General features: G+C 68.6%; 59 protein-coding genes and 1 tRNA gene (2 of these 60 only partly in view). 22 read left to right on the top strand and 38 right to left on the bottom strand.

Annotated elements, in window-relative coordinates:
* The 5 genes in view from JI739_RS16180 to JI739_RS16165 are tightly spaced (at most 47 nt apart) and all read left to right on the top strand, a layout consistent with a single transcriptional unit that may run on beyond the window.
* Positions 1-704: the end of a DUF4331 domain-containing protein gene (locus JI739_RS16180; protein WP_201684969.1), read on the top strand. The gene continues 811 nt to the left of window position 1, outside the view; the window shows 704 of its 1,515 coding nt (coding positions 812-1,515); its start codon lies beyond the left edge, outside the window; the stop codon is at positions 702-704.
* Between the two features lie 15 nt (positions 705-719).
* Positions 720-983 carry a hypothetical protein gene (locus tag JI739_RS24530; protein WP_236589779.1) on the top strand — a complete coding sequence of 88 codons (264 nt, stop codon included), beginning with the start codon at positions 720-722 and terminating at the stop codon, positions 981-983.
* Positions 984-1,030: 47 nt separating this feature from the next.
* Positions 1,031-1,597 carry a HupE/UreJ family protein gene (locus JI739_RS16175; RefSeq protein ID WP_236589777.1) on the top strand — a complete coding sequence of 189 codons (567 nt, stop codon included), beginning with the start codon at positions 1,031-1,033 and terminating at the stop codon, positions 1,595-1,597.
* 5 nt (positions 1,598-1,602) lie between these two features.
* Positions 1,603-2,397 carry a DUF4198 domain-containing protein gene (locus JI739_RS16170; RefSeq protein ID WP_201684967.1) on the top strand — a complete coding sequence of 265 codons (795 nt, stop codon included), beginning with the start codon at positions 1,603-1,605 and terminating at the stop codon, positions 2,395-2,397.
* On the top strand, positions 2,387-2,902 hold the full coding sequence (locus JI739_RS16165) for a hypothetical protein (RefSeq protein ID WP_201684966.1): 516 nt from the start codon (positions 2,387-2,389) through the stop codon (positions 2,900-2,902). The genes JI739_RS16170 and JI739_RS16165 overlap by 11 nt, the downstream gene beginning before the upstream one ends.
* Positions 2,903-2,940: 38 nt before the next feature.
* Here JI739_RS16165 and dbpA read toward each other — a convergent pair whose 3' ends face one another.
* Positions 2,941-4,320 (bottom strand): ATP-dependent RNA helicase DbpA, encoded by a 1,380-nt coding sequence (gene dbpA / locus JI739_RS16160; RefSeq protein ID WP_201684965.1) that lies wholly within the window; start codon positions 4,318-4,320, stop codon positions 2,941-2,943.
* A 175-nt stretch (positions 4,321-4,495) separates the two neighbouring features.
* Here dbpA and JI739_RS16155 point away from each other — a divergent pair, with 175 nt between their 5' ends.
* Together JI739_RS16155 and JI739_RS16150 are read left to right on the top strand one after the other, a co-directional pair.
* Entirely contained in the window at positions 4,496-5,752 is a 1,257-nt protein-coding gene (locus JI739_RS16155; protein WP_201684964.1) for a DEAD/DEAH box helicase, read from the top strand.
* 67 nt (positions 5,753-5,819) lie between these two features.
* A complete protein-coding gene (locus tag JI739_RS16150; protein WP_201684963.1) occupies positions 5,820-6,779 on the top strand; it encodes an alpha/beta fold hydrolase in 960 nt (319 codons plus the stop codon).
* Positions 6,780-6,816: 37 nt separating this feature from the next.
* Here JI739_RS16150 and queC read toward each other — a convergent pair whose 3' ends face one another.
* Positions 6,817-7,527 carry a 7-cyano-7-deazaguanine synthase QueC gene (queC, locus tag JI739_RS16145; RefSeq protein WP_201684962.1) on the bottom strand — a complete coding sequence of 237 codons (711 nt, stop codon included), beginning with the start codon at positions 7,525-7,527 and terminating at the stop codon, positions 6,817-6,819.
* A 79-nt stretch (positions 7,528-7,606) separates the two neighbouring features.
* On the bottom strand, positions 7,607-8,572 hold the full coding sequence (locus JI739_RS16140) for a helix-turn-helix transcriptional regulator (protein ID WP_201684961.1): 966 nt from the start codon (positions 8,570-8,572) through the stop codon (positions 7,607-7,609).
* Positions 8,573-8,783: 211 nt separating this feature from the next.
* Here JI739_RS16140 and JI739_RS16135 point away from each other — a divergent pair, with 211 nt between their 5' ends.
* Entirely contained in the window at positions 8,784-9,635 is an 852-nt protein-coding gene (locus JI739_RS16135) for a DUF1206 domain-containing protein (protein ID WP_201684960.1), read from the top strand.
* A gap of 99 nt (positions 9,636-9,734) precedes the next feature.
* Positions 9,735-10,214 carry a hypothetical protein gene (locus JI739_RS16130; protein ID WP_201684959.1) on the top strand — a complete coding sequence of 160 codons (480 nt, stop codon included), beginning with the start codon at positions 9,735-9,737 and terminating at the stop codon, positions 10,212-10,214.
* A 16-nt stretch (positions 10,215-10,230) separates the two neighbouring features.
* On the opposite strand, the gene JI739_RS16125 is transcribed toward JI739_RS16130, so the two are convergent.
* The 4 genes from JI739_RS16125 to JI739_RS16110 are packed head-to-tail and all read right to left on the bottom strand — an operon-like array spanning position 10,231 to position 13,607.
* Complete coding sequence (locus tag JI739_RS16125; RefSeq protein WP_201684958.1) at positions 10,231-11,202, bottom strand: Bug family tripartite tricarboxylate transporter substrate binding protein; 972 nt, start codon at positions 11,200-11,202, stop codon at positions 10,231-10,233.
* Positions 11,203-11,255: 53 nt separating this feature from the next.
* Complete coding sequence (locus tag JI739_RS16120; protein WP_201684957.1) at positions 11,256-12,131, bottom strand: fumarylacetoacetate hydrolase family protein; 876 nt, start codon at positions 12,129-12,131, stop codon at positions 11,256-11,258.
* On the bottom strand, positions 12,121-12,609 hold the full coding sequence (locus JI739_RS16115) for a VOC family protein (protein WP_201684956.1): 489 nt from the start codon (positions 12,607-12,609) through the stop codon (positions 12,121-12,123). The genes JI739_RS16120 and JI739_RS16115 overlap by 11 nt, the downstream gene beginning before the upstream one ends.
* On the bottom strand, positions 12,606-13,607 hold the full coding sequence (locus tag JI739_RS16110) for a CDP-6-deoxy-delta-3,4-glucoseen reductase (RefSeq protein WP_201684955.1): 1,002 nt from the start codon (positions 13,605-13,607) through the stop codon (positions 12,606-12,608). Before JI739_RS16110 ends, JI739_RS16115 begins: the two co-directional genes overlap by 4 nt.
* A gap of 83 nt (positions 13,608-13,690) precedes the next feature.
* Here JI739_RS16110 and JI739_RS16105 point away from each other — a divergent pair, with 83 nt between their 5' ends.
* The gene (locus JI739_RS16105; protein WP_201684954.1) at positions 13,691-14,593 is read left to right on the top strand and encodes a LysR family transcriptional regulator; all 903 of its coding nucleotides are present in this window, start codon (positions 13,691-13,693) and stop codon (positions 14,591-14,593) included.
* A gap of 70 nt (positions 14,594-14,663) precedes the next feature.
* Here JI739_RS16105 and JI739_RS16100 read toward each other — a convergent pair whose 3' ends face one another.
* Positions 14,664-15,863 carry a helix-turn-helix transcriptional regulator gene (locus JI739_RS16100; protein WP_201684953.1) on the bottom strand — a complete coding sequence of 400 codons (1,200 nt, stop codon included), beginning with the start codon at positions 15,861-15,863 and terminating at the stop codon, positions 14,664-14,666.
* Between the two features lie 111 nt (positions 15,864-15,974).
* On the opposite strand from JI739_RS16100, the gene JI739_RS16095 reads away from it, so the two are divergent.
* Positions 15,975-16,919 (top strand): GNAT family N-acetyltransferase, encoded by a 945-nt coding sequence (locus tag JI739_RS16095; protein WP_201684952.1) that lies wholly within the window; start codon positions 15,975-15,977, stop codon positions 16,917-16,919.
* Positions 16,920-17,174: 255 nt separating this feature from the next.
* Here the strand turns inward: JI739_RS16095 and JI739_RS16090 are convergent, their stop codons facing one another.
* Positions 17,175-18,392 carry a CaiB/BaiF CoA transferase family protein gene (locus JI739_RS16090; RefSeq protein ID WP_201684951.1) on the bottom strand — a complete coding sequence of 406 codons (1,218 nt, stop codon included), beginning with the start codon at positions 18,390-18,392 and terminating at the stop codon, positions 17,175-17,177.
* A 5-nt stretch (positions 18,393-18,397) separates the two neighbouring features.
* Between JI739_RS16090 and JI739_RS16085 the strand changes: the two genes are divergently transcribed.
* On the top strand, positions 18,398-19,165 hold the full coding sequence (locus JI739_RS16085) for a TetR/AcrR family transcriptional regulator (RefSeq protein ID WP_201684950.1): 768 nt from the start codon (positions 18,398-18,400) through the stop codon (positions 19,163-19,165).
* Here the strand turns inward: JI739_RS16085 and JI739_RS16080 are convergent.
* Positions 19,153-20,052: an NAD(P)H-dependent flavin oxidoreductase gene (locus JI739_RS16080; protein ID WP_236589804.1), complete on the bottom strand. Its 900-nt coding sequence runs from the start codon at positions 20,050-20,052 to the stop codon at positions 19,153-19,155. The genes JI739_RS16085 and JI739_RS16080 overlap by 13 nt on opposite strands.
* Before the next feature lie 142 nt (positions 20,053-20,194).
* Here JI739_RS16080 and JI739_RS16075 point away from each other — a divergent pair, with 142 nt between their 5' ends.
* From JI739_RS16075 to JI739_RS16040, 8 genes are read left to right on the top strand one after another with little or no spacing between them, the layout of a single operon-like run.
* The gene (locus JI739_RS16075) at positions 20,195-21,763 is read left to right on the top strand and encodes an AMP-binding protein (protein WP_236589775.1); all 1,569 of its coding nucleotides are present in this window, start codon (positions 20,195-20,197) and stop codon (positions 21,761-21,763) included.
* Between the two features lie 27 nt (positions 21,764-21,790).
* Complete coding sequence (locus tag JI739_RS16070) at positions 21,791-22,756, top strand: Bug family tripartite tricarboxylate transporter substrate binding protein (protein WP_201684948.1); 966 nt, start codon at positions 21,791-21,793, stop codon at positions 22,754-22,756.
* 9 nt (positions 22,757-22,765) lie between these two features.
* Positions 22,766-23,035 carry a hypothetical protein gene (locus tag JI739_RS16065; RefSeq protein WP_201684947.1) on the top strand — a complete coding sequence of 90 codons (270 nt, stop codon included), beginning with the start codon at positions 22,766-22,768 and terminating at the stop codon, positions 23,033-23,035.
* A 12-nt stretch (positions 23,036-23,047) separates the two neighbouring features.
* Entirely contained in the window at positions 23,048-23,881 is an 834-nt protein-coding gene (locus JI739_RS16060; protein ID WP_201684946.1) for a DODA-type extradiol aromatic ring-opening family dioxygenase, read from the top strand.
* A complete protein-coding gene (locus JI739_RS16055; RefSeq protein ID WP_201684945.1) occupies positions 23,878-25,212 on the top strand; it encodes an aromatic ring-hydroxylating oxygenase subunit alpha in 1,335 nt (444 codons plus the stop codon). The genes JI739_RS16060 and JI739_RS16055 overlap by 4 nt, the downstream gene beginning before the upstream one ends.
* A 2-nt stretch (positions 25,213-25,214) precedes the next feature.
* On the top strand, positions 25,215-25,790 hold the full coding sequence (locus JI739_RS16050) for a 3-phenylpropionate/cinnamic acid dioxygenase subunit beta (RefSeq protein ID WP_201684944.1): 576 nt from the start codon (positions 25,215-25,217) through the stop codon (positions 25,788-25,790).
* A 10-nt stretch (positions 25,791-25,800) separates the two neighbouring features.
* Positions 25,801-26,598, top strand: coding sequence for an SDR family NAD(P)-dependent oxidoreductase (locus JI739_RS16045; protein WP_201684943.1), 798 nt, complete (start codon positions 25,801-25,803; stop codon positions 26,596-26,598).
* Between the two features lie 22 nt (positions 26,599-26,620).
* A complete protein-coding gene (locus JI739_RS16040; RefSeq protein ID WP_201684942.1) occupies positions 26,621-27,472 on the top strand; it encodes an alpha/beta fold hydrolase in 852 nt (283 codons plus the stop codon).
* A 24-nt stretch (positions 27,473-27,496) separates the two neighbouring features.
* Here JI739_RS16040 and JI739_RS16035 read toward each other — a convergent pair whose 3' ends face one another.
* Genes JI739_RS16035 through JI739_RS16015 form a run of 5 tightly spaced genes read right to left on the bottom strand, consistent with a single transcriptional unit; the run spans position 27,497 to position 33,624 of the window.
* Positions 27,497-28,468 (bottom strand): Bug family tripartite tricarboxylate transporter substrate binding protein, encoded by a 972-nt coding sequence (locus tag JI739_RS16035; RefSeq protein WP_201684941.1) that lies wholly within the window; start codon positions 28,466-28,468, stop codon positions 27,497-27,499.
* A gap of 31 nt (positions 28,469-28,499) precedes the next feature.
* Positions 28,500-28,907 carry a hypothetical protein gene (locus JI739_RS16030; RefSeq protein WP_201684940.1) on the bottom strand — a complete coding sequence of 136 codons (408 nt, stop codon included), beginning with the start codon at positions 28,905-28,907 and terminating at the stop codon, positions 28,500-28,502.
* Positions 28,908-28,914: 7 nt separating this feature from the next.
* The gene (locus JI739_RS16025) at positions 28,915-30,669 is read right to left on the bottom strand and encodes a hydantoinase B/oxoprolinase family protein (RefSeq protein WP_201684939.1); all 1,755 of its coding nucleotides are present in this window, start codon (positions 30,667-30,669) and stop codon (positions 28,915-28,917) included.
* On the bottom strand, positions 30,666-32,750 hold the full coding sequence (locus JI739_RS16020; RefSeq protein WP_201684938.1) for a hydantoinase/oxoprolinase family protein: 2,085 nt from the start codon (positions 32,748-32,750) through the stop codon (positions 30,666-30,668). Before JI739_RS16020 ends, JI739_RS16025 begins: the two co-directional genes overlap by 4 nt.
* Before the next feature lie 19 nt (positions 32,751-32,769).
* Positions 32,770-33,624: a fumarylacetoacetate hydrolase family protein gene (locus JI739_RS16015; protein WP_201684937.1), complete on the bottom strand. Its 855-nt coding sequence runs from the start codon at positions 33,622-33,624 to the stop codon at positions 32,770-32,772.
* A gap of 94 nt (positions 33,625-33,718) precedes the next feature.
* Between JI739_RS16015 and JI739_RS16010 the strand changes: the two genes are divergently transcribed.
* Positions 33,719-34,666: a LysR family transcriptional regulator gene (locus JI739_RS16010; protein WP_236589773.1), complete on the top strand. Its 948-nt coding sequence runs from the start codon at positions 33,719-33,721 to the stop codon at positions 34,664-34,666.
* Between the two features lie 76 nt (positions 34,667-34,742).
* Here the strand turns inward: JI739_RS16010 and JI739_RS16005 are convergent, their stop codons facing one another.
* Complete coding sequence (locus JI739_RS16005; protein WP_201684936.1) at positions 34,743-35,348, bottom strand: DUF1326 domain-containing protein; 606 nt, start codon at positions 35,346-35,348, stop codon at positions 34,743-34,745.
* A gap of 101 nt (positions 35,349-35,449) precedes the next feature.
* On the opposite strand from JI739_RS16005, the gene JI739_RS16000 reads away from it, so the two are divergent.
* Positions 35,450-36,226 carry a DUF2182 domain-containing protein gene (locus tag JI739_RS16000; protein WP_201684935.1) on the top strand — a complete coding sequence of 259 codons (777 nt, stop codon included), beginning with the start codon at positions 35,450-35,452 and terminating at the stop codon, positions 36,224-36,226.
* Between the two features lie 63 nt (positions 36,227-36,289).
* Here the strand turns inward: JI739_RS16000 and JI739_RS15995 are convergent, their stop codons facing one another.
* The 22 genes from JI739_RS15995 to JI739_RS15890 all read right to left on the bottom strand — a co-directional run.
* Positions 36,290-37,126 (bottom strand): alpha/beta fold hydrolase, encoded by an 837-nt coding sequence (locus JI739_RS15995; protein ID WP_236589771.1) that lies wholly within the window; start codon positions 37,124-37,126, stop codon positions 36,290-36,292.
* 2 nt (positions 37,127-37,128) lie between these two features.
* Positions 37,129-37,893: a glutathione S-transferase family protein gene (locus JI739_RS15990; RefSeq protein WP_201684933.1), complete on the bottom strand. Its 765-nt coding sequence runs from the start codon at positions 37,891-37,893 to the stop codon at positions 37,129-37,131.
* Positions 37,890-38,813, bottom strand: a complete 924-nt coding sequence (locus tag JI739_RS15985) for a substrate-binding domain-containing protein (RefSeq protein WP_201684932.1) — start codon at positions 38,811-38,813, stop codon at positions 37,890-37,892. The genes JI739_RS15990 and JI739_RS15985 overlap by 4 nt, the downstream gene beginning before the upstream one ends.
* Before the next feature lie 43 nt (positions 38,814-38,856).
* Positions 38,857-39,867 (bottom strand): ABC transporter permease, encoded by a 1,011-nt coding sequence (locus tag JI739_RS15980; RefSeq protein ID WP_201684931.1) that lies wholly within the window; start codon positions 39,865-39,867, stop codon positions 38,857-38,859.
* Positions 39,864-41,327, bottom strand: a complete 1,464-nt coding sequence (locus tag JI739_RS15975; RefSeq protein ID WP_201684930.1) for a sugar ABC transporter ATP-binding protein — start codon at positions 41,325-41,327, stop codon at positions 39,864-39,866. Before JI739_RS15975 ends, JI739_RS15980 begins: the two co-directional genes overlap by 4 nt.
* Positions 41,324-42,169 carry an alpha/beta hydrolase gene (locus tag JI739_RS15970; protein ID WP_201684929.1) on the bottom strand — a complete coding sequence of 282 codons (846 nt, stop codon included), beginning with the start codon at positions 42,167-42,169 and terminating at the stop codon, positions 41,324-41,326. The genes JI739_RS15975 and JI739_RS15970 overlap by 4 nt, the downstream gene beginning before the upstream one ends.
* A gap of 17 nt (positions 42,170-42,186) precedes the next feature.
* Positions 42,187-43,266, bottom strand: coding sequence for a 2,5-dihydroxypyridine 5,6-dioxygenase NicX family protein (locus JI739_RS15965; RefSeq protein ID WP_201684928.1), 1,080 nt, complete (start codon positions 43,264-43,266; stop codon positions 42,187-42,189).
* Positions 43,267-43,390: 124 nt separating this feature from the next.
* Positions 43,391-44,041, bottom strand: coding sequence for a TetR/AcrR family transcriptional regulator (locus JI739_RS24720; protein ID WP_201684927.1), 651 nt, complete (start codon positions 44,039-44,041; stop codon positions 43,391-43,393).
* A 186-nt stretch (positions 44,042-44,227) separates the two neighbouring features.
* Positions 44,228-44,800, bottom strand: a complete 573-nt coding sequence (locus tag JI739_RS15955) for a histidine phosphatase family protein (protein ID WP_201684926.1) — start codon at positions 44,798-44,800, stop codon at positions 44,228-44,230.
* Between the two features lie 43 nt (positions 44,801-44,843).
* Complete coding sequence (locus JI739_RS15950) at positions 44,844-46,151, bottom strand: PQQ-dependent sugar dehydrogenase (RefSeq protein WP_201684925.1); 1,308 nt, start codon at positions 46,149-46,151, stop codon at positions 44,844-44,846.
* Between the two features lie 473 nt (positions 46,152-46,624).
* Positions 46,625-47,983: an NAD(P)H-dependent oxidoreductase gene (locus tag JI739_RS15945; RefSeq protein WP_201684924.1), complete on the bottom strand. Its 1,359-nt coding sequence runs from the start codon at positions 47,981-47,983 to the stop codon at positions 46,625-46,627.
* A gap of 16 nt (positions 47,984-47,999) precedes the next feature.
* Positions 48,000-48,629, bottom strand: a complete 630-nt coding sequence (locus JI739_RS15940; protein WP_201684923.1) for a hypothetical protein — start codon at positions 48,627-48,629, stop codon at positions 48,000-48,002.
* On the bottom strand, positions 48,596-48,877 hold the full coding sequence (locus JI739_RS15935) for a hypothetical protein (protein ID WP_201684922.1): 282 nt from the start codon (positions 48,875-48,877) through the stop codon (positions 48,596-48,598). Before JI739_RS15935 ends, JI739_RS15940 begins: the two co-directional genes overlap by 34 nt.
* Positions 48,852-49,265 (bottom strand): vWA domain-containing protein, encoded by a 414-nt coding sequence (locus JI739_RS15930; RefSeq protein WP_354003743.1) that lies wholly within the window; start codon positions 49,263-49,265, stop codon positions 48,852-48,854. Before JI739_RS15930 ends, JI739_RS15935 begins: the two co-directional genes overlap by 26 nt.
* Positions 49,266-49,626: 361 nt before the next feature.
* A tRNA-Val gene (locus JI739_RS15925) sits at positions 49,627-49,701 on the bottom strand.
* 27 nt (positions 49,702-49,728) lie between these two features.
* Positions 49,729-50,454 carry a DNA polymerase III subunit epsilon gene (gene dnaQ / locus JI739_RS15920; RefSeq protein WP_201684920.1) on the bottom strand — a complete coding sequence of 242 codons (726 nt, stop codon included), beginning with the start codon at positions 50,452-50,454 and terminating at the stop codon, positions 49,729-49,731.
* 57 nt (positions 50,455-50,511) lie between these two features.
* On the bottom strand, positions 50,512-50,850 hold the full coding sequence (gene fdx / locus JI739_RS15915; protein ID WP_201684919.1) for an ISC system 2Fe-2S type ferredoxin: 339 nt from the start codon (positions 50,848-50,850) through the stop codon (positions 50,512-50,514).
* On the bottom strand, positions 50,850-52,709 hold the full coding sequence (gene hscA, locus JI739_RS15910; protein WP_201684918.1) for a Fe-S protein assembly chaperone HscA: 1,860 nt from the start codon (positions 52,707-52,709) through the stop codon (positions 50,850-50,852). Before hscA ends, fdx begins: the two co-directional genes overlap by 1 nt.
* A 4-nt stretch (positions 52,710-52,713) precedes the next feature.
* A complete protein-coding gene (hscB, locus tag JI739_RS15905; protein ID WP_201684917.1) occupies positions 52,714-53,232 on the bottom strand; it encodes a Fe-S protein assembly co-chaperone HscB in 519 nt (172 codons plus the stop codon).
* Positions 53,229-53,552, bottom strand: a complete 324-nt coding sequence (gene iscA, locus JI739_RS15900; protein ID WP_201684916.1) for an iron-sulfur cluster assembly protein IscA — start codon at positions 53,550-53,552, stop codon at positions 53,229-53,231. Before iscA ends, hscB begins: the two co-directional genes overlap by 4 nt.
* Before the next feature lie 8 nt (positions 53,553-53,560).
* Positions 53,561-53,947 (bottom strand): Fe-S cluster assembly scaffold IscU, encoded by a 387-nt coding sequence (iscU, locus tag JI739_RS15895; RefSeq protein ID WP_201684915.1) that lies wholly within the window; start codon positions 53,945-53,947, stop codon positions 53,561-53,563.
* Positions 53,948-53,969: 22 nt separating this feature from the next.
* Positions 53,970-54,704, bottom strand: the 3' portion of a protein-coding gene (locus JI739_RS15890) for an IscS subfamily cysteine desulfurase (RefSeq protein WP_201684914.1). The gene runs 486 nt beyond the window's last position; 735 of the gene's 1,221 nt are visible here — the last part of the coding sequence; its start codon lies beyond the right edge, outside the window — the gene reads right to left on this strand; it ends in the stop codon at positions 53,970-53,972.

Below are 54,704 nucleotides of genomic sequence, written 5' to 3'. Positions count from 1 at the left end.
TCGGCGCCTTCACCACCGCCAGCGTGCGCCAGGCTCGTCTGGTGGATGGCGATCCGCCCAGCGGCATCGGCCGGGCCAGCAAAGCCGGCGGTGCGTGGACACAGGTCTCGCGCCTGGGCATGCCGCTGGTCAATGAACTGGTGATCGGGCTGGACGACAAGGACCGCTTCAATGCGTCCAAGCCCAGGGACGACGCGAAGTTCATCGACTACGTGACCAACCCCACCCTGCCGGCGCTGATCCAGACGCTGTTCCCGAGCGCGGTCGCGCCGACCAAGTTTCCGCGCACCGACCTGGTGGCGGCCTTCCTCACCGGCATCGCCGGCTTGAACAAGCCCCTGAACGTGACGCCCAGCGAGATGCTGCGCCTGAACACCAGCATTGCGCCGACGCCTCTTGGCTCGCAGAACCCGCTGGGCGTGGCGGGCGGTGACAACGCGGGCTTCCCCAATGGGCGGCGCCCGGCCGACGATACGGTGGACCTGTCCTTGCGCGTGGCCATGGGCGCCCTGTGCGTGCTGACTGGCAACAGCGATGCCTTGCAGGTCGGCTGTGCACCATCGGACGCGCCGGCCGGCGGCCTGGCCTTGACCGACGGCGTGCGCAAGACCGCCGCCAACTACGGCGCGGCCTTCCCGTACCTCACGACGCCGCTTCCCGGCAACTTCAACCCGGCCCCGGCGGCAGGCACCACCTACCCCTGAAGCGGAGACCTCACGATGAACATCAAGAACGCATGGACCCTGGCCGCGGCGTGCACGCTGTTGGTCGCCTGCGGCGGCGGTGGCGGTGGCGGCGACGGCATCGATACCGGTGCCGGCGGCACGACCCAAACCGTGCCGCAGTCCGCCCTGGGGAGTGTGGGCGCCCTGGTGACCTACCTGAAGGAGCTGATCGGCACGGCCAGCGACACGGTCGAGCCGCTGTCGCTGGGCAACATCACCTTGCCGGTGGCCGACACGGCCGAACCCACCGCCCTGTGACGCAGGTGGCCAACCCCTCGGGCGTTGCGGGCAGCAGGAGGGCCGGCTTGTCGGCGGCCCTCCTGCTGTTCTGCGACGCGGCTTTCGCGCACGTGGCGCAAGCCGGCGAGCGCGGCTTGGTCTCGGGCCTGCTCCATCCGGTGCAGGGCCTGGACCACCTGCTGGCCATGGTGGCGGTCGGCATCTGGGGCGCCTTTCTGGGCGCTCCACTCATTTGGGCGCTGCCCGTCGTCTTTCCCCTGCTGATGGTGGTGGGCGCCTTGCTGGGCATGGCCGGTGTGCCGCTGCCCTCGGTCGAGGCGGGCATCGCCCTTTCCGTGGCGCTGCTCGGGCTGGCCATCGTGGCCGCCTGGCGCGCGCCCACGGCCGCGGCGCTTGCGCTGGTGGCCGCATTCGGCGTGCTGCACGGTCACGCGCACGGCACCGAATTGCCCGAGGCCGCGTCGCCGGCTGCTTACGCCGCAGGATTCGTGATCGCGACCGGCCTCTTGCACCTGCTGGGCATCGCCCTGGGGCAGATCGAGCGCCTACCGCGTGGCAGAGCCGTGTTGCGCGGCGCCGGTGCGACCATGGCGCTCGCCGGCGTGCTGATGTGGGTGGGGCTGCTGGCATGACCACCATGGGCCGCGTCCCCGCGGGCCTTTGCGCGTTGACGCTGTCGTGGACGGCATATGCCCACGACAGCTGGCTGAGCCGCCCCCCGGGCGATGCCGACGCGAGGCTGCTGCAGCTGGAGCTGGCCACCGGGCCGCGCTTTCCGCTGCGTGACTCACGCCCGGGCGCGGCCAGCCTCGCGCAGGCCGCGTGCCGTGGCCCAGGCGGCGCTGCGGCCCTCTTGACGCCGCGCCAGGAACACCCAGACAAGCTCGAGCTGCGGGCGCGCCTGGATGCATCGGGCGGCGCCGCATGCTGGGTCGAGCTCAAGCCGCACCAGGCGGAGATGACACCCGAACTGGTCGATACCTACTTCAGGGAAATCCGGCCCGCGCCGGAGATCCAGGCGCGATGGGCGCAGCAGCGCGCAAAGTCCATTGCCTGGCGCGAGACCTATCGCAAGTTCATCAGGATCGAGCTGCCGGCTGCAGACGGCGCGCCAGTTGCCGCAGCCCTTCGCCAAGCGCAGGGGCTGGCCCTGGAGATCGTTCCCATGGGAAGCGATGCGATCCGCGTCGGCCAGCCCACCACCTACCAGGTCTTTCGCGATGGCGCGCCGCTGGCAGGCCAGTGGCTGGAGTTCGTGAACGACCGCCACGCACTGGGCGTCTGGCGGCAAAGTGATGCCCAGGGCCAGGTCCGGCTGGCCCTGCCCTTTGCCGGCCGCTGGCTGCTTCGGGCCACCCAACTGGAGATGCCGGAGCAGGACACGCAGCCGTGGCGCAGCCGGTTCGCCACGCTTCTCGTGCATGCCCGCTGAGGGCACTGGCAGCGTGGCCGAAGGCGCCCTCTTTTTCCTGCAGCAGCCGATGGCGGTCGCGCTGCTCGTTGCCGCGGCACTGCTGGCGCGGGTGATCCGGCCCGCAGCCGCGTGGGCGGCGGTGGCCGTCTTGCTGGCTGGCGCCGTCGGCTCCGTCGTGTTCCCCCCGGCCCGTTGGCACAACGCCGCCGTGGCGGTAGCTCTCGCCATCCTCGGTGCGTGGGCGATGGCCGGCCTGCGTCCGCGCGCGCGTGCGCTGCTGCCGGCCATGGCGCCGGTGGGCCTGGCGGTCGGCATGAGCGGCGGCATTCCGGCCGCCACCTGGACGGAGATCGCCGGCACGCTCGTGGCCGCAGGCCTGCTGTTCGGGGTGCTGTACGTCGTTTTTCAATACGCGGATCAGCGGCTGGCACCTGCCCTGCGGCAAGTCGCACCACGCGTGTTGGGCGCCTGGTTGGCGGCGATGGGCTTGCTGATGGCGGCGCTGTATGTGCTGGCCAGGTGAGCCGACGCCACCGCCTCCAAGACACTCGCGCAAGCCGCTCAGTCACCCAGCAGCCGCGCCTTGAAACTGCGCCCCTTGATGCGGCCACCGTTCAGGCGCGACGCCGCTTCGGCAGCCAGGTCGCGACGAATGGCGACATAGGTGGCGAACTCGTTGATGTCGATCTTGCCCACCTGTTCGCGCGTGTAGCCCAGGTCGGACGTGAGCGCACCCAGCACGTCACCGGGCCGGATCTTCTCCTTGCGTCCGGCCTGGATATGGATGGTCGCCATGGTGGGCAGCAGGCGCGGCGCGTCGGAACCCGTGAGTTCGGACAAGGGCCGCCACGCGGAAGGCCGCCCCGACAACTCGTCGATGCGCCCCACCGCGCCCATCTCGTCCATGCTGGCCAGGCTCAAGGCCAGGCCCTTCTCGCCAGCGCGGCCGGTGCGGCCGATCCGGTGCACATGCACCTCGGGGTCGGGGGTGACCTCCACGTTGATGACGACGTCCAGCCCGGCCACATCCAGGCCCCGGGCCGCGACATCGGTGGCCACCAGCACCGAGGTACTGCCGTTGGCGAACTGCACCAGCACCTGGTCGCGTTCACGCTGCTCGAGATCGCCGTGCAGCGCCAGCGCGCTGTAGCCCTGGGCCTGCAGCAAGTTGGCGAGTTCGCGGCAGCGGGCCCGGGTGTTGCAGAACGCCAGCGTGCGCTCGGGCCGGAAGTGATCCAGCAGCCGCGCCACGGCCCGCAGCCGCTCGGATTCGCCCACCTCGTACCAGCGCTGCTCGATCTGCTCGCCACCGTGCTGCGCGTCCACCTTGACCGTGACGGGTTCGCGCAGGAAGCGCGCCGCCAACTGGGCGATCCCCTCGGGGTATGTGGCCGAAAACAGCAGCGTCTGCCGGCTGGAGGGGCACTGCCGCGCCACCTTCTCGATGTCGGCCGAAAAGCCCATGTCCAGCATGCGGTCGGCCTCGTCCAGCACCAGCGTGTTGAGCGCCTCCAGGGACAGGTTGCCGCGGTCCAGGTGGTCCATCACCCGCCCGGGCGTGCCGACCACCACGTGCGCGCCGTGCCCCAGGCTTGCCGTCTGGCCGCGCAGCGGCACGCCGCCCGACAGCGTGACCACCTTGACGTTGTCTTCGGAGCGCGCGAGCCGGCGGATTTCGCTCGTGACCTGGTCGGCGAGTTCACGCGTGGGGCACAACACCAGCGACTGCACCGCGAAGCGGCGCGCATTGAGGTTGGCCAGCAAAGCCAGCGCGAACGCGGCGGTCTTGCCGCTGCCGGTTTTCGCCTGCGCGATCAGGTCCTTGCCGAGCAGGGCCGCGGGCAGGCTGGCGGCCTGGATGGGTGTCATCTCCAGATAGCCGAGCTGGCGCAGGTTTTCCAGCGTGGCAGGCGACAGGGGGAGCGAATCGAAACGGGACAAATCAGCCTCAGCTTTCCAGGTTCTCGGGGAACGCCGGCTTCAAGGGGAACAAGTGCGGGCGTGCGTCGCCGCGGCCTGCGATTCTATTGGCGCAGTGGCTCCTGCCCGCCAGGTCCACGACCAGTTGGAAGGAGTGGCGCCCCGGTGGCCCCGACCCGCAGCGGACAATGAGTCCATGACCGCTCCCACCTTCGCATCGGCCGGCTTGTCCGAACCGCTGCAGCGCGCGTGCGCCGCTGCAGGTTATGCGCATCCCACCGCCATTCAGATCCAGGCCATTCCGATCGTCTTGCAGGGCCGCGACCTGCTTGCGCTGGCACCGACCGGATCGGGAAAGACGGCGGCGTACGCGCTACCGCTGGTCGAGCGCCTGCTCGGCGCGCCGCCCCGCGGCTGGCGGCGCGTGCGCGTGCTCGTGCTGGTTCCCACCCGCGAATTGGCGGCGCAGGTCGGCGACGTGTTCCGGCGACTCGGCGCGTCGGCCTCGCTGGCCCTCAAGGTGGCCGTGGTCTATGGCGGTGGTTCGGTCAACCCGCAGATGCTGCTGCTGCGCGGCGGTGCCGACGTGCTGGTGGCCACGCCGGGGCGGCTGCTGGACTTGCTGGCGCGCAACGCGGTGCGGCTGGATGCGCTGGAGACGCTGGTGCTGGATGAAGCGGACCGGATGCTCGATCTCGGCTTCGCCGCCGAACGCGAACGGGTGCTGGCGGCCCTGCCCGCGCGGCGGCAGAACCTGCTGTTCTCCGCGACCTTTCCCCCGCAGGTGAAGGAACTGGCCGACGGCATCCTGCGCGAGCCGGTTCGCCTGGAAGCCGCACCGCAGCCGCTCGACCTGCCGGCCATCGCCCAGCGGGCCATCGCGGTCGACGCGCCACGCCGCACCGAACTGCTGCGCCACCTGCTGCAAAAAGAGGATTGGCGCAGCGCGCTGGTGTTCGTGGCCACGCGCTACGCCGCCGAGCACGTCGCGCGCAAGCTCGCCCTGCGCGGGGTCCGCGCCGTGCCCTTGCATGGCGAGATGAGCCAGGGCCAGCGCACCGAGATGCTCGCCGGGTTCAAGGAGCGGCGGTGGAACGTGCTGGTGGCGACCGACCTCGCCGCGCGCGGGATCGACATTCCGGCCCTGGACGTGGTGATCAACTACGACCTCCCGCGTTCGGCCTCCGACTACGTTCACCGCATCGGCCGCACCGGCCGTGCCGGCGCCAGCGGCGTCGCCGTGAGCCTGGTCAGCGCCGCCACCGAAGCACACCTGCGCCTGATCGAAAAACGCAGCCAGGTCCCGATGCCGCGTGAGCAGGTTGCCGGCTTCGAACCGACGGAAGCCGCGCCGCCCCGGGAGCGCGGCGCTGGCGGCATCAAGGGGAAGCGGGCCAGCAAGAAAGACAAGCTGCGGGCTGCGGCGAATGCGCTGGGCCTCGCCCAGCCCTAGCGACGCAGAGCTTGGCCACTGCGCCAACCTGTTGGCCCACGGCTCACCAGGCTCAGCGACGGAATCCATGAAGCGAGGCATCACGACCTTCCTGCTCGCCGTGCTGGTGGGTACGGGCGCCGTCGTTGGCGCCGCTTTCATCCGCGACATGCGTGAGGCGGAGCGTCGCATCGCGGGACGCAGCCACGCGGTCGCTACTTCGTCTGGCCGGCTCGAATACGCCGTGGCAGGCCAGGGGCCGGTCCTGTTGATGATCCACGGCACCGGCGGTGGCTTCGACCAGGGGCTGACGTTCACAGAGGCGTTCATTCGGCAAGGTCACCGCGTCATTGCGCCATCGCGGTTCGGCTACCTTCGAAGCGATTTTCCGGACGACCCATCGTCCGAGCGACAGGCTGACGCGTTCGCCGAACTGCTGGACCGGCTGGGAATCGATCAGGTTCCCGTGGCGGGCGGTTCCGCCGGCGCGCTATCGGCCATGCAATTTGCCCTGCGCCACCCGCAGCGTTGCTCGGCGCTGATCCTGGTCGTGCCGGCGGCGAACATCCGCGGCGCCGATCCGGTGGAGATGAGCCCGCTTCAGGAATTCGTCGTGCGCCGCATCGCCGCTTCCGACCTGCTGTTCTGGCTGGGACTGAAGACACGGCGCGACGAGATGATCCGAACGCTGCTGGCAACAGATCCATCGCTCGTGCAAACCGCACCTCTCGAGGAGCAGCAGCGAGTCGATCGCATCCTGCGGGACATCCTGCCCGTTTCGATGCGCACCCGCGGCATGCTCAACGACGCGAAGCTGGCGGGCCATCCCGCACGCGTCGACCTGGCGCGGATCGCCGTGCCGACCCTGGTGATCTCAGTGGAAGATGACCGCTTCGGCACCGCGTCGACCGCGCGGGACATCGCAGCGGCCGTGCCAGGCGCACGGCTTGTCATCTACCCGTCCGGGGGTCATGTCTGGGTGGGCCGCGATGCGGACCTCTGGTCCGAGGTGGCGCGCTTCGTGAAGGAGACGGCGCCTGCGAGATGAGCGTTGCGAACCTCAGCAGCTTCGTCGAATCAACCGGTCACCGTGGGTCCGCTGGCCGCTTGGCATAGGCCGCGAACCCTAGGCGACGCAGTTCGCACGCAGGGCACTCGCCGCAGCCATAGCCCCAAGCATGAAGGCGGCTGCGGTCACCCAGATAGCAGGTGTGCGTTTGTTCGACGATCAGGTCGACCAGCGCCTTCCCTCCGAGCTGCTCCGCCAGCCGCCAGGTCGCGGCCTTGTCGAGCCACATGAGGGGCGTCTCGAGCACCATGCGCGCATCCAGGCCCAGGCCCAGGGTGACCTGCAGGGACTTGAGCGTGTCGTCACGGCAATCCGGATAGCCGGAATAGTCGGTCTCGCACATGCCGCCCACCAGCACCGAGAGGCCCCGGCGATAGGCCAGCGCGGCCGCGAAGGTGAAAAACAGCAGGTTGCGCCCGGGAACGAAGGTGTTGGGCAATCCGCTCTTCTCGAACTCGATGGCCTTGGCCTGCGTGAGCGCCGTGTCGCTGATCTGGCCGAGCAGGGTCATGTCCAGCAGGTGGTCGTCCCCGAGCTTGTCGCTCCACGCGGGATAGCGCTGGCGCAGGGACTGAAGGAAGCTCGTGCGGCAGGCCAGTTCGACCGCATGGCGCTGGCCGTAGTCGAAGCCGATGGTTTCGACGTGCCCGAAGCGGTCGAGGGCCCACGCGAGGCAGGTGGCGGAGTCCTGGCCGCCGGAGAAGAGGACGAGGGCGGAAGTGTGCATAGGGGCGTTTGTAGCGGCTTGGTCACTGCGGTTCATCAAGAGGCGCGGGCCGCGTGGCTCCAAGCGCAACCGAAGGCGTTCACACGTACCGCCCCGCCGCCTCCACCAACGCCTGCCGCACCTTCACCCTCAACCCCTGCGGCTCCACCACCTCCACGTCGTCCCCGAAGCGCAGGATATCCCCCAGGATCTCCCGGTCGTCCGCATACGGCACCTCCAGCACATAGCTGCCATCGGCCTCGTCCCACGCCTGCTGATTCGGGTGCCATTGTTCCCGCCGCACCCAGCGCGCCCGCTCGGGCGTGAACCGCAATCGCGCCACGGCAGTCGCCGCGCCGCCGAAGATGCCGTACCCGCCGCCCAGGTGTTCGTCCAGGCGGCCGGGCTCGATCTCCAGGGCGCCCTCCTCCATCACGTCCACCTGGGTGAGCGCATCCACCGAGAAACTGCGCAGCCCTTCGCGCAGGTGGCACCAGGCATCGACGTACCAGTTGTCCCGGTAATGGACCAGCCGCTGCGGCGAGATGACGCGATCCAGGGTTTCACCGGTTTGCCGGTTGAAGTGCCGCACCCGCAGGCGCTTGCGGCCCAGGGTGCCGGCGGCGACGCTTTCGAAGTGGGCGGGATGCAGTTGCCGCTTGCCGGCATGCACCAGCCGGATGCGGCGGGCGACGTCGCCGGCGGTGAGGCCGTGACGGGACATCAGGTCGGACAAACGCTCCTGCAGCGGCCTGAGCTTGGGGCCGAGGATGCCGGGTTCGAGCTGGGCCAGGAGCTGCTGGATGGTGACCAGGGCCAGGATCTCCTGGGGGCTGAACCACAGGCCGGGCAGTTCGCTGCTGTCGGCGTGCGCAATGTCCATGACGTACCCGCCGCGCTCCTTGTCGAAGCGGATCGGCATCTTGAGCTGGTCGCGCAGCTTGGCGATGTCGCGCTTGAAGGTGGCGCGCGAGATCTCCAGCGCCGACTGCAATTCGCCCGCCGGAACCGCCCGGCGGCCACCCAGGAGTTCCTTGTACCTGTACAGGCGCACAAGCTCGCTCAATTCCCACCTCCCCTGCTCTGCTGCCGGAAGCGGATTGTCACCCCGCCGCACAGGTGGTCTCGGCGGGATGGCTGCGCCTGGCTTCCTACGGCATCCGTCAAGGTGCGCCGACGCGCGCGGGACGCCCGCCTCCGGACAGTCGTGCTATCAGGCCCTTCACGGCGTCGCCCATCGGCCGACGCGGCGGCTGATCCACCCACGGAGCACGACCATGGCGACCCTTTCAGCAGACGACGTCCAGACCTCGGCCAAGCGCGCCGTGCGTGAAGCCGCGCCCTGGATCCAGCGCTTGGCCCGCATGGGATTCGCGGCCAAGGGCGTGGTGTACCTGATCATCGGCAGCCTCGCGCTGGAGGCGGCGCTGGGTCGGGGCGGGGAGACGACCGATTCCCAAGGCGCGCTGCAGGCCGTGCTCCAGCAACCGTTCGGGCGGGTGCTGCTCGGCATCGTTGCCGTGGGCCTGGTGGGCTACGCGATCTGGCGGTTCGTGCAAGCCGGGCTCGATCCCGAGGGCATCGGGTCGGACGGCAAGGGGATGGTGACCCGCGCGGCCTACGCCATCAGCGGCGTCCTCCATGCGGCGCTGGCGCTGCAAGCCACCCGGCTGGCCCTGGGCCTGGGCGCCGGAGGCGGCGGCGACTCCGGGCCGCAGGATTGGACGGCGATGGCGATGGCGCAGCCCATGGGGCGCTGGATCATCGCGGGGGTGGGGTTGGCGATCGTGGCCTTCGGAGTGGCCCAGCTCGTCCGGGCTTACCGCACCGACCTGCCTGGAAGGCTCGACCTCGGTCGGCTCAGCCCCACGGCTCGGGTCTGGGTCGTCCGTTTCGGGCGGATCGGGATGGCCGCGCGCGGCATCGTGTTCGGCGTGATCGGGGGCTTCCTGGTCCGGGCGGCGCTGACCTACGACCCTGGCAAGGCCCGAGGCTTGGGTGGCGCCCTGGACAGCCTGCACGAGCAGGCTTATGGCGTCTGGCTGCTGGGGCTGGTCGCCGCGGGATTGATCGGGTACGGGTTGTTCCAGTTGGTCCACGCGCGGTATGGCCTGATCAAGGCCAGCTGACCCGGCGGCGCGTCCGGCGAGCGGGCCTTCGGTTGGCGGGCTCACGCCATGAGCCCTGTGGCGGATGGAATAGGTCATGTCGCACCAACCACCCGAGACATGACCGCACAAATCACCGAAAGACTTGTGTACAAGGGGCAGGACCTGCCCCTGTGCACCGAGCCCCTGGAGTGCTACTTCTCAGCGGGCCGCGCGCGCCCCTGCTTCGAGTCCGACTGCACGGCGCTGTGGCGCGGCTATGTGGGACGCTGGGAGATCGCCGGGGACCGGCTGTATCTCACCGCACTACAAGGGCTGCTGGAAGACGGCTCGCTGGCTTCGCTGGGCGTGCTGTTCCCGCATTCACATGGGCGCGTGTTCGCCGAGTGGTACTCGGGCACGCTGCGGGTGCCGATGGGGCGGCAGATCGAATACGTGCACATGGGGTACGCGAGCCGATATGAAAAGGATCTGTTCCTGAAGATCGATCAGGGCGTGCTGAAGTCGAAGTGGATGCAGCGCAACGTGCCGGCTCCGGCCGGCACGTTCGGGCGTGACGCCACGGCAGCGCAAGGCGCCTGCGCGGGCTTCCATCGATGAGCGTGCGGTCCCAGGCTTATTCGGCGCGTATGCCCACGCGCTTGATCAGCGCCGCGTTCGCGGCCAGCTCGCGCCTGAAGGTCGCGGCCAGGTCGGTTTCGCCGGCGGCCGGGTCCACGCCCATCGCCGCCAACCGCTCACGCACGGTGGCATCGGCGCTGGCGCGGCCGATCTCCGCCGCCAGGCGCTGCACCAACTCGGGCGGCGTGTCACGCCGGGCCAGCAACCCGACCCAGGACTGCACGTCCACGCCGGCCGGGCCACCCGACTCCCGCACGGTGGGCACCTCGGGGTCGGACGCGACGCGGCGCTCGGTCGCCGCGGCGAGCAGGCGCAGGCGGCCTGCCCGCGCCATGGGGGCGGCCGAACCCTTGGTGAGCAGCAGGAAGTCGACTTCGCCGGTCACGACCGATGCGATGAGCGGCCCCGAGTCCTTGAATTGCACGGCCATCATGTCGGTCCCGCTCAGGTGCGCGAGCGCGGCGCATCCCAGGTGCGGCGGGCTGCCGACGTACGGACTGGCGTAGCTGATGCGCCCCGGCGACTTGGCGGCGGCGGCGACCAGCTGCCCCACGTTCTGGTAGGGGCTGTTCGCGCCCACGTAGAGGAAGAACGGTGCGCGGTAGATGAGCGACACGGGCACGAAGTCGCGCTCGGGGTCGTACGGCAGCTTGGACATCAGGGCCGGGTTGATGGTGAAGTGCGCGTTCGACGCCAGCAGCAGCGTGTGGCCATCGGCCGGTGCGCCCATGACGGCGCCCGTTGCCAGGAATCCGTTGGCACCGGGCCGGGGCTCGATCACCACCGGTTGCGACCATGACCGGCTCATGCGCTCGGCGACCAGCCGGGTGGCTGCATCCGGCGACAGCCCCGCGGGGAAGGCCGAGACGATGCGGACCTGCCGCTCCGGAAAGCCTGCGCCCTGCGCCCTGACCCAGGACATCGCCGGCAGGGCCGCACCCGCGAGCATCAGGGTGCGCCGACTCATGCCAAGGGCCCGGCGCCGGTGGGATGCATTCGTCCGTTCGCTTGGGTCTGCTGTCATCGTGTGACTCCATGTTGGAACTCGCCGACTTTCTCCACCCACAGCCGGACCCGTTCGCCGGGTTGCAGGAACCGCCGCCACGGCATGCCGACGCCGGCCGGCGTGCCGGTCAGCACCAGGTCACCGGGATGGAGCGTCACGCGGGACGAGAGCATCTCGATCTGCTCGGCCACGCTGAACACCATCTGGCTGGTGTGCGAGTCCTGCATCAGCTCGTCGCCGACCCACAGCCGGATGCCCAGCGCCTGCGGATCGCCCACCTCCTCGGCGGACACGATCCAGGGGCCCAGCGGGCAGGCCCCGTCGAAGCATTTGTGGCTGAGCCAGTCGTAGTGGAAGGGACTCCCCACCGGATTGCCTTGGCGGCGCGACGCGTCGCGCGCGGACAGGTCGTTGGCGATGGTGTAGCCGGCCACGTGGTCGAGGGCCTCGGCCGCCGTCACGTCGCGGGCCGTGCGGCCGATCACCGCGACGAGTTCCACCTCCCAGTCGACCGACTGGCTCCAGGCCGGCAGCTTCACGACGTCGTCAGGCCCCACGATCGCGCTGCGCCCGCTCTTGACGAAGTGCCAGGGCTTCTCGCCCAGCTCCTTCATCGATTGCATATCACCCAGGTTCTGCGCCCGCGCCATCTCCTGAAGATGGTCGACGTAGTTGGCCCCGGCGCAGTACACCTGTCCCGGCGTCGCGATGGGCGCGGCCAGACGGGACGCATCGACCGGCCTGCCGGGCCTGAGAACGTCCCAGAGGTCCAGTGCCTGGACGATGTCGGATAGGCCGGTCTCGTCCTCCAGGTCGAACAACGCGCCGTCCAGCATGTAGCCGGCGCGCGGGCCGACGGGCGTGTGGTAGCGAAGCAGCTTAGGTGCCATGGAGATCCGAGCCGCTGAAGCGGTCGCCGAAGTCGAACATGTCGTCGTGCTGGGTGCCGTCGTAGTACTGCACCTCCCACCAGTTGTGGTCCAGGTCCTCCAGGTAGAACGAGTACACGCCGTGTTGCGTGGTCAGCTCGCCGATGGTGCGGATGCCGTAGCGGTGCCTGAGCTCGTGGGCCGCGCGCCAGACTTCGTCGACCCGCTCGGCGCTGTCCACGTCCAGGCCCCAGTGGTTGTCCACGCTGGCCGGCCGCAGCAGCTCGCCCACCTCGAGGCAGACGACATGGAAGCGCATGCCGCAGCGCACAGCCATCGACGAGCGGCCATGGCGCACGCATTCGAGCCCGAGGAACTCCTCGTAGAAGCGGCGCGTGGCCGCCAGCTCGTAGCTGGGCACGGTGCCGTGCGACAGGTATTCGGGCCGCACCACCGAGCGCGAGTTGTCGTGCGGGGCCAGGGCTTGCGTGATTCTCATGGGAGGTCGGCCTGGGTCAGGAAGGCATCGGCGAAGAACTGCTGCTCGGGCAGGCCGCAGCGTCCGATGAAGTCGCGCCGCGCGGCCTCGACCATGGCGGGGGCGCCGCAGGCATAGACGTCGTGCCCCGACAAGTCGGGCAGGTCCTGCATGACGGCCGCGTGGACGAAACCGGTCCGCCCGGGCCCCTCCTGCTCCGACAGGACCGGCACGAAGGGCACGCCGGGCGGCGCGGGCAGGTACAGGTCGGCCTCGCGCCGACCGCCCCAGTACAGCCGCATCGACCGGTTCGATGCCCGCAGCGCGGCGTCGCCGATCATCGAAAGGATCGGTGCAATGCCGGTGCCGCTCGCCAGGAAGACGATGGGCCGATCGCTGTCCTCGCGCAGGTGGAAGCTGCCGAGCGGCCCGCGCAAGCGCAGCAGCTCGCCTTCGCGCAGGCTGCCGAACACGCGGTCGGTGAAGAGCCCGCCCGGCACATGGCGCACGTGGATCTCGAGATCGATCACGCCCTGCGCCTTCGGGACCGTCGCCATCGAGTAGCTGCGGGTTCGGCCGTCGGCCAGCAGCACGTCGACGAACTGGCCGGCCGCGAACCGGAAGTTCTCGTTCATGGGCAGGCGCAGGTCCAGGGCCGCCACGTCGGGCGCCAGCCGGCGGATGCGACGCACGCGGCAAGGCATCTCGCGCGGCTGGATCCGCTCCAGGGTGAGCTCATCGACCAGCAGCTCCAGGTCGCTCAGCGGCCGGGCCTGGCACAACAGGGCGTAGCCTTTGTCTCGCTGCTCCGGGGTGAGGTAGTTCAGGGGCGTGGCGGCGTGGTCCACGCGGCCGCTGACCACACGGGCACGGCAGCTGCGGCAATGGCCGGTGCGGCAGCTGTAGGGCAGGCTGAAGCCCGCATCCAGCCCCGCCTGCAGGACCGAGCGGGACTCGGCCGCCTGGAAGCGGTGGCCGCTCGGGCGAAGCTGCACGTGGAAGCCGGGCGGGGTCGACATCGGGTCGGATTCTGGGGAGTTTCCCAACTGGCGCACAGGTCGCTTTTTGGGAGAATCCGTTCCCTTCCTGGAACAAGACCCCGGTGAAACCCGATACGCTCCGCTCGCTTTCCGTGTTCGTCGAGGTGGCGAAGCTGCGCAGCTTCACCCGGGCCGGCCTTGTGCTCGGTTGCCCCAAGTCCACCGTCTCCCGCCGGGTGGCGGCCCTGGAGCAGGAGCTGGGCCTGAAGCTCCTCAAGAGAAGCACGCAGCGAGTCGAGCTGACCGAGGAAGGCCAGCTCTACTTCGAACGCTGCAAGCGGCTGCTGCAGGACGTGGAACTGGCCCATGAAGACCTGGGCCGCTCACGGCTGCAGGCGCGGGGGCTGTTGCGGGTCGTGGCCACGGCCGATTTCGGGTTGCGGCTGGTCGCCCGCCTGCCGCAGTTGCGCCAGGCGCACCCGGCCCTGCGGATCGAATTCGACTTCACCTCCAGGCGGGTCGACCCGCAGAACGAGAGCTGCGACGTCGCGATCTACATCGGCGAGCCGGTCGACTCGGGCGCCACGACACGGCGCCTGGGCTCGGTGTTCAAGCGCCTGTACGCATCGCCCGACTATCTGGCGGCGCGCGGCACGCCGACCGTCCCGGATCAACTGACGGCGCACGAGTGCATCCGCGAGGCGCGCTTCGACGGCAAGGGCATCGAGACGCTCTGGACGCTGCGCCGCCAGGACGAGCAGCGCGGCGTGCCGGTGACCGGCGCGCTGTCGATGAACAGCATCGGGATGATCCGCCGCCTGGCCGTGCAGGCCCTGGGCATCGCCGCCCTCCCCCCGGGCCTGTGCCGCGAGGAGGTGTCCAGCGGCCAGCTGGTGCCGGTGTTGCCCGAATGGGCCACCCCGTCCATCCCCATCCACGCGCTCACCGCCGGCCGGGTGCTGCCGGCACGGACGATGGTGTTCCTGGACTTCGTGCGGCGGCAGCTGGTGGACCTGGAAGGGTAGCTGGGCGGCGGCCTTGCAACAGCAAGCGCACTCGTCCTGATTGCTTTTTCGGTCTCCTGAGAGACTGCGTTCACCGATCGACAAACCATCCGGCTCCGGCAAGGCGGATTCCCCGCGTGATGCGCGGGTCGTAGTGGTCGGAGAAGATCAGAGCCGCAAGCTCGGTCCGGCTGGTGACGCCCACCTTTTCGAAGACCAGCCGCAGGTGATCCGACACGGTGTAGGGGGAAAGCCCGAGCGCGGCTGCGATTTCCTTGGTGGCCATTCCCCGCAACACGCAGCCCGTGACCTGCTGTTCGCGATCGGTGAGGCCATAGGCGCAAACCATGAGCGGCGCGAGCTCCGCGGCGCAGGCCGGTTCGACAATCACGCAGGTTTGGCCGCCATCGCGCAGGGCGGCGGTGGATGGCGCCGTCCGTGATTTCCGTTCTGCGCGCTCTTGCGGGCCGTCCTGACCTGGGGGAGTCAACCGCTGGCCGTGCAGCACGAGCCAACGGCCGGACCGGGTGGGAACGCGACAGCTGGCGATGAGGTGGTTATCCGTGCACGCGCCGGCGGCGATGGCGCGCGCCTGGCTCGCAACCGCAAACAGCACATGAGGCAAAGAACCCGGCGCCCCAGGCACCACATCCACCACGTCCACCACATCGCCCAACCACCGTTGCGCGGCGAAGGTGATCGAGGCCACGCCACCGTCGTCATCGAGCACCACGACGCCCGGCCCGTCGGGGCCGACCTCCACCGCTGTCGCGGTGGCAATGAGCGCCGTGCGGAAGCCTTCGGCCAGAGGGCCGGCCAGACTGGCGACGAAGGCGACCTCGACGGGATCGAATGCAGGCCACTGGGCGCTGCGGTACAGGCGCGCGCATCCCCAGAAGTCCGCGCCCGCCACGAATGCCGCCGTCAACTCGTCCGCAATATGCATGGGCTCAAGGACTTCGCGGTAGCGGCGGCTACGGCCTGGCATGCCGCCCGTCACCTCGCGCAGCCCAGCCACGGTAATGCGCGCGCGCGCAAGATCGGCGTAATGGTTCAGGTCTTGCGAGCCGTATTCGAGAATCGGCAGAAGCGGATTGCTGGGGGCCGAGTCGCCCATCACGCTCGTCAGCAGCGAGGTCGCTGGATCCACGTTGTGCCAGCAGGCGCGATCGAATGGAATCACTGTGCGCAGCAGGCGCTCGGCCTTGGCCACCAGCGCGCGGGAGTCCAGCCCTGACTGGCAGAGGGCTTTGATCTCGCGCCGGACCCGCCGTGCCCGTTCGACGTCCATGAGGAGGCATGGTACCCCCGCGTCGCGCGGGTGGCGACCCCCCAAAAGCTTGGGATTCCTGCGGGAGCACGCCGCGCCTAGAGTGTCACGGGCCACCACAGGAGGTTCTCCATGGACATGAAGGCAAGACCCCGGCTTACCGTGCGTCAACTGCGCGAGAACGAGCTGACTGCAGCGGACCGCATCCTTCGCGGAGCGTTCGACAGGTTTACCGGCATCACGAACCTGTTCGCCGACAAGGACTACCTGCGAACTCGATGGCGCGCGGCGCCGGATCGGGCGATTGCCGCGGAGGCGAATGGCCGGTTGGCCGGCTCCAACATCATCACGCTGTGGGGCAGCCTCGGCTTTTTCGGTCCGCTGTCGGTGGACACCGCGCTCTGGGACCAGGGTATAGCGAAGGGCTTGATGGAAACGACGATCGATGTATTAACGGCTGCGCGCGTGCGGCATGCAGCGCTTTTCACGTTTGCGCACAGCCCCAGGCATCAGGGCCTGTACCAGCGGTTCGGATTCTGGCCGCGCTACCTGACGCCCATTCTCCAGCGGCCGGTATCGTTATCCGCGAACTTGTCCGGACTGTCGCGTTTCAGCCAGCTCGAAGAACGCGAGCGCCTGGCGGCGCTGCAGGAGTGCCGCCAGATCACCGATGCGCTGTACGAAGGGCTCGACGTCACGAGCGAGATCAAAGCGGTTCTGGAGCAGAACCTGGGAGATACGGTCCTGCTGCAAGGGCAACGGCTGGACGGCTTTGCCGTGTGTCACGCAGGACCCGGCACCGAAGCCGGCTCCGGCCTGTGCTACGTGAAGTTCGGCGCCCTGCGACCCGATCTGGACGAAAAGCATTTCGATCGGCTGATCGACGCCTGTGATGCGCTGGCTGCGAGCCTTGGCGCCACCCAGCTGGAACTAGGCGTGAACATGGCATGCCATGAGGCCTATCGCCGACTGTGCGAGCGAGGCTTTCGCGCAGGCCTGATCGGCGTCGCGATGGACCGGCCGAACGAGCCGGCCTACAACCGAGCCGGCGTATTCGCGTTGAGTGATTGGCGATAAGAGCGGCGCGACGTCCAACGCGGTTCCGGGGCACCCTTCGCACCGTGGGCGCACGAGTTTCCTTGAGCGATGGATGCACGGTCAAAGGCCGCTGCCGCCGCCGCCGAGTCGACAGTGGTGCCGGCCGTTCGTCCGTGCGGGTTGACCCGCTCGCGGCCCTTGAGCCCCAGCGACTCCAGCACCCCGCGAATGAGCATGGTGATGGGCCCCCGGCCGGACCGGGCGCGATCGTCCGGAACTTCCGGCGGGTTCAATTCATCGGGGACTGCCTCGCCTGGCCGCAGACGCCGATTCGATCCGCTCGATCTCCTCTTCACCGTAGCCCAGTTCCGCGAGTACCTCCCGCGTGTGTTCGCCCGCCAGCGGCGCTCGACGCCGATAGCTCGCCGGGGTCTCGGAGAGCTCGACCAAGGGCGCCACCACCGGCACCGGCTGGGGCAGCGAGGGAAAGTCCATGGGCCGGAAGTGCCCCGCCGCCTGCATGTGCGGATGGCTCAAGGCCTCGCTCGGCGGGAGCACCTTGCACCCGGGAATGCCGTGGTCGGCGAGGGCCTTCAGAACTTCTTCGCAGGTCCTCGCCGCCGCCCATTGCGCCACCGCTTCGCAGATGCGCGGGGCCTGGCGGCCCCGATCGGCATCGCTGCGCAACCCGGCATCGGTGATCCACTCCGGCTGACCTACCAGCGCGGCCAGCCGATGGAACTGCGCATTGCCCAGCACCTGCACCAGCACGTGTCCATCGCGCGTGGCGAACAGGTCCGAAGGCGCCATCTGCTGGCCCCGGTTGCCGCTGGGCACCCGGTCGTGGCCGAGCGCCTGCGTCTCCATCAGGTTCGAGTTGAAGAAGGTCAGCGCTGTGCGCAGCAGCGAACCGCGCACGTGCTGGCCGCGACCGCTCTGGTCCCGTGCGCGCAGTGCGGCCAGGGTGCCGAAGGCGCAGCCCAGCGCGGTGCCGAAGTCGACATAGGTGGCCGCCCAGCGCACCGGCGCATCCGGCTGGCCCGACAACCACGCGGCCCCGGACATCGCCTGGCCGATGCCGTCGAATCCGGTGCGATCGGCCAGCGGGCCGGGCTCGCCGTAGGCACTGGCGGTGACCAGGATGACGCGCGGATACCGCGCGCTCAGGCTCTCGTAGTCGAGGCCCAGTCGAACCAGCTGCGCGGTGGGGAGATTGGCCACCACCACGTCGGCTCGCGCGATCAAGGCCTCGAGCACCTCGCGGCCTGCGGGGGAGCCCAGGTCGAGGCACACCGAGCGCTTGTTGCGGCCCAGCTGAAGGAAGCTGCCGCCTTCGCCGGAAGGGGCCACGGGCACCACCCAGCGGTCCTCGCCGCCGCCGGGGCGCTCGACCCGCACGACGTCGGCCCCGAGGTCCGAAAGCAGTGTTGCACAATACGGCCCGGCAATGAACCGCCCCAGGTCCACCACACGGATACCGCCCAGTACGGCCTGAGGGTCGCAGGCACTCATAGCAAATGAAGCGCAGCACGCACCAGCCGGACACCCGGTCGGCGGTCAAGCCCAGATCCACGGCCAAGGGCGCGAGTCCGGTCAGGGATCCCGCCCCGGCGAAGCCCCGCGACCCCGACAAGGTCCGAACCAGCGCCAAGGCACGCGCCAAATCCGGCGCGCAGGCCAGCGCTCCCGCGGCCGGCAAGCGCGCCGCGGCCAAGAAGGCGCCCAAGTCCGACCTCCAGCGGGTCGACTGGATCCGCGCCGGCATGCGCATCCTGGCGCGCTCCGGCGTCGACGCCGTGCTGATCCCGCCGCTGGCCAAGGCGCTGGGCGTGACCAAGGGCAGCTTCTACTGGCACTTCGCCTCGCGCGACGAGCTGCTGCTCGCGCTGATCGAGGAATGGAAGCAGCACGCCACGCGGCGCGTGATCGAGATCGTCGAGCACGCCGGCACGTCGCCGCAGGAAAAGATCCGGCTGATCGCGTTCATCGGCACGAACTCGCCCATCGACGAGTTCGGCGGGGCGATCGAACTGGCCGTGCGCAACTGGGCCCGCAGCAACCCGGAGGTGCGGCGCAAGGTGGCCGACGTCGACCGCGAGCGCGTGAGCTATCTCGCCACCCTCTATGCCACGGTCGGCTCGACGGTCGATCCCGAATTGCTGGCCTGCCTGCACTACAGCTTCTCCACCGGCCTGCGGCTGATCTTCGCGTACCCCGAGACGCAGAAGCTCGCGCTGCGGCAGGCCGCGCTGGACCAGCTTTTCCTGCCGCCTCATTGCCGCTGAGCCGCGGCGTATTCCGCGGCCATGCCGTCGATGATGCATGCCGCGGGCAGCACCGCCGAGATCGCGGCCACGCCCTGCCCGGCACTCCACACGTCGCGCCAGGCCTTGGCCTCGGTGCCGTCGCCGCGCTTGCCGAACGAGAACGAACTGCGCTCGCGCGGCTGCAGCGATTCGATCTCGATCCCCAGCGCCTCGAAGCTCGCGCGCAGGTAGTTGGCGGGCAGCCCGGTGACGGCGCTCGTGGTGACGATGTCCGCGGCGCGGGCTTCCACGATCATTTGCTGGTAGCGCGGGGCGGCCTGCGCCTCGGTTGACGCGATGAAGCGGGTGCCGACGTAGGCGAAGTCGCCGCCCATGGCCTGCACGGCCGCCACCTGCCGCCCGTGCGCGATGCAGCCGGACACCACCAGCAGGCCATCGAAGCAGCGCCGCACTTCATCGGTGAAGGCCAGGGGGTTGAGCGTGCCGGTGTGCCCGCCCGCACCCGCGCACACCAGGATCAGCCCGTCCACGCCGGCTTCGATGGCCTTCTGCGCGTGACGCACCGTGCTCACGTCGTGCAGCACCAGGCCACCATAGGCATGCACCCGCGCCACGACCTCGCCCGGCGGGTTGAGGCTGGTGATGACCAGCGGCACGCGGTGCCGGCAGACCACGTCCAGGTCACGCGCCAGGCGCGTGTTCGACGGGTGGACGATCAGGTTGACCGCGTAGGGCGCCGCCGGCCAGGCGGGCGAGCCGGCATTCCAGTCGGCGATCTGCGCCTCGATGTAGGTGATCCAGCCTTCCAGCTCTTCCTGCGGCCGCGCGTTCAACGCGGGGAACGAGCCGACGATGCCGGCGCGGCACTGCTCGGCCACCAGCTCGCGCGACGACACGATGAACATCGGCGCGCCGATCACCGGTATGCGCAGCGACCGGGCGAGCCACGACCCCGCTGGCAACAAGGACGGCTCGATCCCCGGTTGACGATCCGCCGGCCGCGCCGCTAAAGTACTTTCCATACCGGCCAGTATGGACGAAAAATAAATGGCAGACAAACCCGACTCCCAAACCCATCGCACCCCCAGCGGATATGCCTGCATGGGTGAGGTGCGGGTGGGACTGGATGTGTTGTGGGAGCGCGGTGCTCGGCTGGCCGGCGCCCTGCGCGAGCGGGGCGCGCAGGAGGATTGCGCGGTCGCCATCCTGATGCGCAACGACATCTGCTTCCTCGAAGCCATGATCGCGACCTCGCTGCTGGGCGCCTACCCGGTGCCGATCAACTGGCACCAGGCCGGCGACGAAGTGGGGTACATCCTGCGTGACTCCGCGGCGCGCATCCTGCTGGCCCATGCCGACCTGCATGCCAGGGTGCGCGGGGACATCCCTGCCGAGGTCGGCGTCATCGTGTCCCCCACGCCGGCGATGCTGGGCACCGCGTACGCCATCGATCCCGCGCTCTGCGTCCCGCTACCCGGCACCGACACCTTCGATGACGTGATCGCGGCCGCCGATCCGGTCCGCGACCGGTCACGGGTGGGCAGCCGCGGCAGCATCGTCTACACCAGCGGCACGACGGGCCGCCCCAAGGGCGTCCGGCGCTTCGCGCTGCCACCCGAGGAAGCGCGACGCTTCGGGCAGTTGTCGCAGCAGTGGTTCGACCTGCACCCCGGCATCCGCACCGTGATGGCCGGCCCGATGTACCACAGCGCGCCCAACACCTACACCCGCGCGGTGCTGGGCTCGGGCGGCAGCATCGCGCTCATGCCGCGCTTCGACGCCGAGCAACTGCTGGCCCTGATCGAGCGCGAGCGCATCTCGCACCTGCACCTGGTGCCCACGATGTTCGTGCGGCTGCTGCGGCTGCCCGAGGAAACCCGGCGGCGCTACGACCTGAGCTCGCTCGAGTTCGTGGTCCACGGCGCGGCGCCCTGCTCACGCGAGGTCAAGGAGGCCATGATCGCGTGGTGGGGCCCGGTGATCCACGAGTACTACGCCGCCACCGAAACCGGGATGGTCACGCGCTCCTCGTCCGAGGAATGGCTGGCGCGGCCCGGCACGTTGGGCAAGGCCTGGCCGGGGCGCTCGCTGCGCATCTATTCCGAAGAAGGGCGCCTGCTGCCGCCGGGCCAGGTCGGCGACATCTTCGTCGGGCTGCAGGGCGTGCCCGACTTCACCTACCAGAACGCCGAATCGCAGCGCGCGCAGATCGAGCGCGACGGGCTGGTGACCAACGGCGACATGGGCTACCTCGACGAGGAGGGTTATCTCTTCCTGGTGGACCGCCGCAAGGACCTGGTGATCTCCGGCGGCGTGAACATCTATCCGGCGGAAATCGAATCCGTGCTGATCGACCACCCCGGCGTCACCGACTGCGCGGTCATCGGCATCCCCGACGAGGAGTACGGCGAGAAGCTCCTCGCGTACGTCATTCCCGCAGCGCACGCGCAGCCGCAGGCGGCCGACTTGATGCAGTTCCTGCGCAGGCGGCTTGCCGGCTTCAAGGTTCCGCGCGAATTCATCTTCACATCGCACCTGCCGCGGGACGACTCCGGCAAGTTGATGAAGCGCAAGCTGCGCGAGCCGCACTGGGCCGGCCGCGCAAGCGCCATCTGACAACCCGCTTTTTCACCAGGAGACACCATGACCAAGGGCCTGTTTGCACGAATGATCCTGCTGGCGGCGCTGGCGCTCCCCGGCCTGAGCTGGGCAGCGTATCCCGAGCGGCCCATCCGCCTGGTGGTGCCCTTCCCGGCCGGAGGCACCACCGACGTCGTGGCGCGGCAGGTCGCGCGCAACATGTCGGCCACGCTGGGCCAGGAGATCATCGTGGACAACCGCGGCGGCGCCGCGACCATCATCGGGGTGGACACCGTGGCGAAGGCGGCGCCCGACGGCTACACCATCCTGCTGGCCACGGCCACCTCCTTCTCGGTCAACCCGCACACCTACAAGAACCTGCCCTATCGGCTCGACGAGTTCCTGCCCATCGGCTTCATCAGCGAGGCGCCGATCGTGCTGGTGGCGCCGCCCTCGCAGAAGGCCAAATCCCTGCCTGAACTGGTGCAGGCGCTGAAGGCCGCGGGCGTGGAGACACCCGTCGCGACCACCGGCAAGGGCGGCTTCTCCCACCTGACCGCCGCGATGTTCTTCAACGCGATCGATGCCAGGTTCCGCGATGTCCCCTACCGCGGCGAAGCGCCGGCCCTGCAGGACGTGTTGGCGGGGCAGGTGGGCCTGTACTTCGGCAGCATGCCGGGCACGCTTCCGCACGTCAGCGCCGGGCGGCTGCGCGGCTTCGCCGTGACGTCGGTCGAGCGTTCGCCCTCGGCCCCGGACATCCCCTCCTTCACCGAGCTGCGCATTCCCGAGGTCGTCGCCACCTCGTGGTTCGGCCTGGCGGCTCCCAAGGGAACGCCGGCCAACGTGATCGCCACGCTGGGCGCGGCCCTGACCAAGGCCGTGCAGGACCCGGACCTGCTGGCCCGCATGGCCAAGGACGGCGCGGTCACCCGCAGCATGAGCCCGGCCGAGTTCGCGGAGTACATCCGCACCGACAACGAGCGCTGGGGCCGCATCGTGCGCGCCGCCAACATCGAGCAGAACTGAGCCGGCCCCATGAGCACCGAGGCCCTGGAACTCGCGCTGTATGACCTGGGCGTTCGGCGCGACATGCGCACGGCATTCGCGCAGGATGCGCCGGCGCTGCTTGCCCGCTATGCCCTGGATGCGCACGAGGCGGCCCTGATCACCGGCTTCGACGTCGCCGGCCTGCAGAAAGCCGGTGTCAGCCCGCTGCTGACCTACGGCTTCTGGTTGATGAACGCGCCCGAACGCACGCGCGCCGCCTACCTCGCGCGGCTGCGGGCGGGCGCCGCCACATCCTGAGGACAACCACACATGGCACGCATCGCAGGCGGCTTCATCCTGCCCCACGAACCGGGCATCTTCCATGCACCCCCCGAGCGCTGGAGCGAGGGCCAGCGCCGCGTGCGCGCGGCCTACGAGCACATCGCCCGGCGCATCGGCGAGCTGCGGGCCACCACGGCCATCATCATCGGCGCCGACCACTACGTGCTGTTCGGCCCTGGTTGCCTGCCGGCCTATCTGATCGGCACGGGCGATATCAGCGGCCCCTATGAACGCTTTCCGGGGATCGACCAGGGCGCGATCCTTGACCACCGCGGGCTGGCGCGTCACATCGCGCAGCACGGGCGCGAGCATGGCTTCGACTGGGCGGTGGCCAAGAGCCTGCGGGTGGACCATTCGATCGGCGTTCCGGCGCGCCTTTGCGCGCTGCCCAATGCCTCGGTCACCGGCGTGGTGCCGGTGTACCTGGCCAGCGGGGTCGAGCCCCTGCTGCCCATGCGGCGCGCCCACGCGCTGGGCGGCGCGATCCGCGCGGCGGTCGAAGCCTGGCCTGGCGATGAGCGGGTCGTGGTGATCGGATCGGGCGGCATCAGCCACTGGGTCGGCCTGCCCGAGATGGGCCGCGTCAACGAGAAATTCGACCGCTTCGTGCTCGACTGCGTGGAGCGCGGTGACCCCGAGCCGATCATGAAACTGAGTGACGCCGAGGTGTTCGAGCAGGGCGGCAATGGCGCTTTCGAGATCCGCAACTTCCTTTGCATGATGGGCGCCCTGCCGGGCCGGCCGGGCGAGCTGATCGCGTACGAGAACGGTCCCGAGTGGGTGACGGGCCTGGGCTTCGCCGAAGTGCGGGAGGCGGCATGAACACGGCCGCATCGACCCAGGCCGCATCGCGCGAGGCGCGCTGGCCCGGCGCTCCCCGGCCCGATCCCGCCGCCCTGCGGCGCCTGGTCGACCTCGACAAGGGCCGCATCGATCGGCGCGTGTACTGGGACGAGACCATCTACCGCATGGAGCTCGAACGCATCTTCGCGCGCACCTGGCTCTTCGTTGCGCACGAAAGCCAGGTCGCGAAGCCCGACGACTTCCTCACCACCTACATGGGCGAGGACGGGGTCATCGTCGCGCGTGGCCAGGACGGACGCATCAGCGTCTTCCTCAACTCGTGCACCCATCGCGGAAACAAGATCAGCCTGGCCGAGGTCGGCAACCGGCGCCGCTTCACCTGCAACTACCACGGCTGGACCTTCGACACCCAAGGGGCGCTGGTCGGGCTGCCGCACGAGGACATCTACAAGGCCACCTGCCCCGACTTCGACAAGGCGGCACTGGGCATCCACCGCGCGCGGGTGGAGAGCTACAAGGGCCTGGTGTTCGCCACCTTCAACGACGAGGCGCCGGGCCTGGAGCAGTTCCTGGGCGACTACCGCTGGTACCTGGACGTGCTGCTGGACAACGACGAGGGTGGCACCGAGTTCCTGCCGGGCAACATCAAGTCGCGCATGCAGTGCAACTGGAAATTCCCCGCCGAGAACTTCGCGGGCGACTCCTACCATGCCGCCTGGACGCACAACTCCGGCGCCATGGCGATGCTGGGCACCGGGGTCGGCAAGTCCAACCAGGAGCGCAGCTACCAGGTCAACGTCAACGGCCACGGCTGGCAGTTCGGCCTGGACATGGTGGGCAACGCGATGGTGCTGGGCGAGCCGGAGATCGTGCAGTACCTGCGCGAACGCGAGGCCCGGGTGGCCGAGCGCCTGGGCAAGCTGCGCTCGCGCATGGTGGGCGCCATCAGCTCGGCCAACCTGTTCCCGCACACCTCGTTCCTGCCGGGGCAGAACACCTTCCGCACATGGCACCCCAAGGGGCCGTCGGCCATCGAATTGCACACCTGGGTCCTGGTGAACAAGTCGGCGCCGCAGTCGATCAAGGACAAGTACATGAAGGGTGTGATGCGAACCTTCTCGCCGTCCGGCACGCTGGAGATGGACGACGGCGACAACTGGGAGAACGCGACGCAGACCAACCAGGGAGTGGTCACGCGGGCGCAGAAGCTGCATTACGGGCTGGGCATGGACAGCGCCATCGCGCACGAGGAACTCAAGGGCGCGGTACACCTGCGCAAGTACAACGACACCAACCAGCGCGCCTTCTTCCGCAGGTGGCTGGACCTGATGTGCCAGGAGATCGATTGACCATGGCCACCCCCACACCCGCGGAACCGGCGGCACTGGCCCGGCCCAAGCCGCCCGTCGCCTCGCCAGGGGCGTCGATGGAACTCGTGTTCGAGGTGCAGCAGTTCCTCTACCGCGAGGCGCGGCTGCTGGACGAGGAGCGCTACGAGGAATGGCTCGGCCTGATGACCGAGGACATCCACTACTGGATGCCGGGCATCCAGGCGCGGCATCGGCGCGACCCGGCGCCGCGGCTGGATCCCCGGCGCATGGCCTTCTTCGACGACGACCTGCTCAACATGCGCCGGCGCGTCACGCGTTTCCTGACCCCCACGGCCTGGGCCGAGGACCCGCCCACCCGCGCCTGCCATGCCATCTCCAACGTCGAGGTCGAACCCGCCGGCGCGCCCAACGAGTTCATCGTGCATTCGACCTTCATCAACACGCGCGGGCGCGGCGAGGCGGAGGAATACATGCTGTCCGGCCGGCGCAAGGACCGGCTGCGCCGCGTGGAGGACGGCACGCTGCGACTGGCGGCACGCGAGATCGTCATCACGCAGACGGTCCTGCTCGCCAAGAACCTCAACGTGTTCCTGTGAAGGCGCGCACGTGACCGGCTGGCTGAAAGACCGCGTGGCCATCGTCACCGGGGCGGCCGACGGCATCGGCGCCGCCGTGGCGCGCCGCTACCTGGCCGAGGGCGCCGCCGGGGTGGTCGCGGTCGACCGCGATGCCGCCAGGCTGCAAGCCCTGCAGCGCAGCGATGCCGGGCGCCTGGTGGCGGTGGTCGGGGATGTGCGCGACCACGACACGCACGCACGCGCCACCGAGCAGGCCCTGGAGCGCTTCGGCCGCCTGGACGTGCTGGTGGCCAATGCCGGCGTGTTCGATTTCCGCAGGCCCCTGCGCGGCTACGACGCCGCCAGCCTGGCCGCCACGATGGACGAACTCTTCGCGATCAACCTGCGCGGCTACCTCTACGCCGCGATGGCCGCGCGCGAAGCGCTGGCCGCCGCGGGCGGCAGCATCATCTTCACCGCCTCGGTCGCGAGCTACCACGCCGGCGGCGGCGGCATCCTCTACACCATGGGCAAGCATGCGGTCGTGGGCATGGTCCGGCAACTGGCGCTGGAGCTGGCACCCCGGGTGCGCGTCAACGGCGTCGGCCCGGGCGGCACCCTCACCGGCCTGGCCGGCACCGAATCGCTGGGCCACGCGCAGCGGCGGATCGTGGGCGACGCGGCACAGTTCCACGAGCGCGTGGGCGCCGCCGTGCCGCTGGGTTTCGCGCAAAGCCCCGAACACCACACGGGCCTGTACGTGCTGCTCGCCAGCGCCGAGAACGCCCCCGCCGTCACCGGCGAGATCTTCATGAGCGATGGCGGCGTCGGCGCCCGATCGATCTGATCCGAACCCAGGGAGCCACACCATGTCCACCAGCCCGGGCGCAGGCGCCGCCGTCCACCCCGCCATCGGCCGATCGATCGTCGCCGCGGGGGTGCGGACCAACTACCACGACGTCGGCGAAGGCCCGCCGCTGGTCCTGCTGCATGGCTCGGGCGCGGGTGTCACCGGCTGGGAGAACTGGCATGGCGTGATGCCGGCGCTCGCGAGAAGCTTCCGGGTGCTGGTGCCCGACATCATCGGCTTCGGCTTCACCGAGCGGCCCGAGGGAACCCGCTACAGCATCAAGCTGTGGGTGCAGCACCTGATCGGCTTTCTGGATGCACTGGGCATCGAACGGCCGGTGCTGGTGGGCAATTCCTTCGGCGGTGCGCTCGGCCTGGCGCTGTCCCTGCGCAACGCGCACCGCGTCAGCCGCATGGTCCTGATGGGCACCCCGGCCGGTGAGTTCCAGCAGCGCGCCGCCTCGGCCCGCTCCTGGTACTACGAGCCGTCCCTGGCCCACATGGCGGAGTTGCTGCGCAGCTTCCCGCACGATCCCGCCGTGGTCACCGACGAGATGGTCCGGCTGCGGCACGAGGTCACGCTGATGGCCGGCGGCATGGAGGCCTACCGCAAGCTGTTCCCCGAGCCGGGCGCGGCGGGCGAGACGCGCACGGTCAAGGGCATTGCGGAAGAAGACCTGCGCACGATCCAGACGCCGATCCTGGCCCTGCACGGGCGCGACGACGAGCGGGTGCCGCCCGAGTGCGGCATCCGCATCGGACTGCAATGCCCCAACGCCGACCTTCACCTGTTCAGCAAGTGCGGCCACTGGGTGCAGATCGAGCGGCAGGCCGAGTTCGTCGAACTGACCACGCGTTTCGCGCGGTCCTGAGGGGGCGCGAGGGCCCCATCCGCCCTACTCCGGCTTGAAGCCCGCGCTCTTCAGAAGATCCGCGCTTTCCGCGACGTACCCCGTCATGTACTTGCGGAATTCGTCCACGCTTTCGGTCACCGGGTCGATACCCAGCGGCTCGAAGGCGCCGGCCCTGGCGAGTTGGCCCACGGCCTCGTTGATTGCCTTGTTCAAGACCTGCACGCGCTCCGCAGGTGTCGCCTTGGGAGCCCACATGCCATACCAGGACTCGGTCACGAAACGCGGGTAGCCGCTTTCGATGGCCGTGGGGACGTTGGGCATGACCGGGCTGCGCTTGGCCGAAGTGACCATGATGGGTTTGACCTTGCCCGCCTTGGCCATGCCCTGGATCGCCACGATGGCATCGATCTGGATCTGCACGTGGCCTCCGGCCACATCGGTGAGCGCTGGCGCGGTTCCCTTGTAGACGACGGTGGTGAGCTTGTTGAGGCCGCCCTCCTTGGCGAACATCAGCGTGCCGAGGTGGCTGGCGGCGCCCAATGCCGGCAGGGCCGCGGTCCACTGGTCCGGGTTCTGCTTCGCGGCACTGATCACTTCGCTCAGCTTGCTCTGGGGCAAGGCGGGCGAGATCACCATCATCAGCGGTGCAGCGCCGACTCGGGCGACCGGGGCGAAGTCGGTGAGCGGGTCGTAGGGCGGGTTGGCCATCACCTGCTTGGTCAGCGCCTGGGTGGAGGCCGAGAACAACAGGGTCTGGCCATCCGGCGGCGCGCTCTGCACGACCTTCCCGCCCACGGACCCATTGGCCCCAGGCCGGTTCTCCACCACCACGGGCACGTTCAGGTTGCTGCTCAATTGCTTGCCGATCAGGCGCGCCGCGCTGTCCACGCCGCCGCCCGGGGCGAAGGGAACGATGATCCTCAAGGGACCATCGGGAAATCTGGCTTGGGCCAGTGCCGAACCACCGAAGGCCAGCAGGGCCAGGCCCAGCGCCCGTCTCGTGAGGAATGTCATCGCTTTCGTCTCCTTGTGTTGATGGAAAAAATCAGCTTCGATAGCCCTTGCGCCATGCCGACGATCCGCCGAGCAGAGGCGCCTCGGGGGCCGGGCCGTGCAGGGCCGCGTAGGACTCGATGGTGCGGGTCAAGCGCGTGAGCAGCCAGTCGGACACCTCGTCATCCGCCTCCCCGGCCTGCAGCCGGGCCAGGGTGGCACGAACCGCCTGGGGTTGCCCGGACAGCGGGCCCGGGCTTTCCAGGAACGCGGCGACGCGCTGCTGGCCGAGCCGCTGGCTCTCGGCCAGGAGGAAGTCGGCGATGTCCCGCTCGAAGTCCTCCAGCGTCACGCTGATGCCGCTCATGGTGCAGGAACATCCCAGCGCGACGTGCTGCCCCGCCAGCCGGTGCCAGAGCTCGGCCAGGCGGCCGGCCTGCGCCTGATGGGCCGCTGCCACGCCGGCCTCAGGCGCCGGCCCGCAGGGCGGCGGTTTCGGATGGCTTCACCCGCAACTGCTGGTCCAGCACCACGCCGTACAACTTCTCGGCCGCCTCGCGGCTGACGTAGCCTTCGCGCACGTCCTCGGCCACTTTCGCGGCGTCGCGCCTGAACGGATGGCCGAACCCGCCGCCGCCGCCGGAGAGCATCTTGTAGGCGTCCCCGCGCTCCAGGCGCACGTTGAAGATCTTGGCGTTCGGCAGGTCCTCGTTCCACTCGCCCTTGTGGCGGATGGCGATGCCGTTGCCCGCGGCCTCGCCCCCGCCCTCCAGGCCCCAGGGCTTGCAGTGCATGCGGTCGATGCGGGTGGTCACCGAAAACGGTGAGAGGGCCTGAACCACCATCTCGGCGCCGAGGCCGCCGCGGAACTCGCCGGCGCCGCCGCTGTCCTCGCGGATGCGATAGCTCTCGACCAGCACCGGGTACTTGGCTTCCAGTTGCTCCGTGGGGCTGTTGTGCGTGTCGCCGTCGTTGATGCAGACCGTGACGGACACGCCGTCCTCCCTGCTCTTGGCGCCCCAGCCGCCGCCCAGCGGTCCGATGCCGACGATGAACAGGCGTCCGTCCTCGGGCGAGATGCCGTGGATGTTGGGAAAGACCAGGTCCGCATGGTGGCCCGCGATGGAGCGGTCGGGGATGGCCGGCGCCAGCGCCTTGAAGATGGTGTCGATCACCGTCATGGGGAACGTCATCCACACGCGCATCGGATACGGGCGCTCGGCGCTGATCACCGTGCCCATGGGCATGATGACCTTCAGCGGACGGAAGCTGCCGTCGTTGACCGGGTAGTCGGTGGGCGTGGTCAGGCACTTGTAGGCCACCTGGGCACAGGCGATGCCGGTGGTGAAGCCCGAGTTGTAGAAGCCCTTCACCTGCCGGCTCACGTCGGACAGGTCGATCTCCATCTCGTCGCCCTTGACGGTGACCTTCACCCGGATCGGGACGCGCTTGCCGATCTCCAGGCCGTCGTCGTCCATGAAGGATTCGGCCTCGTATACCCCGTCGGGGATGGACAGGGTGTTCTGGCGCGCCAGCGCCTCGGAGGCGTTCATGATCTCGCCGATGGCGGCCTGTACCGAGTCGTTGCCATAGCGCTGGACCAGCTCCAGGAAGCGGCGCTCGCCCGTGGTCACGGCGGTGATCTGCGCGCGCAGGTCACCCAGGGCCCGCTCGGGCAGGCGCACGTTCATGGCGATGATGTCGACCAGGTCCTGGTTGACGCGGCCGGCGCTCTGGTACTTGACGATCGGGATCTGGATGCCTTCGGAGAAGATGTCCGTGGTGATCTGGCCCAGGCTGCCGCCCACGTCCAGCCAGTGCGCCATGCAGCAGGTGAACCCGATCAGCTCGCCCTCATGGAACACCGGCATGGTGAAGGTGAAGTGGTTCAGGTGGCTGCCGGTGGTGTAGGCATCGTTGGTGACCAGGATGTCGCCGGGCTGGATGTTCTCGTAGCCGAAGTGCCTGATCTTGGCCTTCACGGTCTCGGACATGCCCCGGATGAACATCGGCAACCCGAGCCCGATGGAGACCGTGTCGCCTTCCTTGGTGAACAGGCCGACGGTGAAGTCGAGCGCCTCGTAGATGATGAGGTTGTAGGCCGTTCGCATCAGGTTGGTCTTCATCTCCTCGGTCACCGCGAACAAGCCGTTGCGGATGATCTCGACGATGACGGGGTCCACCGTCGGCGCGGCGGTCTGGGGTGTGTGGAGGGGGTTCACGAGCGGTCGCTCCCGATGGAAATCTGCAGGTTGCCGAACTGATCGACGACGACGGTGTCGCCAGGCTGGACCACGGTGGTCGAGGCATGCTCCTCGACCAGCGCCGGGCCCTGGATCACATTGCCGCGCTTGAGCAGCTCCCGCCTGAAAACGGGCGTGGAGGTGTAGTCGCCCGCGCTGCGGAAGTACACCGGCTTGTGCCCGCGCAGGGCGGGCGCGTCGGGTGCTTCCTTGCCGGACGCGACTTCGTTGCGCGGCGGCTTGGCCATGCGGCCGAGCACCGTGACCCGCAGGCTCACGATGTCCGCCGGCTCCTTCGGGGCCGAGGTGCCGTACCGCACCTTGTGCACATCGTCGAAATGGGTCTTGATGCCGGCGCGGTCCCGCTGAACGAAGTAGGCGGAGGGCAGGTCCACCGTGACGGCGTGCTCCTGGCCGACGTAGCGCATGTCGGCGGCACGCTCGAACACGACCTCCTCCGGGCGGATCTGCGAGGCGGCGATGGCCGCCCTGCCCTCGTCCTCCATGCCCTGGTAGATGGCTTCGATCTCGTCGAAGGACAGGCCGTCGAGCCGGCGGAAGACCGAGCGCACGTAGTCGTAGCGAAGGTCGGAGAACAGCATGCCGTAGGCCGAGAAGTAACCCGGAGCGTGCGGAATGAGCACCTTGCGAATGCCGATCTCGCGCGCGATCGCCGACGCATGCAAGGGGCCGGCGCCGCCATACACCACCATGGTGAAGCTGCCGGCATCGAGGCCGCGCTCGGTGGTCACGGCCTTCACCGCGTGCGACATCTGCGTGACCGCGATGCGCAGGATGCCGTCGGCGGCGCGGGTGGCGTCCAGCCCCAGGGGGGTGGCCACTTTCTCCTCCATGGCCTGGCGGGCGCGCTCCAGGTACAGCGGCATCTCGCCACCCAGGAAGTGGTGCTCGTCGAGCCGCCCGAGGATCAGGTTGGCGTCGGTGACGGTGGGCTCGGTGCCTCCACGGCCATAGCACACGGGGCCGGGCATGCTGCCGGCCGAGCGCGGGCCCACGCGCAGCGAATGGCCCAGCTCCACCCGGGCGATGGAGCCGCCGCCGGTGCCGACCTCGAAGATGTCCATCATGGGAATCTGGATCGGCAGGGCCTTCTCATAGCCGCCGACCAGGGCGCTGCCGGTGGTCAGCGGACGACCCTCGCTGATGACACCGGCCTTGGCCGTGGTGCCGCCCATGTCGAAGGCGATGGAGTCGGGCAGGCCCAGTTGCGCGCAGATGGCCTGCGCGCCGATGACGCCGGCCGCCGGGCCGGATTCGAGCATGCGCACGCAGTCGCGTCGGGCGTGCTCCAGCGGAAACAGGCCGCCGGTGGACTGCACCGCGTAGAAGTCGCCCCGGAACCCTTTGGCTTCCAGGTGCTGCTCCAGCTCGCCCAGGTAGGCCGACACGCGCGGGCCCACATAGGCGTTGGCCACCGCGGTGGAGACGCGCTCGAACTCGCGGTATTCCTGCGAGAGCTCGTGCGAGGCCGTGACGAACGCTCCGGGGATTTCCTCCTGCAGGATGGCTTTCACGCGGCGCTCGTGGTCCGGGTTGCGGTACGAGTGCAGCAGCAGCACGGCAACGGCCTCGATGTGCTCGTCCCGGAGCTTGCGGGCCAGCACGCGCACCGCCTCTTCGTCCAGCGGCTTGTGGAGCGATCCGTCGGCGCGCAGGCGCTCGCTCACTTCATGGCGCTGGGAGCGCGGCACCAGCGGCACGTGCTTGGAGAAGAACAGGTTGTAGGCGTCAGGGCGGTTGACGCGGCCGATTTCGTAGATGTCGCGAAAGCCCTCGGTGATCAGCAGCGCGGTGTTGGCGCCATTGCGTTCGAGCAAGGTGTTGATGGCGATGGTCGAGCCGTGCAGGAACAGGTAGCCGCCGGTGAGGTCCACGCCCGCACCGTCCAGCGTGTTCTGGATGCCCTCGTGGAGATGGCCGTGCGTCGACAAGGCCTTGCCGAACGAGATGGCCCCGGTGGCTTCGTCGAAGCAGGCCATGTCGGTGAAGGTGCCGCCGATGTCGACGGCGATGCGCAGGGATTTGGAGCTTGCAGTCATGTCGGGATGTCTCTCTTTCTCAGTCTTCGTCGACCACCACGTTGCGCAGCGTGCCCAGGCCGGTGATCTCGACTTCGATCACGTCGCCGGGCTTCATGTAGACCGGCGGTTCGCGGCGGTCGCCCACGCCACCGGGGGTGCCGGTCGCGATCACGTCACCCGGCGACAGGGTGGTGAAGCCCGAGAGGTACTCGAGGATCACCGGCAAGGTGAAGATGAGGTCCGCCAGGCTCGCCTGCTGCATGACTTCGCCGTTCAGGCGCGTCTGCAGGGTCAGCGCGTTCACGTCGGGAATGTCCGCGGGCGTGGCCATGAAGGGCCCCAGCGGTCCGGTGGCGGGGAAGTTCTTGCCCGGCGTCCACTGGTGGGTGTGACGCTGCCAGTCGCGCGCGGTGGCGTCGTTGAAGCAGGCATATCCGGCGATGTGGTCGAACGCATCGGACTGCGCGATGCGCCGGCCGCCTCGACCGATGATCACGGCCAGTTCGCCCTCGAAGTCGAAGCGGGTGGTGGACGCCGGCCGCGGCAGCGGAGCGCCGTGGGCGCCGAGGCTGTCGGCGAAGCGGGTGAAGATGGCCGGGTAGTCGCTGTCGGCCCGCCTGGTTTCAGCCACATGGGTCTTGTAGTTCAGGCCCACGCAGAACACCTTGCCCGGGTTGGGGATGACGGGAAGCAGGCGGCAGTCAGCAGCCTGCCTCAGCTGGCCCGATTCGCGAGCGGCCTGCCCCATCTCGTCGAGCTGGCCCGCGGCAATGACGGATTTCAGGTCGGGGTGGCGGTCCTGGAATGCCGCCGGCACCTGCCACCAGGAACTGTCGTCTTTCCAGGCGCCATAGCTGGCACGACCCTGGTGCTCAAAACTGACGAATCGCATGTCTCGATCTCTCGCGGTGTGTCGATGGCGGCGACTGTAGGCACTCTCCTGATCCAGGAATAGAATCAAAACAGAGTTATCAGACATGCCTGAAATGGCATGCCTCGTTCGCATGCACATCCAAGATCTCAAGCTCTTCCTCGAAGTGGCCGAAGCCGGCAGCTTCACCCGGGTCGCGGCGCAGCGGCAGACCGTGCAGTCGCACATCAGCCGGCAGATCGGCGATCTCGAGAAGGCCTGCGGCAGCCCGCTTTTCCGGCGGACCGGCCGGGGCGTCACGCTCACCGAGTTCGGCCTTCATGTGGCCCAGCGCGTGCGGCCCTGGCTGCAGGAAAGCGACGAGCTGTTCGCCGACATCCGGGAAACCTCACGCGTGCCCATGGGCGAAGTGCGGGTGGGCATCCTGCCCTCGGCGGCCCACCCGCTGATGACCGCGGTATTCGCACGGCTGCATCGCGACTACCCCCGCATCCTGCTCAACATCCGCGAGGGCCAGGGGGGTGAACTCGACGCGATGCTGGACGCAGGCGCCGTGGACATGGCCATCCTGTTCCGCTACGAGAAGCCGTCCACGCCCGACGAAAGGCTGCTGGCCACGGCGAGCACCTATCTGGTGTCGAGCCCCGGACTCTCGCTCACGCTGCCCGATACGGTGGACTTCAGGCGACTGGAGGGCCTTCCGCTCGTGCTGCCCCGGCGCCCGGCGCATTGGCGCTCGATCCTGGACGAAACGGCGCGCAGCAAGGGCTTTCACTTGCATGCCGCCGCCGAGGCCGACTCGCTGACCCTCCAGAGGGAGCTGATCGCGCAGCACAAGCACCTGTACGCCCTGCTGGGCCCTTTCTCGGTGAGCAGCGACATCCGGCTCGGCCGACTGCAGGCGGCGAAGGTGATCGCGCCGGATCTCAAGCGCTACGTGACCCTGGCCCGGCCCCGGCAAGGACAGCTGACGCAGGCGAGCCGCATCGTCGCCGACCTGATCGCGTCGATGGTCGATGTGTGGACCGGGCTCGGCAAGGGGGAACTGGTGAAGGCGCGTTAGAGGCACGCCATCTCCGCGGCGGGCCCGGCATCGGCGCCGCTCGTGCGATGCGCCAGGGCCTGTTCTTGAACAGGCCCTAACCGGCCCAGGAGAACGGCGCGAAGTGCCCGTTGCGCTGTCCGGTGCTGTCGTTCCATTTGATGCCGAAGACATCGAACATGGACTGGGTCGCCTTCGCGAGGCCGAGGCGCGAGTTCACCGGATGCGACACCTTGTCGAGGGCCATGGGCTCGCCTTCCATGTTCAACAGCGCCTCGCACGACTGGTCGACGAAGTCACCGGCGTGCGCCTTCCAGGTGCTGCCGTCCTGCGTCACGTCGACCTTCGCCCGCTCGACACCGGCGAACTTGCCGACCAGGGGCGCCATCATTCCCATCGGCCCGCCGGCGGCGCCGCTCGCGATGGCGGTGATGGCTTCGACCTGCTCATCGCTCGCGTCCGAGTCGACGATGAGGCCCACGGTCATGTCGCCTGCACCCATCGCGCCCTTGGACTGCAGCACGACCATGAACTGGACGCCGTCGAGCGAGACGCCGTCCTTGTTGCCCTTGTCGATGCGCATGCCCAGGGCCGCCTTGCAGTCACCCTCGGTGGGGGTGGCGGCGAGGTTGGAGGTGATGCAGGGACACAGCAATTTGCAGTTGCAGGTCTCCATGTATTGGCCGCTGATCTGCCATGTCATCGCACACCTCCATGAGAAGTTGATCGCCCCAGGATACGCGCCCGGTGGAGAACTTCAACCACCGTTGACAGCCCTGGCCGATCCGCGCATCGTGCTCGTGCATGGAACCAACCCACGGCTCTTCCGTCGGAAGCGGCGCGCCCGTGGCGGCCGCCATCGCTGCCCTGAGCATCGTCGGGTGGGCGGCACTCGCCTGGCTGGCTTTCAACATGGGGCATCCGCTGGCGCAGCTCACGATGCCCGGCTGGCCCCAGTGGGGAATCGCGAACGTGGTCGCGGTCTTCCTCATGTGGGCGGTGATGATGGCGGCGATGATGCTGCCCTCGGCGCTGCCCATGACCCTCACGTTCGTGCGCTTGAGCGCGCGAGAAGGAAAAGCTGCACGAGGGCACTTGTTCGTGGCCGCCTACCTGGTCGTGTGGGTGGGTTTCAGCATCGCGGCAACTGCGCTGCAGTGGGTGCTGCAGGCCGCGGACTGGGTCGACCCGATGATCGTCAGCACGTCCAGGCCCTTGACCGTGGCGCTGCTTCTGCTGGCCGGGGCTTACCAGTTCTCGCCGCTCAAGAAGATGTGCCTCTCGCGCTGCCGCACGCCGATGGCGTTCCTCATCGGCAGCTGGCGGCCGGGCGCGCGCGGCGCGTTCGAGATGGGCCTGCGCCACGGTGCGCTCTGCACCGGGTGCTGCTGGCCGCTGATGGCGCTGCTGTTCGTCGGCGGCGCGATGAACCTGGCCTGGGTCGCGGCACTGGCTGTGGCGGTCGCCATCGAAAAGCTTGCGCCACACGGTGACCGGATCGCCGCGCTGCTGGGCGTCGTGCTGATCGCGGCCGGGCTTGCCCGGCTGGTGGGCGTTTCGACGGGGCTGGGCGTTGGCTGATCGGTGCTGGGTTTGGCGCCGCGGCCTGGACCCGGCCAGAGGTGAACCGACGGACGAACCGCTTCAAGTGCTCAGGTTCGCACGTTCAAGCCGCGCTTGCCGGTCCAGGAAGCCGCGCACGACACGGTTGAATTCGTCCGGGTTCTCCAGGTTCGACAGGTGGCCGGCCCGGGCAATGACGCTGACCTCGACATCGTCTCGCCGCACCTGGGCGGCCATGCGCCGCGCCAGCTCGGGCGGGGTCAGGGTGTCGCATTCGCCCACCACGAAATGGGTGGGCACGTCGATGAATCCCAGGTCGCCGATCGTGTCGGACTCGACCGTGGCTTCGAGGAACTTCAAATAGCTGTCGCGCCGCAAGGCGCGGATGCTGTCCTCCAGTTGCCGACGCACGGCGGCCGTGGCGAACGGGCCTGCCAGGGCTGCCGCGACCACGGGCGCGATGTCGGCGACCGTCTTGCCGGCCAGCAGCGGCTCCCGGCGAGTGCGGACGAATTGTTCGCGCTCGGGCGCGGGCAGCGATGCAAAGCTCAGGTGCGTGTCGACCAGCGTCAGGCTGCCCAGGCGCTGCGGGTACAGCTTGGTGAACTGCATCGCGATGCGCCCGCCCATCGACAGGCCAACCAGGTGCGCCCGCTGAACGTGAAACCGGTCCATCACGCGCGCGATGTCGTGGGCGAGATCGGCGTACACGAGCGGTCCGTCCCAGTCGTCGCTGTCGCCGTAGCCGCGCACGTCCATCGCGGCTGCGGTGTAGGCGTCGGCGAAGGCCGGCAACTGGGCCCGCCAGTTGCCGCGGTTGCCGCCGATGCCATGCACGAACAGGACCAGCGGTCCCGCCCCCGACACATCCAGCGCCAGTCGCGGCGCCGGGGGGATGCGCAGCTCACGCACCTGCATGCTCAAGCCACGCAGGCGGTGGCGTTCACCATGCGCTGCTCGGGCCGGGGCGCGGCCACGCCGAAAGCCGGCCGGGCCTGCACCCGCTCGAACCAGGCGCTCACGCCCGGCTTGTCTTGCCACACGGCCGACAAACCGAGAAACACCATGCGATCGAGCATGGGCACCAGCGCGATGTCGGCCAGGGAGTAGTCCTCACCGGCCAGCCAGGGATGGCGCGCCAGGCGGCGCTCCATCTTCGCAAGCGCCGCATCGAGCTTGGCGCGGGCGGCCGCCATGGCGTCTTCGTCGACCGGCCCCTGCGCGACGCGCAACCAGTCCTGCGCGACCTCCGGCTTCGGATGCGCCGCGACCATGTCCGCCAGCGCTTGCGGGCTCATTTGCCGCACCACCGACTTGAGCATGAGATTGAAGGTTCCGGGCCGCACCGCGGGATGCAGCACGTCGTCTTCGAACTTCACCCACACCCGCATGTCGGCGCGCTGCGCCGCATCGGCCGGCCGCAGCGACGGTGACGGAAAGACCTCGTCGAGGTATTCGTTGATGACGCTGGACTCGACGATGGGCCTGCCGTCGTGGACCAGCGTCGGCACGACACCCGCCGGATTGAGGGCCAGGTAGGCCGGCTGCAGGTGCTCGAACTTGAGCAGGTCGAGGTGGTGTTCCGTCCACGCCAGGCCCTTCTCGGCCAGGCACAGGCGCACCTTGAACGAGCAGACCGAATCCTGGAAGTGGTACAGCTCGAGCGAGCCTGCGGGCCTGCTCATTTGGCGGGGGGCAGGTGCTTGTCGACGTTGGTCTTGTCGACCAGCACGTGCTTGATCGCCACCGTTCCCGTCGGCTTCTGGCCCTTGAGGTAATTGGCCATCGTGTCCACCCCGAGGCGGCCCCAGGCGACCGGGTTGAGGTCCACGGTGAGATCGACCGCACCGTTCTTGACCGCCCGCACGGCCGGCGGCGTGCCGTTCATGCCGGTGATCAGGACCTTGCCCTTCTTGCCGGCAGCCGCCACGGCCTGCGAAGCGCCGAGCGCGATCTCGTCATTGGCGCCGTAGATGGCCACCACGTCGGGATGCGCGACCAAGATGTCCTCGGCCTGTTGCAGGCCCATCTCGCGGGTCAGCGGGACCTCCTTGCGGTAGACGATCGACAGGCCCGGCGCGGACTTGACCCCGGCTTCGAAGCCCTCGGCCAGGTTGCGGAAAGTGGCGGCTCCCGAGGGGCCGGCGACCATCGCGATCTTTCCCTTGCCGCCGCTGTGCTTGGCGATCCATGCGGCGATGTCGCGGCCGATCTGCTGCTCGTCCATGGACACGTAGGCCGACTGTCCGGGTGAATCCGTGTGGCGCGCGACCGAGATGACCGGGATGCCGGCCTTGGCCGCCACGTTGTAGGCCGCACCGACCGCCACCGCGTCGATGGGGGACGCGAGGATGCCGTCGACCTTGCGCGCGACCAGGTCCTGGATGCCGTTGACCTGCTGCGAGATCACTTCGTTGGCGGTGACGAACACCACCTTCATGCCCAGTTCCTTGGCCCGTTCCTCGATGCCGCGCTTCATGGCGATGTAGAACGGGTTGACGTCCGACGCGAGCGACACGCCGATGGTCTGCGCCGCGGCGACCGAAGGCAGCGACAGGGACACGGCCAGGGCGGCGAGCGAAGCGAATGCGAGTCTGCGTTTCACGGGAGTCTCCTTGCGCGAGGGTTGAAGGAAGCGGTGCGGAAAATCAGCGGCGCCGTCGCCGCAACTGATCGGCGGCGGCAGCGGCGACGATGACCAGCCCGATCGTCACTCGCTGCCAGTAGCTGTCGACCCCGATCAGGTTGAGGCTGTTGGCCAGCACGACCATGATCAGCACGCCGACCATCGACTTGTACAGCTTGCCTTCGCCGCCATGCAGTGCGGCGCCGCCCAGGACCACGGCGGCAATCGAATTGAGTTCGTAGAACTCGCCGGCGGTGGGCTGCCCCGACTGCAGGCGTGAGGCGAGCATCACGCCCGCGATGCCAGCGGTCAGGCCGCTGACCACGTAGGTGGACAGCGAAATGCGCCTGACGGGCACCCCCGACAGGAACGCCGCTTCGCGGCTGCCGCCGGTGGCGTAGATGCGCGTGCCGTAGGCGGTTCGGTGCAGGATCCAGGCGAACACCACGAACACGGCGGCGGCGGTCCACACCAGCAAGGGCAATCCCAGGAAGCGGCTGGTGCCGTAATCCAGGAAACCCTGCGGCAACCCTTCCTCGCCGACCACCGGCGCGCCGTTGGTGATCAGCAGCACCACCCCGCGCACCAGCACCATGGTGGCCAGCGTCGCGATGAAGGGGCTGACCCCGAGATAGGCCACCACCGTGCCGTTGACCAGCCCCACGGCGACACCGGCGAGAAGCCCGGCGGCCACGCCAGCCGTGATGCCGGCCTGCAGCATGACCTCGGCGCCGATGCAGCCGGCCAGTGCGACCACCGAGCCCACCGACAGGTCGAAGCCGCCGCCGATGATCACGTAGGTCATTCCCACCGTGATCACGGCCAGGACCGCCGCCTGCAGCAGCACGTTGGACAGGTTGGCCGAGGACAGGAACCGATCCGACATCAGCGCCGCGAACGCGCACAGGACGAGCAGCACCGCGGTGGGGATCTGGTCGACCGCACGGCCGCGAATCCAGGCGGGAGCGCTGCCGACGGACGGTTGCGCGGCGGCATTCCCGGCCAGGGGCTGCAACGGGGGTGAACGACTCATGCGGAAGACTCCAGGAGGTCACGAAGGCGAGCTTCCCCGAACGAGGCGCCGGGTTCCATTCGACCCGCCAAACGACCCTGGCGCAAGACGGAAATGGTGTCGCTGAGCGCCAGCAGCTCGGGCAGGTCGGAGGACGACAGCACGACCGAGCCGCCTTCGGCGGCGAACGCGATGATCCGTTCGTGGATCAGCGCCTTGGCCGCGATGTCGATGCCGTTGGTGGGCTCGTCCAGCAGCAGAACCTCGCGCCGGGCCACCAGCCATTTGGCGAAGGCCACCTTCTGCTGGTTGCCGCCGGACAGGTGCGCGACCGGCAGATGGGGAGAGCGCGGCCGGATGTCGAGCAGTTCCATCAGGCGCGCCACCGCCTCGTCGATGCGGCCTTCGTGGCGCGCGAATGCATGGGCGTACGCATCGAGGTGCGCCAGCACGATGTTGTCGCGCACAGACATGGACATCACCAGCGAATGCGCCCGCTCGCCGGGCACCAGACCGACGCCGGCGGCGATCGCATGGCGGATGCTGCCGTGCGGGGATGCCCCGCCCGCATCGGACGCGCCGAACAGGCGACGCAGGAGCGCCTTGGCGCCGCTCCCGAGCAGCCCGCCGATCCCGGCGATTTCGCCGCTGCGGCACTCGAAGGTGCCGCCCTCGAGCGCCACCCGCAGCCGGGGGGCGCCGGCGGGGATCTGGCCGCTCTCGCGCGGGCTGGCGCCAGGGTCGGCGAGCACACGCCCGGTCATGGCCTCGACCAGCTGGCCGATCGGGAATGGCGGCGCTTCCATGTGCGCGACCACCCGGCCATCGCGCAGCACGACGCAGCGATCGGCCAATCCTTCGACTTCCTCGAGCCGGTGCGAGATGTAGATGACGGCCACCGACTGGGCACGCAGGCGCCGCACGACATCGAACAGGCGTTCGACCTCGCGTCGCTCGAGCGAAGCGGTCGGTTCATCGAGGATGAGGACCCGGGCCTCGCGGCCGAGGGCGCGCGCGATCACGACCAGCTGGCGCTCGGCAAAGCTCAGTTCGCCGGCAGGCGTGTCCGGATGCAGGGCCACGCCGATGTCCTGCAGCACCGACTGCGCCATCGCGCGCATGGCCTTGCGATCGATGGACGGCAGCACGCCAGCCACGCGGCGCGTCGGCAGGTGGCCGAGCAAGATGTTCTCGGCGACGCTCAGGCCCGGCACCACGTGCAGGTCTTGCGGCACCAGCACGATGCCGGCGGCCATGCCTTCGGCCGGCGAATGCAGCCGCAAGGGCTGGCCGTTCAGCCGCACCTCGCCGCGGTCGGGCCGGTGGATACCGGACAGCACCTTGATCAGGGTGGACTTGCCGGCGCCGTTCTCACCGATCAGGGCGAGTACTTGGCCACCGCGCACCGACAGCGAGACATCCGCCAGCGCCTGGGTGGCGCCGAAGTGCTTGGACAGTCCGCAGACCTCGAGTTCGGTCATGGTCCTGCAGCGGCCATCCAGGCGATGGCACGTGGCGCCCAGGGCCCGTCGGCGTCGCCCGCGGCCAGGTGCGCCCCGAAGTGATCGCACCCGGGCAGCTTCATCAACTCGGCCTGGCCACCCGCGGCGACGAGGGCGTCGCGCATCTCCTCGGCCTGCTGGATCAGGTGCGGAAAATCCGCGGACCCACAGGCCATCAGGAACGGGGGCGGCGTGCCCTGGATCTGCCGCAGCGGGCTGGCTTGTATCGCCACCTCCGCCGCGCGCGGGGAATCGGCCGGCCCCAGGAAACGCGGACGAACCGACAGGCCCGAGCCTTCGTCGAAGCGATAGACGCCCGAGATCGGCAGGCAGCCGCGCACGATGTCCGGTGGCAGGCCTTGGGATTGCTGCCAGTCGCGGCGCACCGCCATCAAGGCCGCCAGATGGCCGCCCGCCGAGTGTCCCCCGACGAACAGGCGCTTGAAGCCGCCGCCATGCTGCGCCAGCCGCACCGCGCAGGCCGCGAGAGCCGCGCAGCAGTCCTCGAACCCGGCTGGAAAGAGGTGGGCCGGCGCCAGCCGATAGCCTGCCGTCGCCACGGTGACGCCCGCCGCCTGCAAGGCCGGCGCCATGAACGTCATCCACTCCTTGTAGCCGTTGGTCCAGCCGCCGCCGTGAAGCAGCAGCAACACGTCGCCGTTGGGCTGCGGCGCCGGGTACAGCAGCACACGCTGGTACGGGTCATCGCCATAGGCGAACTCGCTGCCCTCCAGCTGCGGGGTGGCGGCAAGGATCCGTTGCTGGTAGGCCTGGGCAACGGGTGACAGGGGCTCTTGCGCGGGGTAGTCCTGCGGGCGCATCGACGGGCTACTCGCTTTCAGCGCGGCTCACGGGGCACGCGCATCTTGGGATCGACCAGCTTGCCGCGCTCGATGACGGTCTCGCCATCCAGCACCACCGTGCAGTCGCGCATCGGCACGTCCAGGTGGCCGCGTGTCTTGCGCGTGCCGCCGCCTTGCGTGTTGGGGCCTGTGGAGAACAGGAAATTGCCCGGGAAGGTGCGGGCGGAGGCGCGATTGCGCTCGGGGTCGTCGCCGTTCAGGGCCATGGCGTGCCAGCGGGATTGCGGGTTCAGGCCCCACCCCAGGTGCGAGATCGCGTACGGATCGCGGTCGTCGGGATCGGCCATCGCCTCGGCCAGCCAGTCGTCCATCAGCTTGGCATCGAGGCCGCCTTCGATGCGCGTGATGAAGCCTTCGCGCACCTCGATCTCGACCCGGTCTTGCACATAGCGGCAGTACGGCAGGATGACCATGTCGCCCGGCTGGACCACGACGCGTCCGTTGGCGCTGCCTTCGTTCGGGAAGGTGTGCACGTGTCCGGCGCCCCAGTGGTCGAAGCGTCCAGGCGACTCGGCAAAGCCATACTGGCTCATCACCGGGTAGTCGCCGCAGCGGTAAGTGAAATCGGTGCCGGCCTCGCTGGTGACCCGGATCTCGCGGGCACGTTCCAGCCGGGCGTGCGCATGCAGCACGGCCTCTTTCAGGCCCTCGGGCGACATGAGCTGCTCCAGGTCATCGGGCGCGTCGATGATCATCAGCACCCGTGTGCCCGCATCGCGAACATCCTTGAGCCAGCTGCTGAAGAGCGGCACGTGGAAGATCACGATCAGGTCCGCCTGCTTGGCGGCCTCCAAAGTCCCCTTGCAGCGACCGATGGTCGGCACGCCCACCTTGCTCCACGACGGAATGGAATTGACGCACATCTCGTACACGTCGGCACCGAGTTCGTCGGCCGCGGCGAACGAAGACTGCACGAACTCCCGCCGCGTGCCCAGGTCGCTGATCAAGGCGATCGTTTCTCCCGGTTTCACGTTGCACCGCTCGAACTGCGTGCGAAACAGCCGGGTCAGTTTGGCCGGGTTCAGTTCCTGGGTGCGAATGGCGGCAGGGTACATGGCGGCAGCGTCCTCAAGAGTTCAACAAGTCCGCAGGGGCAGTGGACCGGATCAATAACGATCGGCATTCATTAATATGGGGTGCGGGCCCCAGCGGTGTCAACGGGCCGCCTGGCGGATCGGGTCAGGGTTTTCCTTGGGCGCGTGAACGGGCCTTGCGGCGCGCAGGGTGCGGGGCTTGCGAAACGCCTGCTGACGTGTCCCCCAGGAGCATGCGGGCGAACGCGTGCAGGGTCTCGTCGTCGACTCCTTCGCGATGCGGCTCCAGGTGCCGGTGAATCGCGAAGCCATCGAATGCCATGATCACCAGGCGCGCGATTCGCGCCTGGTCGCCGAGGGAGTGGCGCGGTGCCGGCAGAGCCTCCTGGATCATCGCGGCGATACGTTGCTCGAACCATTGGAAGAGGCTCGGGTCGTAGCACTCGGCCGGCTGGGCACTCGAGACGGCCTGCATCAGGTTGTTGGCGAACCCGTTCTGTTCAGCCGGAATGTCGCGCCACAGCGCGGACAGCAGCATGAACAGCCGTTGCTGCGGCACCTCGACCTGGCGCAACTGGCTCTCGAGTTCGGTGACGCGGGCGCGCAGCCACGGGTCGTAGATTCCGTACAGCAGTTGAAGCTTGGAGTTGAAGTAGACGTACAGGTTGGCGGTGGAAATGCCCGCCGCGCGAGCGATCTCGCTCAGGCTGGTCGCGCTGTATCCCTTGGCCGCGAAGAGCTCGAAGCCGGCCTGCAGGATGGCGTCGCGGACTTGCACCTTCTTTTGTTGTGCCATGTCTTGTGGTCTATTGTTCCGGGCCGGATCGCTTGGGCCTTTGCGGACGCGCGATGGGGGCGGCAGCGTCAATGTAGCTTGCCGCGCCAGATATTCGCTTGCTCGACAAAATGCTTGGCCAGCTACGCCACTCGTTTGTCTGCACGCTACGCGGCCACAGCCAGCTGCGCACTCAAGACGGCACTATCACCGGGCGGCGAGCCGGCCGGCGACCTGGAAGTCGCCTGCGGCCTGCGGGCTCAGCACCACCATCTCACCTTGGGCCGGAGACACGCCGGTCAACGCCAAGGTGGTGGAGCCGTGCGTCACCATGAAGAGGTTGCCGGCCTGGCCGGGCCGCACCAGCCGACGCAGTTGCGCCACCTGTCCGGCTTCCTGAGCGGGGCGGCCGAAGAGATTGCCCAGCGCGGGCTCGATCTCCGGATCGCGACCGAACACGAGCCGCGCGGTTTCCACACAGCGGCACCAGGGGCTGGCCAACACGCGCTCCACCGGAATGCCACGGGCACGCAGCAATCGCCCTAGCCGTTGCGCGTCTTGCCGACCTTCATCGCTCAGGTTGCGTTGCGTGCGGCAGTTGCCCAGCGCAAAACCCGGCGGGTCACCGACCCCAGGCGTGGTCGCCGCGTGCCGCATCAGCACCACCTGGCCGCCGGCTTGAAGCAAGCGCCACAAGGCCGCCTCGTCGGCGCGAGCCGTGGCAGGCACGGCGAGGGCCGGAACCCAGAGCAGGTGGCGCAGCAGCGCGCGACGATCCATCGACGTTCTCCGAAGTAGTAGCCGAAGTCATGGTGCCCTCTCGTCAGCGCAACGGGGCCACTCGCCACACGGTGTTGCCGACGTCGTCGGCCACCAGGAGGGCACCTCTTGCATCCAGCGCCACCCCGACGGGGCGACCCCAGGCTTTTCCTTCCGGACTGACGAAGCCTGTGAGCACGTCAACAGGGGCCCCGACTGGCTTGCCGCCGACGAAGGGCACGAAGACGACCTTGTAGCCCGAGAGCGGGCGCCGGTTCCAGGAGCCGTGCAGGCCCACGAAGGCGCCGCTGGCGAACGGCGGCGGCATTCGCGCATCAGAAAACGCCAGCCCAAGTGGGGCCACATGGTTCCCCAGGGCGTAATCAGGCCGGACAGCCTGTGCCACACGGTCGGGCCGTGGTGGCTGCACGCGAGGGTCGACTTGCTGCCCCCAGTAGCTCCATGGCCAACCATAGAACGCACCTTCGCGCACCGAGGTGAGATAGTCCGGCACCAGGTCGCTGCCCAGCTCATCCCGCTCGTTGACCACGGTCCAGAGCACGCCCGTCGACGGCTCCCAGCCCAACCCGTTGGGATTTCGCAGCCCGCTCGCGAACAGGCGCTTGCTGCCGGAGGCCACGTCGATCTCCCAGATGGCGGCACGGCCCTCCTCGATCTCCAGGCCGTGTTCGGCCACGTTGCTGTTCGAGCCCACCGTGGCGTAGAGCTTGCGGCCATCACGACTCGCCAGCAGGTTCTTGGTCCAGTGGTGGTTGCGACCGGCCGGCAGGTCTGTCACCTTCACAGGCGCCACATCGATGCGCGTCTGCCCTGGCGTGTAGGGCACCCGGACCACCGCATCCGCGTTCGCGATGTGCAGTTGGTCACCCACCAGGGCCATGCCAAAGGGCGAGTGCAAGCGGTCGATCAGCGCGGAGCGTGTCTCGGCCACGCCATCCCCGTCCTGGTCGCGCAGCAAGGTGATGCGATCAGCGCTTGGAACGCCGGCGCCGGCGCGCTTCATCACCAGGCTGGTCACCCACGCCTTGATGCCTGAAGGCTTGTCCGCCGCGGGCGGCGTAGGCTTATTGGCCTCGGCCACGAGCACGTCACCATTGGGCAGCACGTACAACCAGCGCGGGTGCTGCAGACCCGTGGCCAAAGCGGTCACGCGAAAACCAGGCGCGGCGACCGGTTGCCCACCATCGGGCCAGCCTTGAGCGGGCGCTATCAGCACGGTTGGAAACAGGTTCTGCCGAGGTGGAGGCAGTTCAGGCGCAGGACCAACCGTGCTCAAGTCGGGCAACCGCGCCAGGTCACTGCAGCCGAACAATGAGAAGCTGGCGGCCAGCAAGATGAAGACCTTTCGCATGCGACAGTGTGCTTGGTTTTTTTTCTGGGAGCTGCGGTGATCCGCTCACCCGCGAAATCGGTGGGGACGTGGTCAAGGCCTTTCACGCGTCGAAATCAGCAAGGTTCGCGGCGGCAGCTCCGGCGGCCGCGCAGCAAGCCGCCGTGCTGGGGCACTCGATGGGGAGCCTGGCCGCCCAGGAGTTGGCCCTCTCGGCCCCGCACCGCATTGCCCGCGCGAAAGGGTGCAGCCTGAGTGCGCGGTCGCCGCAGTCCGCAATGGCCATTTCTGCTGGCACAGGTCCAGATCGGCAGCTCACGCAGCCACAGCGCGCAATCAGCGGCCGCCGCCGACGGCCAGCTCACCATGACCTGCAGTCACCGCGCCGCGCCTCGATGCGGCCTGTGCGCCACTTTGGCCGCCGCCCGCCTTCGACGCGCCGATCGTCCGCCGCCGACAGTCCCGCGCTCGGCGAGTTGCTTGCCGAGTCGGGCTCACGCGGCCTGCGTCGTCCAATCCGGGCCGAGCGCCTCGAGCTCGCGGCGGATCGCGTAGGCGCGCGTCGTAGTGTCCACGGCCACATCGTCCCAGGTGAGCGAGCACCCTTTCTTCACGGGGCGCACGAGCTTCACGTCGTGGGCCAGGCCCAGCGGCAACCCGCCGTCGCGCAGGGACGCCGCGGCTGGCGTGAGCTTGCCCCACACGGTGTAGCCGCCCTCCCCGTCCAGCAGTTCGCCGGGCTGGAGGTCGCGCTTGGCCGTGGCCACCACGTCCGCGTTCCAGCAGGTGGCCACGCCGGTGGGCTCGCCGCGCAGTGCGACCGAGGCGACCGACTGGCCCACCTCCAATCCGATCAGGTGCCAGCGCTTGTAGAGCGTGAAATAGCGACCGGAGGGATCGGTGTGCGCGTTGTACTCCTCGAAGCAGTTCCGGATGTACTCGGTCTCTCCTTCCACGGTGACCCAGACGCCCATGCGGATGTCGTAGTCGATTGGTCGGCCCTGCGCATCCAGGGAGGAGATCACCTCCACCATGCCCTTTTTCTCGAGCACGCCCCCTTCGCTGCGCGGGCGCGTGAGCGACGGAATGTCCGCGATCGAGCCCGAGGGATAGGCCAGGCCACCGCTGGGCACCGCCAGGCCGGTCGCGTTCGCGACCGCCGTGCTCTCGATAGAGGGCTTGGAGCCGTCCAGGAAGCTGTTGAACATCTTCGGGTTCAGGCCGCCGCGCTGCGCCTGCTCGGGCGTGAGGCCGTAGTAGCCCCAGACCGTCTCGGGCGTCGATTCGCAGAAGTGCGGCAGCCACTTGTGCCCGCGCCCGGCGGCCACCACCGGAAAGCCGCAGGTGCGGGCCCAGTCCACCAGATCGCAGATCAGCGCGGGCTGGTCGCCGAAAGCCAGCGAATACACCACCCCGGCCAGCGTCGCCTTGCGCGCGAGCAGCGGACCGCAGAAGGCGTCCGCCTCTACGGTTACGTTGACCACGTGCTTGCGGTGCTCGAAGGCGCGCAGGCAGTGATCGACCGCCGCGATCGGGTGGCCCGTGCACTCAACCACCACGTCGATGCCCGGGTGGCTCACCAGCGCCTCCCAGTCCTCGCCGAGATGGGTGGCGCCGGTGCGCAGCGCATCGTCGATCGAAGCGGCCTCGGTCCGCTGGACCTCCCACCCAACCCGTGCCAGATTGCGGCGCGCCGCGTCCGGTGACAGGTCGGCGATGGCCACCAAGTGCACTCCCGGTGTGCGCGGCACCTGCGAGAGATACATGGAACCGAACTTGCCGGCACCGATGAGTCCGACGCGGATCGGCCGCTTCCGGGTGGCGCGCTGGACGAGCTGGGTATGGAGCGACATGGATGATGCTGCCTTTCTAAGCGTGGGGCGGCCATGACACGGGCGGTGGCTGCCATCGACTGCCTTGTCCTTCCTCGCAGAGCGAGGACCTGCGACGGCCGGTCATGGCACTGGCTCCTCGCAGTCCCCGTGCCCTGCCCCTGAGATCAGCCACGTGACGGCCTGGACGCCAATTTACCGTCAGAGGAAATCGACAATGATTTTCTTGCGGCACAGCTCCTTGACGGGCAGCACGGCAGGAAGCCAATGATCTGACGGCATGAACGTCTCGGACGCCCAGCGCCTGAAGGCGCTCAAGAGAGAGTGACGGCCTCGCCTTGCGACGAAAGAAAGCCGGCACGTCCGCACCGTCCGTCTCCGAACCCCCATACGCCGCTTCGGACTTGGCAACCAGCCGGTTCGCAGTCCGGTACATGGAGAACTTCATCTCCTTCATTGCCATCGCGGCATCGTCCTCGAGCATGCTGCGCAAGCGGCTCAGCTTCCCTGCGAGCCAGAGGTGATCGGCGACCTCTGCCTCGAGCACCTTCAGCAACCCCTTTGCCTTGCGCAGTTCTCCAGTGCCGACAAGAGCCTGGATGCGCGCCGTCGGGTCGGCGAACTCCACTTCCATCAGCCGACGGGCAACCAGCTCGTCTTGCGGCATTCAGGCAAGGTCGGAAGCGGGCACCGGTGCAGGCGCACCAGCAGCCATGCCTCCGCACCCCGGGCAAGGTCAGGCAGAAGGCCGGCGCCGTTCGCGTCACGCCGCACCGGTCCGAGCGGCTCCGCGACCACGCCGGCGCCCGGCACCAGCTTCAGCCGAAGCCTGCGCAGGAAGAGCGATTGCAGCAGCGACAACTCTTCGTCGAAGCTGTCGTGCAGGTCTTCAGCCGTTTGGCCGTAGCAGCTCATGCCGCCGCCCGTTGGTCGACACGCCCTGTGCGGCCCGGCGCGCGCAGTGACGCCGGATCTCCTGCTCATCGCACAGGCCATGGTGGGCTTGACTGTCGGACAGCAGCAGCACGCGCGAGATGGTGCCTGCGGTCTTGCCCTCAAGCAGGTTGGCGCCGGCCTGCCAGCCGTCGAACAGCGCGGTGCTTCCGCCGCTTTCGACGCCGGCCAAGGCTTTCCGGCATGCCTCGGCGTTGCCGGCAGGCCGGAGCGGCAGCGGAATGTGAACGGTGTCGTCACAGAGAACGGCGGCCGATCGATCGGTCTTCTGCAGGCCGCCTGCGATGTATTCGGCACAGCGCAGGGCTTCGTGCAGGGGCTGGCCCGACATGCTGCCCGAGCGGTCGATGACGACGGCCAGTCGAGGAGGCCAGCGCGTCGGGGCCGCGTCTTCCGACGCAGGTCGATCGGGGGCCTGCAGCGCACGAGGACACCGAGCGTGCCGCCTGCGACGAGCGCGGCTGCGCGGATCGGGTTGATGAGGATCGAGGCCTGGGTCATCTTGTCGGCTCCTGGGTGTCGGGAGTCACGATGCTTGCAAGCCGCAGACTCACGTCATGAGCCTGCGAGGCTGTTCCTTTGTTCGGGATTTCAGAGCGGCGCGCGGGGCCGAGGAGACTCATGGGATGAGCCTCGAGGTCACTGCTGCCCTTGAATGCGCATGCGCCAACAGAAAAGGGCCCAGCGTCACCGCTGGGCCCTTGAAGAATTGGTGGGTGATGCAGGGTTTGAACCTGCGACCCCTGCCGTGTGAAGGCAGTGCTCTACCGCTGAGCTAATCACCCGTTCCGGCGTGTCGCCGAAGCCCGCGATTATGCCACGGGTTGAGATGCTTCCTGGCTGTTGATGAGCCGCCAAAGCGTTTTTCCGCCGCTGGCTTTATCGAGCTGTTTCAGCACGTCTTCATGCGCTTCGGATTCCTGCTCGCTGGCCAGCAGCACGGGCAGCGTGAAGCGCGTGAGGTCGACCTGCACGTTGATGCCGTGCGCGGTTTCGGTGGTCACCTCGATCAGCAGCGCGTCCTGGCCGCGGGTGAGGTTGATGTAGACATCGGCCAGCAACTCCGCATCGAGCAAGGCGCCGTGGAGGGTGCGGCCGGAGTTGTCGACGCCGAGGCGATCACACAGCGCGTCGAGGCTGTTGCGCTTGCCGGGGTACATCTCCTTGGCCATGACCAAGGTGTCGGTGACGCTGCCCACGTAGGTGCGAAACGGCGGGCGGCCAATGAGCTCCAGTTCCTTGTTCAGGAAGCCGATGTCGAAGGCGGCGTTGTGGATGATGATCTCGGCGCCCTGCAGGTAGTCCAGCAGTTCGTCGGCCACCTGCGCGAACTTGGGCTTGTCGCGCAGAAACTCGTTGCTGATGCCGTGGACCTTGAGCGCGTCTTCGTGGCTGTCGCGCCCTGGGTTCAGGTAGAAGTGCTTGTTGTTGCCGGTGAGCTTGCGGCTCAGCAGTTCGACACAACCAATTTCGATGATGCGGTCGCCGGTTTCGGCGGAGAGACCCGTGGTCTCGGTGTCGAGGACGATCTGGCGCATGGGGCAAATTGTAGAGCCAGGCCTCCCCTGCCCTGCCCCACGCGCAAGCCTCGATCGCTAGTGTTTTTCCTTGGCGTGATTAATCGAGTACTTGGGGATTTCCACCACCAGGTCTTTCTGCGCCACGATGGCCTGGCACGACAGGCGCGAGTTGGGCTCCAGGCCCCAGGCGCGGTCGAGCAGGTCTTCCTCGCTCTCGTCCATCTCGTTCAAGGAGTTGAAACCTTCGCGGACGATGACGTGGCAGGTGGTGCAGGCGCAGCTCATGTCGCAGGCGTGCTCGATCTGGATGTGGTTCTCTAGCAGCGCCTCGCAGACGCTGGTGCCGGTGGACGCTTCGATTTGCGCGCCTTGGGGGCAGTACTCGGGGTGCGGCAGGATCTTGATGACCGGCATCAAAGGCTCTCCACGTTGCGGCCGGCCAGTGCCTGCTGGATGCCGTGGTTCATGCGTTGGGCAGCGAAGTTTTCGGTGGCCTTGGCCAGCGCCTGGGTAGCGGCCTCGATGGCGGCGGCCTCGTTGCTGTCGGCGGCCACGCGGGCCAGCGTGGCCAGGGCCTCTTCGATGTCGGCGCGCTCGGCGGCGTCGATCAGGTCGCCGTCCACTTGCAGCGCACTGCGGGTGGCCATGATCAGGCGGTCGGCGTCCACGCGCGCTTCGGTGAGGGCGCGGGCGCGGATGTCCTGTTCGGCGGTGGCATAGCTTTCTTGCAGCATGCGAGCCACCTGGTCGTCGCTCAGGCCGTACGAGGGCTTGACGTCGATGTGCGACTCGACGCCGCTGCCTTGTTCGCGTGCGGTGACGCTGAGCAGGCCGTCGGCGTCCACCGTGAAGGTGACGCGGATGCGCGCGGCGCCGGCGGCCATGGGCGGGATGCCGCGCAGCTCGAAGCGGGCCAGGCTGCGGCAGTCCTGCACCAGGTCGCGCTCGCCTTGCACCACGTGCAGCGCCATGGCGGTCTGGCCGTCCTTGTAGGTGGTGAAGTCCTGCGCCTTGGCGGTGGGAATGGTCTCGTTGCGATGGACGATGCGCTCGACCAGGCCGCCCATGGTCTCGATGCCCAGCGACAGCGGGATCACGTCGAGCAGCAGCAGGTCCCCGGCGGCGTCGTTGCCGGCCAGCTGGTTGGCCTGGATCGCCGCGCCCAGGGCCACCACTTCGTCGGGGTTGAGGTTGATGAGCGGTTCACGCCCGAAGAACTCACCGACCACGCGGCGCACCTGCGGCATGCGGGTGGAGCCGCCCACCATCACCACGCCCTGCACCTCGTCGCGCGAAAGTTTGGCGTCGCGCAAGACCTTGCGCACGGCGGTCATGGTGCGGGCGGTGAGGTCCTGCGTGGCGGCTTCGAACTGCGCGCGGGTGACGGTGAACGCGATCTCGCGGCCGTCGAGCGTGGCGTGCACGGTGGCCTGGTCGGCATCGGTCAGCGCCTCCTTGGCTGCGCGGGCGGCGATGTGGATGGCGGCCTTGTCGCCGGGAGTGCGGGGCTGCACCCTGGCATCGGCCAGCATCACCTCGGCGAGCGCGCGGTCGTAGTCGTCGCCGCCCAGGGCCGAGTCGCCGCCGGTGGCGATGACCTCGAACACGCCACGCGAGAGCCGCAGGATGGAGATGTCGAAGGTGCCGCCGCCCAGGTCGTAGACCGCGTAGACGCCTTCGCTGGCGTTGTCCAGGCCGTAGGCGATGGCGGCTGCCGTGGGTTCGTTGATGAGACGCAGCACGTGGATGCCGGCCAGTTGCGCGGCGTCTTTGGTGGCCTGGCGCTGCGCGTCGTCGAAGTACGCGGGCACGGTGATGACGGCGCCGTACAGGTCGTCGTCGAAGGTGTCTTCCGCCCGCTGGCGCAGGGTGGCCAGGATCTCGGCGCTCACTTCCACCGGGCTCTTGATGCCGGCGCGCGTTTGCAGGGCCACCATGCCGGGCTGGTCGACGAAGAGGTACGGCAGCTTGTCGTGGTCGGCGATGTCGGCCAGGCCGCGGCCCATGAAGCGCTTGACCGAGGCGATGGTGTGCTGCGCGTCGTGGGCGCGGCCGACCAGGGCCTCGTGGCCGATCTGGCGGCCGCCGGCTTCGAGGTAGCGCACGACCGACGGCAGGATCACGCGTCCCTGTGCGTCGGGCAAACACTCGGCCACGCCGTGGCGCACGGCCGCGACCAGCGAATGGGTGGTGCCGAGGTCGATGCCCACGGCCACGCGCCGCTGGTGGGGGTCGAGCGCCTGACCCGGTTCGGAAATCTGCAGGAGAGCCATCGGGCTATTGTCCCAGCTGGTCGAAGCGCGCTTCGACGTCATGGGCAAAGCGCTCGATGAACATCAGGGCCCGCACCTGGTTGGCCGCCTCGGCGGCATCGCCGCGTTCGTCGAGGCAGGCCTCGATGTCGCGCAACACGTCGGCACGCGCACGGTTCAACTCCTGCGCCAGGCTGTCGAGGTCTTCCTCGCTACGGGCTTCGTCGAGTGACTCGCGCCACTCGAGCTGCTGCAGCAGGAACTGCGGCGGCATGGCGGTGTTGCTCTCTGCGTTGATGGGCGCACCGCGCAGCTCGCACAGATAGGCGGCGCGGCGCAGCGGGTCCTTCAGGCGTTGGTAGGCTTCGTTGATGCGCACCGACCATTGCATGGCGACGCGCTGGGCAGCGGCGCCCTGCGCCGCGAAGCGATCGGGATGGGCCTCGCGCTGCAGTTCTTTCCAGCGCGCATCGATGGCGGCGCGGTCCTGCTGGAAACGCTCGGGCAGCCCGAAGAGGACGAAGTCGCTGTCGCTGAGATTCACACGCGGAAGGATTCGCCGCAGCCGCAGCGGTCACGCTCGTTCGGGTTGTTGAAGCGGAAGCCCTCGTTCAAGCCTTCGCGCACGAAATCGAGTTCGGTGCCGTCGATGTATGCCAGGCTCTTGGGATCGATGAGCAGCTTGACCCCGTGGTTCTCGAACACCACGTCTTCGGGCGCGATCTCGTCCACGTACTCGAGCTTGTAGGCCAGGCCCGAACAACCGGTGGTCTTGACGCCCAGCCGCACGCCTACGCCTTTACCGCGCTTGGTGAGATAGCGGTTGACGTGGCGGGCGGCGGCTTCGGAAAGCGTGACAGCCATGTCTGGTTTCAGTGCGAATGCTTTTTCTTGTAGTCCTCGACGGCGGCCTTGATGGCGTCTTCGGCGAGGATGGAGCAGTGGATCTTGACCGGCGGCAGCGCCAGTTCTTCGGCGATCTGGCTGTTCTTCAGCGAAGCCGCCTGGTCCAGCGTCTTGCCCTTGACCCACTCGGTGACCAGCGAGCTCGACGCGATGGCCGAGCCGCAGCCGTAGGTCTTGAAGCGTGCGTCTTCGATCACGCCGGTGGACGGGTTGACCTTGATCTGCAGCTTCATCACGTCGCCGCAGGCGGGCGCACCCACCATGCCGGTGCCGACGCTCTCGTCGCCCTTGTCGAAGGAGCCGACGTTGCGGGGGTTTTCGTAGTGGTCGACGACCTTTTCGGAATAAGCCATGTTCAGTTCCTCCTGAAATGAGTCAGTGCGCAGCCCACTGGATCGTGTTGAGGTCGATGCCGTCCTGGTACATCTCCCACAGGGGGCTGAGTTCGCGCAGCTTGTGGACGTTCTTGCGGATGGTCTCGACGGCGTAGTCGATCTCTTCTTCGGTCGTGAAGCGGCCGATGGTGATCCGCAGGCTGCTGTGCGCCAGTTCGTCGCTGCGGCCCAGGGCGCGCAGCACGTAGCTGGGTTCGAGCGAGGCAGAGGTGCAGGCCGAGCCCGACGACACCGCCAGGCCCTTGATGCCCATGATCAGCGACTCGCCTTCGACGAAGTTGAAGCTGATGTTCAGGTTGTGCGGCACACGGTGCTCGAGGTGGCCGTTGACGAAGACCTGCTCGATGTCCGACAGGCCGTCCAGCAACCGCTTGAAGAGCGCCCGGGCCTTGGCCGCGTCTTGCGCCATTTCTTCCCTGGCGATGCGGAAGGCTTCGCCCATGCCCACGATCTGGTGCGTGGGCAAGGTGCCCGAGCGCATGCCGCGCTCATGACCGCCGCCGTGCATCTGCGCCTCGAGCCGCACGCGCGGCTTGCGACGCACGTAGAGCGCGCCGATCCCCTTCGGACCATAGGTCTTGTGGGAGGCCAGGCTCATCAAGTCGACCGGCAGGCTCTTGAGGTCGATCTCGACCTTGCCCGTGGCCTGGGCCGCGTCCACGTGGAAGATGACGCCCTTCTCGCGGCAGATGGCACCGATGGTGGCGATGTCCTG

The organism is Ramlibacter aurantiacus, assembly GCF_016722895.1.
GTDB lineage: Bacteria > Pseudomonadota > Gammaproteobacteria > Burkholderiales > Burkholderiaceae_C > Ramlibacter > Ramlibacter aurantiacus.
Note: the sequence above shows the minus strand (reverse complement) of the source record. Positions and strands in the feature narration are given on the sequence as shown.

Excerpts from the sequence above, each read along its gene's own strand:
- JI739_RS24530 (WP_236589779.1), top strand. The coding sequence starts at position 720 with ATGAACATCAAGAACGCATGGACCCTGGCCGCGGCGTGCACGCTGTTG.
- JI739_RS16170 (WP_201684967.1), top strand. The coding sequence starts at position 1,603 with ATGGGCCGCGTCCCCGCGGGCCTTTGCGCGTTGACGCTGTCGTGGACG.
- JI739_RS16165 (WP_201684966.1), top strand. The coding sequence starts at position 2,387 with ATGCCCGCTGAGGGCACTGGCAGCGTGGCCGAAGGCGCCCTCTTTTTC.
- JI739_RS16155 (WP_201684964.1), top strand. The coding sequence starts at position 4,496 with ATGACCGCTCCCACCTTCGCATCGGCCGGCTTGTCCGAACCGCTGCAG.
- JI739_RS16150 (WP_201684963.1), top strand. The coding sequence starts at position 5,820 with ATGAAGCGAGGCATCACGACCTTCCTGCTCGCCGTGCTGGTGGGTACG.
- queC (WP_201684962.1), bottom strand. The coding sequence starts at position 7,527 with ATGCACACTTCCGCCCTCGTCCTCTTCTCCGGCGGCCAGGACTCCGCC.
- JI739_RS16135 (WP_201684960.1), top strand. The coding sequence starts at position 8,784 with ATGGCGACCCTTTCAGCAGACGACGTCCAGACCTCGGCCAAGCGCGCC.
- JI739_RS16130 (WP_201684959.1), top strand. The coding sequence starts at position 9,735 with ATGACCGCACAAATCACCGAAAGACTTGTGTACAAGGGGCAGGACCTG.
- JI739_RS16125 (WP_201684958.1), bottom strand. The coding sequence starts at position 11,202 with ATGAGTCGGCGCACCCTGATGCTCGCGGGTGCGGCCCTGCCGGCGATG.
- JI739_RS16120 (WP_201684957.1), bottom strand. The coding sequence starts at position 12,131 with ATGGCACCTAAGCTGCTTCGCTACCACACGCCCGTCGGCCCGCGCGCC.
- JI739_RS16115 (WP_201684956.1), bottom strand. The coding sequence starts at position 12,609 with ATGAGAATCACGCAAGCCCTGGCCCCGCACGACAACTCGCGCTCGGTG.
- JI739_RS16110 (WP_201684955.1), bottom strand. The coding sequence starts at position 13,607 with ATGTCGACCCCGCCCGGCTTCCACGTGCAGCTTCGCCCGAGCGGCCAC.
- JI739_RS16100 (WP_201684953.1), bottom strand. The coding sequence starts at position 15,863 with ATGGACGTCGAACGGGCACGGCGGGTCCGGCGCGAGATCAAAGCCCTC.
- JI739_RS16095 (WP_201684952.1), top strand. The coding sequence starts at position 15,975 with ATGGACATGAAGGCAAGACCCCGGCTTACCGTGCGTCAACTGCGCGAG.
- JI739_RS16090 (WP_201684951.1), bottom strand. The coding sequence starts at position 18,392 with ATGAGTGCCTGCGACCCTCAGGCCGTACTGGGCGGTATCCGTGTGGTG.
- JI739_RS16085 (WP_201684950.1), top strand. The coding sequence starts at position 18,398 with ATGAAGCGCAGCACGCACCAGCCGGACACCCGGTCGGCGGTCAAGCCC.
- JI739_RS16080 (WP_236589804.1), bottom strand. The coding sequence starts at position 20,052 with ATGTTCATCGTGTCGTCGCGCGAGCTGGTGGCCGAGCAGTGCCGCGCC.
- JI739_RS16075 (WP_236589775.1), top strand. The coding sequence starts at position 20,195 with ATGGCAGACAAACCCGACTCCCAAACCCATCGCACCCCCAGCGGATAT.
- JI739_RS16070 (WP_201684948.1), top strand. The coding sequence starts at position 21,791 with ATGACCAAGGGCCTGTTTGCACGAATGATCCTGCTGGCGGCGCTGGCG.
- JI739_RS16065 (WP_201684947.1), top strand. The coding sequence starts at position 22,766 with ATGAGCACCGAGGCCCTGGAACTCGCGCTGTATGACCTGGGCGTTCGG.
- JI739_RS16060 (WP_201684946.1), top strand. The coding sequence starts at position 23,048 with ATGGCACGCATCGCAGGCGGCTTCATCCTGCCCCACGAACCGGGCATC.
- JI739_RS16055 (WP_201684945.1), top strand. The coding sequence starts at position 23,878 with ATGAACACGGCCGCATCGACCCAGGCCGCATCGCGCGAGGCGCGCTGG.
- JI739_RS16050 (WP_201684944.1), top strand. The coding sequence starts at position 25,215 with ATGGCCACCCCCACACCCGCGGAACCGGCGGCACTGGCCCGGCCCAAG.
- JI739_RS16040 (WP_201684942.1), top strand. The coding sequence starts at position 26,621 with ATGTCCACCAGCCCGGGCGCAGGCGCCGCCGTCCACCCCGCCATCGGC.
- JI739_RS16035 (WP_201684941.1), bottom strand. The coding sequence starts at position 28,468 with ATGACATTCCTCACGAGACGGGCGCTGGGCCTGGCCCTGCTGGCCTTC.
- JI739_RS16020 (WP_201684938.1), bottom strand. The coding sequence starts at position 32,750 with ATGACTGCAAGCTCCAAATCCCTGCGCATCGCCGTCGACATCGGCGGC.
- JI739_RS16015 (WP_201684937.1), bottom strand. The coding sequence starts at position 33,624 with ATGCGATTCGTCAGTTTTGAGCACCAGGGTCGTGCCAGCTATGGCGCC.
- JI739_RS16010 (WP_236589773.1), top strand. The coding sequence starts at position 33,719 with ATGGCATGCCTCGTTCGCATGCACATCCAAGATCTCAAGCTCTTCCTC.
- JI739_RS16005 (WP_201684936.1), bottom strand. The coding sequence starts at position 35,348 with ATGACATGGCAGATCAGCGGCCAATACATGGAGACCTGCAACTGCAAA.
- JI739_RS16000 (WP_201684935.1), top strand. The coding sequence starts at position 35,450 with ATGGAACCAACCCACGGCTCTTCCGTCGGAAGCGGCGCGCCCGTGGCG.
- JI739_RS15995 (WP_236589771.1), bottom strand. The coding sequence starts at position 37,126 with ATGCAGGTGCGTGAGCTGCGCATCCCCCCGGCGCCGCGACTGGCGCTG.
- JI739_RS15990 (WP_201684933.1), bottom strand. The coding sequence starts at position 37,893 with ATGAGCAGGCCCGCAGGCTCGCTCGAGCTGTACCACTTCCAGGATTCG.
- JI739_RS15980 (WP_201684931.1), bottom strand. The coding sequence starts at position 39,867 with ATGAGTCGTTCACCCCCGTTGCAGCCCCTGGCCGGGAATGCCGCCGCG.
- JI739_RS15975 (WP_201684930.1), bottom strand. The coding sequence starts at position 41,327 with ATGACCGAACTCGAGGTCTGCGGACTGTCCAAGCACTTCGGCGCCACC.
- JI739_RS15970 (WP_201684929.1), bottom strand. The coding sequence starts at position 42,169 with ATGCGCCCGCAGGACTACCCCGCGCAAGAGCCCCTGTCACCCGTTGCC.
- JI739_RS15965 (WP_201684928.1), bottom strand. The coding sequence starts at position 43,266 with ATGTACCCTGCCGCCATTCGCACCCAGGAACTGAACCCGGCCAAACTG.
- JI739_RS24720 (WP_201684927.1), bottom strand. The coding sequence starts at position 44,041 with ATGGCACAACAAAAGAAGGTGCAAGTCCGCGACGCCATCCTGCAGGCC.
- JI739_RS15955 (WP_201684926.1), bottom strand. The coding sequence starts at position 44,800 with ATGGATCGTCGCGCGCTGCTGCGCCACCTGCTCTGGGTTCCGGCCCTC.
- JI739_RS15950 (WP_201684925.1), bottom strand. The coding sequence starts at position 46,151 with ATGCGAAAGGTCTTCATCTTGCTGGCCGCCAGCTTCTCATTGTTCGGC.
- JI739_RS15945 (WP_201684924.1), bottom strand. The coding sequence starts at position 47,983 with ATGTCGCTCCATACCCAGCTCGTCCAGCGCGCCACCCGGAAGCGGCCG.
- JI739_RS15940 (WP_201684923.1), bottom strand. The coding sequence starts at position 48,629 with ATGCCGCAAGACGAGCTGGTTGCCCGTCGGCTGATGGAAGTGGAGTTC.
- JI739_RS15935 (WP_201684922.1), bottom strand. The coding sequence starts at position 48,877 with ATGAGCTGCTACGGCCAAACGGCTGAAGACCTGCACGACAGCTTCGAC.
- dnaQ (WP_201684920.1), bottom strand. The coding sequence starts at position 50,454 with ATGCGCCAGATCGTCCTCGACACCGAGACCACGGGTCTCTCCGCCGAA.
- fdx (WP_201684919.1), bottom strand. The coding sequence starts at position 50,850 with ATGCCGGTCATCAAGATCCTGCCGCACCCCGAGTACTGCCCCCAAGGC.
- hscA (WP_201684918.1), bottom strand. The coding sequence starts at position 52,709 with ATGGCTCTCCTGCAGATTTCCGAACCGGGTCAGGCGCTCGACCCCCAC.
- iscA (WP_201684916.1), bottom strand. The coding sequence starts at position 53,552 with ATGGCTGTCACGCTTTCCGAAGCCGCCGCCCGCCACGTCAACCGCTAT.
- iscU (WP_201684915.1), bottom strand. The coding sequence starts at position 53,947 with ATGGCTTATTCCGAAAAGGTCGTCGACCACTACGAAAACCCCCGCAAC.